The organism is Yoonia sp. (assembly GCF_014859355.1).
Lineage (GTDB): Bacteria > Pseudomonadota > Alphaproteobacteria > Rhodobacterales > Rhodobacteraceae > Yoonia.
On record NZ_JACUUJ010000010.1, the window covers coordinates 1 to 57,671 of the forward strand.

51 protein-coding genes and 3 pseudogenes (1 of these 54 running past the window's edge) are annotated in these 57,671 nt (G+C 55.7%); 22 read left to right on the forward strand and 32 right to left on the reverse strand.

Annotated elements, in window-relative coordinates; all coding sequences use genetic code 11:
- Window positions 1–17: 17 nt before the first annotated feature.
- A complete protein-coding gene (locus IBX59_RS05500; protein ID WP_296373245.1) occupies window positions 18–614 on the reverse strand; it encodes a TIM barrel protein in 597 nt (198 codons plus the stop codon).
- Between the two features lie 89 nt (window positions 615–703).
- Window positions 704–1,096, reverse strand: a pseudogene (locus IBX59_RS05505) (GMC family oxidoreductase); the annotation flags it as partial.
- A gap of 172 nt (window positions 1,097–1,268) precedes the next feature.
- Here IBX59_RS05505 and IBX59_RS05510 point away from each other — a divergent pair.
- Both IBX59_RS05510 and IBX59_RS05515 read left to right on the forward strand, forming a co-directional pair.
- Window positions 1,269–2,066 (forward strand): annotated as a pseudogene (locus IBX59_RS05510) (hypothetical protein); the annotation flags it as partial.
- A 179-nt stretch (window positions 2,067–2,245) separates the two neighbouring features.
- Window positions 2,246–2,506: pseudogene (locus tag IBX59_RS05515) on the forward strand (TRAP transporter large permease subunit); the annotation flags it as partial.
- 7 nt (window positions 2,507–2,513) lie between these two features.
- On the opposite strand, the gene IBX59_RS05520 reads toward IBX59_RS05515, so the two are convergent.
- Window positions 2,514–3,836 carry a polysaccharide biosynthesis/export family protein gene (locus IBX59_RS05520; RefSeq protein ID WP_296373246.1) on the reverse strand — a complete coding sequence of 441 codons (1,323 nt, stop codon included), beginning with the start codon at window positions 3,834–3,836 and terminating at the stop codon, window positions 2,514–2,516.
- 451 nt (window positions 3,837–4,287) lie between these two features.
- Between IBX59_RS05520 and IBX59_RS05525 the strand changes: the two genes are divergently transcribed.
- From IBX59_RS05525 to IBX59_RS05560, 8 genes are all read left to right on the forward strand, one after another.
- Window positions 4,288–6,336, forward strand: coding sequence for an EAL domain-containing protein (locus IBX59_RS05525; RefSeq protein WP_296373247.1), 2,049 nt, complete (start codon window positions 4,288–4,290; stop codon window positions 6,334–6,336).
- A 57-nt stretch (window positions 6,337–6,393) separates the two neighbouring features.
- Window positions 6,394–7,005, forward strand: a complete 612-nt coding sequence (locus IBX59_RS05530) for a ribonuclease H-like domain-containing protein (protein ID WP_296373249.1) — start codon at window positions 6,394–6,396, stop codon at window positions 7,003–7,005.
- On the forward strand, window positions 7,005–7,973 hold the full coding sequence (locus IBX59_RS05535; RefSeq protein WP_296373251.1) for a KpsF/GutQ family sugar-phosphate isomerase: 969 nt from the start codon (window positions 7,005–7,007) through the stop codon (window positions 7,971–7,973). Before IBX59_RS05530 ends, IBX59_RS05535 begins: the two co-directional genes overlap by 1 nt.
- Window positions 7,974–7,975: 2 nt before the next feature.
- A complete protein-coding gene (locus IBX59_RS05540) occupies window positions 7,976–8,578 on the forward strand; it encodes a hypothetical protein (RefSeq protein ID WP_296373255.1) in 603 nt (200 codons plus the stop codon).
- 27 nt (window positions 8,579–8,605) lie between these two features.
- Window positions 8,606–9,091: a lipopolysaccharide transport periplasmic protein LptA gene (gene lptA / locus IBX59_RS05545; protein ID WP_296373258.1), complete on the forward strand. Its 486-nt coding sequence runs from the start codon at window positions 8,606–8,608 to the stop codon at window positions 9,089–9,091.
- Window positions 9,091–9,852, forward strand: a complete 762-nt coding sequence (gene lptB, locus IBX59_RS05550; protein WP_296373259.1) for an LPS export ABC transporter ATP-binding protein — start codon at window positions 9,091–9,093, stop codon at window positions 9,850–9,852. Before lptA ends, lptB begins: the two co-directional genes overlap by 1 nt.
- A gap of 236 nt (window positions 9,853–10,088) precedes the next feature.
- Complete coding sequence (gene raiA / locus IBX59_RS05555; protein WP_296373261.1) at window positions 10,089–10,664, forward strand: ribosome-associated translation inhibitor RaiA; 576 nt, start codon at window positions 10,089–10,091, stop codon at window positions 10,662–10,664.
- A 27-nt stretch (window positions 10,665–10,691) separates the two neighbouring features.
- On the forward strand, window positions 10,692–11,156 hold the full coding sequence (locus tag IBX59_RS05560) for a PTS sugar transporter subunit IIA (RefSeq protein WP_296373263.1): 465 nt from the start codon (window positions 10,692–10,694) through the stop codon (window positions 11,154–11,156).
- Here IBX59_RS05560 and IBX59_RS05565 read toward each other — a convergent pair.
- The 7 genes from IBX59_RS05565 to cysQ form a co-directional block, all read right to left on the reverse strand.
- The gene (locus tag IBX59_RS05565; RefSeq protein ID WP_296373265.1) at window positions 11,153–12,574 is read right to left on the reverse strand and encodes a sulfotransferase family 2 domain-containing protein; all 1,422 of its coding nucleotides are present in this window, start codon (window positions 12,572–12,574) and stop codon (window positions 11,153–11,155) included. The genes IBX59_RS05560 and IBX59_RS05565 overlap by 4 nt on opposite strands.
- On the reverse strand, window positions 12,571–14,265 hold the full coding sequence (locus IBX59_RS05570; protein WP_296373267.1) for a beta-1,6-N-acetylglucosaminyltransferase: 1,695 nt from the start codon (window positions 14,263–14,265) through the stop codon (window positions 12,571–12,573). The genes IBX59_RS05565 and IBX59_RS05570 overlap by 4 nt, the downstream gene beginning before the upstream one ends.
- A complete protein-coding gene (locus IBX59_RS05575; protein WP_296373269.1) occupies window positions 14,262–15,272 on the reverse strand; it encodes a glycosyltransferase family 2 protein in 1,011 nt (336 codons plus the stop codon). Before IBX59_RS05575 ends, IBX59_RS05570 begins: the two co-directional genes overlap by 4 nt.
- 34 nt (window positions 15,273–15,306) lie before the next feature.
- On the reverse strand, window positions 15,307–16,332 hold the full coding sequence (locus IBX59_RS05580; RefSeq protein ID WP_296373271.1) for a glycosyltransferase family 2 protein: 1,026 nt from the start codon (window positions 16,330–16,332) through the stop codon (window positions 15,307–15,309).
- 24 nt (window positions 16,333–16,356) lie between these two features.
- Entirely contained in the window at window positions 16,357–17,241 is an 885-nt protein-coding gene (locus IBX59_RS05585) for a UTP--glucose-1-phosphate uridylyltransferase (RefSeq protein WP_296373273.1), read from the reverse strand.
- Window positions 17,242–17,383: 142 nt separating this feature from the next.
- A complete protein-coding gene (locus IBX59_RS05590; protein WP_296373275.1) occupies window positions 17,384–18,184 on the reverse strand; it encodes a 3-deoxy-manno-octulosonate cytidylyltransferase in 801 nt (266 codons plus the stop codon).
- The gene (gene cysQ, locus IBX59_RS05595; protein ID WP_296373361.1) at window positions 18,184–18,981 is read right to left on the reverse strand and encodes a 3'(2'),5'-bisphosphate nucleotidase CysQ; all 798 of its coding nucleotides are present in this window, start codon (window positions 18,979–18,981) and stop codon (window positions 18,184–18,186) included. Before cysQ ends, IBX59_RS05590 begins: the two co-directional genes overlap by 1 nt.
- A gap of 129 nt (window positions 18,982–19,110) precedes the next feature.
- On the opposite strand from cysQ, the gene IBX59_RS05600 reads away from it, so the two are divergent.
- The gene (locus IBX59_RS05600) at window positions 19,111–19,932 is read left to right on the forward strand and encodes an ABC transporter permease (RefSeq protein ID WP_296373277.1); all 822 of its coding nucleotides are present in this window, start codon (window positions 19,111–19,113) and stop codon (window positions 19,930–19,932) included.
- A gap of 63 nt (window positions 19,933–19,995) precedes the next feature.
- Here IBX59_RS05600 and IBX59_RS05605 read toward each other — a convergent pair whose 3' ends face one another.
- Both IBX59_RS05605 and IBX59_RS05610 read right to left on the reverse strand, forming a co-directional pair.
- Window positions 19,996–21,036, reverse strand: coding sequence for a hypothetical protein (locus IBX59_RS05605; RefSeq protein ID WP_296373279.1), 1,041 nt, complete (start codon window positions 21,034–21,036; stop codon window positions 19,996–19,998).
- A 34-nt stretch (window positions 21,037–21,070) separates the two neighbouring features.
- Window positions 21,071–22,666 (reverse strand): phosphate ABC transporter substrate-binding/OmpA family protein, encoded by a 1,596-nt coding sequence (locus IBX59_RS05610; RefSeq protein WP_296373282.1) that lies wholly within the window; start codon window positions 22,664–22,666, stop codon window positions 21,071–21,073.
- 382 nt (window positions 22,667–23,048) lie between these two features.
- Between IBX59_RS05610 and dnaK the strand changes: the two genes are divergently transcribed.
- The 3 genes from dnaK (at window position 23,049) to radC (ending at window position 26,968) form a co-directional block, all read left to right on the forward strand.
- Window positions 23,049–24,950: a molecular chaperone DnaK gene (gene dnaK, locus IBX59_RS05615; protein WP_296373283.1), complete on the forward strand. Its 1,902-nt coding sequence runs from the start codon at window positions 23,049–23,051 to the stop codon at window positions 24,948–24,950.
- Window positions 24,951–25,025: 75 nt separating this feature from the next.
- Window positions 25,026–26,168 (forward strand): molecular chaperone DnaJ, encoded by a 1,143-nt coding sequence (dnaJ, locus tag IBX59_RS05620; RefSeq protein ID WP_296373285.1) that lies wholly within the window; start codon window positions 25,026–25,028, stop codon window positions 26,166–26,168.
- Window positions 26,169–26,209: 41 nt separating this feature from the next.
- Complete coding sequence (radC, locus tag IBX59_RS05625) at window positions 26,210–26,968, forward strand: DNA repair protein RadC (RefSeq protein WP_296373287.1); 759 nt, start codon at window positions 26,210–26,212, stop codon at window positions 26,966–26,968.
- Here radC and IBX59_RS05630 read toward each other — a convergent pair.
- Together IBX59_RS05630 and secA are read right to left on the reverse strand one after the other, a co-directional pair.
- On the reverse strand, window positions 26,965–27,954 hold the full coding sequence (locus IBX59_RS05630; RefSeq protein ID WP_296373289.1) for a hypothetical protein: 990 nt from the start codon (window positions 27,952–27,954) through the stop codon (window positions 26,965–26,967). The genes radC and IBX59_RS05630 overlap by 4 nt on opposite strands.
- A 103-nt stretch (window positions 27,955–28,057) precedes the next feature.
- On the reverse strand, window positions 28,058–30,760 hold the full coding sequence (gene secA / locus IBX59_RS05635) for a preprotein translocase subunit SecA (RefSeq protein WP_296373292.1): 2,703 nt from the start codon (window positions 30,758–30,760) through the stop codon (window positions 28,058–28,060).
- A 184-nt stretch (window positions 30,761–30,944) separates the two neighbouring features.
- Here secA and IBX59_RS05640 point away from each other — a divergent pair, with 184 nt between their 5' ends.
- The 3 genes from IBX59_RS05640 to mutT are packed head-to-tail and all read left to right on the forward strand — an operon-like array spanning window position 30,945 to window position 33,402.
- On the forward strand, window positions 30,945–31,787 hold the full coding sequence (locus IBX59_RS05640) for a peptidylprolyl isomerase (RefSeq protein ID WP_296373294.1): 843 nt from the start codon (window positions 30,945–30,947) through the stop codon (window positions 31,785–31,787).
- Between the two features lie 5 nt (window positions 31,788–31,792).
- Window positions 31,793–33,007 (forward strand): bifunctional glutamate N-acetyltransferase/amino-acid acetyltransferase ArgJ, encoded by a 1,215-nt coding sequence (gene argJ / locus IBX59_RS05645; RefSeq protein WP_296373295.1) that lies wholly within the window; start codon window positions 31,793–31,795, stop codon window positions 33,005–33,007.
- Window positions 33,004–33,402, forward strand: coding sequence for an 8-oxo-dGTP diphosphatase MutT (gene mutT / locus IBX59_RS05650; protein WP_296373297.1), 399 nt, complete (start codon window positions 33,004–33,006; stop codon window positions 33,400–33,402). Before argJ ends, mutT begins: the two co-directional genes overlap by 4 nt.
- A gap of 56 nt (window positions 33,403–33,458) precedes the next feature.
- Here the strand turns inward: mutT and infB are convergent, their stop codons facing one another.
- The 10 genes from infB to pip all read right to left on the reverse strand — a co-directional run bounded on the left by infB (window position 33,459) and on the right by pip (window position 46,323).
- A complete protein-coding gene (gene infB / locus IBX59_RS05655) occupies window positions 33,459–35,951 on the reverse strand; it encodes a translation initiation factor IF-2 (RefSeq protein WP_296373299.1) in 2,493 nt (830 codons plus the stop codon).
- Window positions 35,948–36,580 (reverse strand): RNA-binding protein, encoded by a 633-nt coding sequence (locus tag IBX59_RS05660; protein WP_296373300.1) that lies wholly within the window; start codon window positions 36,578–36,580, stop codon window positions 35,948–35,950. The genes infB and IBX59_RS05660 overlap by 4 nt, the downstream gene beginning before the upstream one ends.
- Window positions 36,581–36,603: 23 nt before the next feature.
- A complete protein-coding gene (gene nusA / locus IBX59_RS05665; RefSeq protein ID WP_296373302.1) occupies window positions 36,604–38,211 on the reverse strand; it encodes a transcription termination factor NusA in 1,608 nt (535 codons plus the stop codon).
- The gene (rimP, locus tag IBX59_RS05670; RefSeq protein WP_296373305.1) at window positions 38,211–38,786 is read right to left on the reverse strand and encodes a ribosome maturation factor RimP; all 576 of its coding nucleotides are present in this window, start codon (window positions 38,784–38,786) and stop codon (window positions 38,211–38,213) included. The genes nusA and rimP overlap by 1 nt, the downstream gene beginning before the upstream one ends.
- A gap of 162 nt (window positions 38,787–38,948) precedes the next feature.
- On the reverse strand, window positions 38,949–39,623 hold the full coding sequence (locus tag IBX59_RS05675; RefSeq protein WP_296373307.1) for a hypothetical protein: 675 nt from the start codon (window positions 39,621–39,623) through the stop codon (window positions 38,949–38,951).
- A gap of 200 nt (window positions 39,624–39,823) precedes the next feature.
- A complete protein-coding gene (locus tag IBX59_RS05680) occupies window positions 39,824–41,365 on the reverse strand; it encodes an ABC transporter substrate-binding protein (RefSeq protein ID WP_296373309.1) in 1,542 nt (513 codons plus the stop codon).
- A gap of 74 nt (window positions 41,366–41,439) precedes the next feature.
- Window positions 41,440–43,086 carry an ABC transporter ATP-binding protein gene (locus IBX59_RS05685; RefSeq protein ID WP_296373311.1) on the reverse strand — a complete coding sequence of 549 codons (1,647 nt, stop codon included), beginning with the start codon at window positions 43,084–43,086 and terminating at the stop codon, window positions 41,440–41,442.
- Window positions 43,083–44,279 carry an ABC transporter permease gene (locus IBX59_RS05690; protein ID WP_296373313.1) on the reverse strand — a complete coding sequence of 399 codons (1,197 nt, stop codon included), beginning with the start codon at window positions 44,277–44,279 and terminating at the stop codon, window positions 43,083–43,085. The genes IBX59_RS05685 and IBX59_RS05690 overlap by 4 nt, the downstream gene beginning before the upstream one ends.
- A complete protein-coding gene (locus IBX59_RS05695; protein WP_296373315.1) occupies window positions 44,276–45,268 on the reverse strand; it encodes an ABC transporter permease in 993 nt (330 codons plus the stop codon). The genes IBX59_RS05690 and IBX59_RS05695 overlap by 4 nt, the downstream gene beginning before the upstream one ends.
- 59 nt (window positions 45,269–45,327) lie before the next feature.
- Entirely contained in the window at window positions 45,328–46,323 is a 996-nt protein-coding gene (pip, locus tag IBX59_RS05700; RefSeq protein WP_296373317.1) for a prolyl aminopeptidase, read from the reverse strand.
- A 62-nt stretch (window positions 46,324–46,385) separates the two neighbouring features.
- On the opposite strand from pip, the gene ubiG reads away from it, so the two are divergent.
- The gene (ubiG, locus tag IBX59_RS05705; RefSeq protein WP_296373320.1) at window positions 46,386–47,138 is read left to right on the forward strand and encodes a bifunctional 2-polyprenyl-6-hydroxyphenol methylase/3-demethylubiquinol 3-O-methyltransferase UbiG; all 753 of its coding nucleotides are present in this window, start codon (window positions 46,386–46,388) and stop codon (window positions 47,136–47,138) included.
- Window positions 47,139–47,141: 3 nt separating this feature from the next.
- Here the strand turns inward: ubiG and IBX59_RS05710 are convergent, their stop codons facing one another.
- From IBX59_RS05710 to IBX59_RS05725, 4 genes are read right to left on the reverse strand one after another with little or no spacing between them, the layout of a single operon-like run.
- Entirely contained in the window at window positions 47,142–47,585 is a 444-nt protein-coding gene (locus IBX59_RS05710; protein ID WP_296373322.1) for a MarR family transcriptional regulator, read from the reverse strand.
- The gene (locus IBX59_RS05715; protein ID WP_296373324.1) at window positions 47,585–48,415 is read right to left on the reverse strand and encodes a carbon-nitrogen hydrolase family protein; all 831 of its coding nucleotides are present in this window, start codon (window positions 48,413–48,415) and stop codon (window positions 47,585–47,587) included. Before IBX59_RS05715 ends, IBX59_RS05710 begins: the two co-directional genes overlap by 1 nt.
- Window positions 48,412–48,669 (reverse strand): glutaredoxin 3, encoded by a 258-nt coding sequence (gene grxC / locus IBX59_RS05720; protein WP_296373325.1) that lies wholly within the window; start codon window positions 48,667–48,669, stop codon window positions 48,412–48,414. The genes IBX59_RS05715 and grxC overlap by 4 nt, the downstream gene beginning before the upstream one ends.
- A 34-nt stretch (window positions 48,670–48,703) precedes the next feature.
- Window positions 48,704–49,426 carry a ComF family protein gene (locus IBX59_RS05725; protein WP_296373326.1) on the reverse strand — a complete coding sequence of 241 codons (723 nt, stop codon included), beginning with the start codon at window positions 49,424–49,426 and terminating at the stop codon, window positions 48,704–48,706.
- Window positions 49,427–49,449: 23 nt separating this feature from the next.
- Between IBX59_RS05725 and IBX59_RS05730 the strand changes: the two genes are divergently transcribed.
- The 3 genes from IBX59_RS05730 (at window position 49,450) to IBX59_RS05740 (ending at window position 52,865) form a co-directional block, all read left to right on the forward strand.
- Window positions 49,450–50,277: an SAM-dependent methyltransferase gene (locus tag IBX59_RS05730; RefSeq protein ID WP_296373327.1), complete on the forward strand. Its 828-nt coding sequence runs from the start codon at window positions 49,450–49,452 to the stop codon at window positions 50,275–50,277.
- A 52-nt stretch (window positions 50,278–50,329) separates the two neighbouring features.
- Window positions 50,330–51,415, forward strand: coding sequence for a ferrochelatase (hemH, locus tag IBX59_RS05735; protein ID WP_296373328.1), 1,086 nt, complete (start codon window positions 50,330–50,332; stop codon window positions 51,413–51,415).
- A gap of 133 nt (window positions 51,416–51,548) precedes the next feature.
- Window positions 51,549–52,865 (forward strand): serine/threonine-protein kinase, encoded by a 1,317-nt coding sequence (locus IBX59_RS05740; protein WP_296373329.1) that lies wholly within the window; start codon window positions 51,549–51,551, stop codon window positions 52,863–52,865.
- On the opposite strand, the gene IBX59_RS05745 is transcribed toward IBX59_RS05740, so the two are convergent.
- Window positions 52,862–53,443 (reverse strand): L,D-transpeptidase, encoded by a 582-nt coding sequence (locus IBX59_RS05745; RefSeq protein WP_296373330.1) that lies wholly within the window; start codon window positions 53,441–53,443, stop codon window positions 52,862–52,864. The two genes, IBX59_RS05740 and IBX59_RS05745, sit on opposite strands and share 4 nt — an antisense overlap.
- Window positions 53,444–53,607: 164 nt before the next feature.
- On the opposite strand from IBX59_RS05745, the gene IBX59_RS05750 reads away from it, so the two are divergent.
- The gene (locus IBX59_RS05750) at window positions 53,608–54,159 is read left to right on the forward strand and encodes a CAP domain-containing protein (RefSeq protein ID WP_296373331.1); all 552 of its coding nucleotides are present in this window, start codon (window positions 53,608–53,610) and stop codon (window positions 54,157–54,159) included.
- Here IBX59_RS05750 and IBX59_RS05755 read toward each other — a convergent pair.
- The 3 genes from IBX59_RS05755 to IBX59_RS05765 all read right to left on the reverse strand — a co-directional run.
- Complete coding sequence (locus tag IBX59_RS05755) at window positions 54,156–54,626, reverse strand: L,D-transpeptidase family protein (protein WP_296373332.1); 471 nt, start codon at window positions 54,624–54,626, stop codon at window positions 54,156–54,158. The two genes, IBX59_RS05750 and IBX59_RS05755, sit on opposite strands and share 4 nt — an antisense overlap.
- Window positions 54,627–54,737: 111 nt before the next feature.
- On the reverse strand, window positions 54,738–55,940 hold the full coding sequence (locus IBX59_RS05760) for a class I SAM-dependent RNA methyltransferase (protein ID WP_296373333.1): 1,203 nt from the start codon (window positions 55,938–55,940) through the stop codon (window positions 54,738–54,740).
- On the reverse strand, window positions 55,941–57,671 hold the 3' portion of the coding sequence (locus tag IBX59_RS05765) for an ABC transporter ATP-binding protein (protein ID WP_296373334.1). It continues 102 nt past the right edge of the window; 1,731 of the gene's 1,833 nt are visible here — the last part of the coding sequence; its start codon lies beyond the right edge, outside the window — the gene reads right to left on this strand; it ends in the stop codon at window positions 55,941–55,943.

Sequence of the window (57,671 nt, forward strand, 5' to 3'; positions counted from 1 at the left end):
GATCGCGTGTGCTTGTCTTATGCTGATCGTTGCTCCCGCGTTATAAAGGAGCCACGATCAGCATAAGAAAAGGCGATGAATTCAAACGACCTCTTTATCTGGGCAAAGGGGTCGGCAAGCGCGTGGGTCTGCAGCGAAAAACATTCGTAGGAAACGGGGCCAGCATAGCCCACCTTTGTCAGGGCATGGATTTGGGGGATGTTGCCAAGACGGTCATCTTCATCCACCAGAACGCGATGTTCGTCTTCCATATCCTTGATCCCCAGCGCAGGATCAATAACACCCGAGATATGCACAATACCCGTAAATTCGGGGTAAAACAGGCCGCTGCCGGCCAGCGTGTGGTGAAACGTGTCATGAACCAGTTTGAAACTTCCGGCACCTTCAATGCCCGCTATCGTATCGACCAATTCAGCCTTGGCGCACAAAGAAGACCGCTGAAAGCCCAGTGGCTCCACCAAGGCGACCAGTGCGGCATCCTGTAACATGGGCAGAATTGCTTTCATTGCGACCCGCAAATTCGCCTGCCGTTCGCCGTTGCCAAGACCCGTGCCGTCGTTGCGCGGGATCAGGCTGATGGTTTCAGCGCCAGCCGCCTTTGCAGTTGCAATCAAGGCCCGGACAGCTGTCGCGCGGGCTGGGTCCAGTCCCTCGAACAGGGGGCGATCGATATCATTGCGCAGCTCGACGCCGATGCAGCCAAGCCGCGTTCATTGTTTTCGGCGCGTTTGAACAGCGAAAGCACGTCATCACACCCCCAACAGTCGTTGCCCATCTGCCGCCAACGGTCATAGTCTTGCGGCTGTCCGCGCACATAAAGCAAACCATTCAGCGACGAAGCCCCCCCCAGCACCTTGCCACGCGGCCAGTCGATCGCGCGCCCGTTCAACCCCGGATCGGGTTCGGTGCGGTAACACCAATCCAGCGTCGGGTTATGCATCGTCTTGAAATAACCGACAGGAATGTGAATCCACGGGTTCCAGTCGCGCCCACCCGCTTCCAACAGCACAACCATGTTAGCTTAAATGGCGCTTAGCCGGTTGGCAATAACGCACCCGGACGACCCCGCGCCGATAACCACATAATCTGCTTCCACCAAGGCTCCTTCCGATGTGTTGAAAAATTCTGTGCAAATTGATCAGACTAATCTGCATTTTTTGGGACAAAATGTATCGTTAATTGTCGCAAATAGAGGACACGGTAGCTATCAGTGATTGGATAAAGGGGTTTCCCGCAGGGATTTCTTCAAAACCGCAAGCACTTACGGGATGAGCTCTACACTGCTTGCTGCGGGCACCTTTGGCGGCGGCCAACCTCGCCCGTGCGGCAGAATCAACCTATGAACGGCGGTTTGCCAAGGAAGCAAAACACACGCTGACATTTGGCGCGTCAGGCTTTAATCCGAAAAACCTACTGATCGAACGCGCTAGCGCACTGGAATTCGCGCGCAAAATCGAAGCGCAGACCTATGGGGAAATTCGTGTGGATTTCATCGGCAACAACCAGATTTACGGTCAGTTGCCCTGCGTCCAAAAACCCCGCAGGGCATCACCGATATCTATGCGGCCTCTACGCAAAACTCTGCTGGCGGCGCGCCTTACCTGAACGTTCAGGACTATGCGTTCATGTTTCCGGGCCGGGCGTCGCATCATCATTTTCTGTATCATCCCAAAAGTCAGGAAATCCTGCGCGACCACTATGAAAAAATGTATTACCTGAAATTCCTGTTCAGCCACTGCGTTGATCTGAAATTCTTTTGCGGGATAGAACACACCGCGATGACCGCGTCGGTTTTTGACAGTCTGGGCGGTGAATTGCAGGATACCGTGATGGCATAGTCCTATTGGGCGCAAACCCATGTGCAGAACGCGACCGAGGCCGCGTTGGTCAAGACGGGCGGTTTCGATGATCCGCAATTGCCCAATACGATCTTTGCCGAAAACAACGTGCGGGTGGCCTTCCTTGATGATGCGGAAATCAGAAAGGCCGAAGAAATGTGTTCGCCTGAATATCAGCCGCAACTGTGGACACAGTGGCGTGATCGTCTGAACGGCTGGGCCGCTGGTGGAAAGGCTGACAAGCCGTCGCTAAGCAGAAAAGGATTTCGCCGGCCGCCGCAGTTCAGGGGAGGGTGGGCCAATATCATTCTGGTCCGATACGGGCGCGCTCTTTGCCGCCTTTGCAAGCCAGGATTCCTGGGCAATCCGCGAGGCGCTGCTGTTCGCGGCGATTTCCGGGGTCTCATTCGGCCACCGCCGCAGCGGGCGGCACGGTGGGCATTATCATTCCGCCGTCGATCATTTTCACCGTTTACGGGTGCTTGATGAACCTGCCGATTTCAGAGCTTTTCCTCGCGGGCATTATTCCCGGTGCGATGATGGTGATCGGCATGCAATTTGCCTGCTGGATCATCTGCCGGATCAACGGCTGGGGCTATCTGATTCGGCTGCAACTGGATCAATTGCAAGATGCGGCGCAGAAATTGGGACAGCTGGTGCCAGTCTGACCTAGCGCTAGTCTGCCGCCAGAGTCGCACCGCTTGTGATCAGTGAAGGAACAATCTGCTGAATGGTGCGATTCCAACGGGTCACAGGCTGTTCAGCAATAAAAACAATGTCGTTTGGTCGCAGTTCCATGCGGGTGGCCAACACCAAATTGGTCACATTGCGGGCATCCAACTGCCACGCGGTAACAACATCTGTCCCGGGCGTGCCGCGCAACACATAAATCTGTGACGGGTTGCCTGTTTCAGGGGAAAGGCCAGCCCCCGAAAACAACGCATCCGCCAACGACGCCGCCCGCCCAAACGGTAGCGCAAACCGCCCGGGCCGGGCGACTTCACCTGTCAGATACACATGGTCGCGCGCCACCGCATCCAGCGCGACCAAGTCCTCAAAATTTGCCCGGCGCTGCGTCATTTCCATGTTCAGTGCCGCGAGCGCCTGTGCTTGGCCTTGTTGTTGGACCTGCGCCAATATAACCTGTTGTTCAAAATACACCTGCGCCTGATCAAGGGAAAACGCTGTATCGACGAAAACATGATCACCCGCCAGCAGCCGGGTTTTCTGATGGTGTGGCTGACCACGATACGCCGGCAGCGGGATCTGAAACAGCGTCCCGTCACGGAAAATTCGAATGGAGGTTGACCCGGGATCATCGCTGGCAATGCCGCCCGCACGGGTCACGGCCGCGTCCAAATAAAGCGGAGTCAGATTGATCGGGATAATCACCGGATTTATCACGGCGCCGCCAACTGTGACATGCTGCGAATTGAACTCCACGATTTCCATGGTGAACGTCGGTTCAATCCCGGTTTGCGCAAAGCTTTGGAACAGCTGGGCCTGCGCTTGTTCCAATGTCATCCCCGACAAGCCAACGCGCGCACCATCCGGCATGGCAATCGCGCCGTCATCCTGCACAAGATACCGCTGACGGCGGTCCGACTGCGCCAGCAAACCCGTCCGGTCAGGCATCGGCAGGGCCGCCGATTTCGTGACCAGGTCAACCACATCGCCAACGCCAATCCGGTAGGGGCCAGGATCAGATGCCGGTGGTGGCCTGTTGACCAAGATGGGCGGACGCACCTGCGCCAAAAGGCTAGTTTCCAGTGCGGCCCCCGACGCGCGCCCAAGCCCTGAAACAGACGCCACCTGAAAAAACACCTCTGGCACCTTCTTTGGCTGATAGGGTGACAGGTTGGCAGCGGTCACAGCTTGCATCGTCAGGGGGACAACGCGAACATCCTGCTGGTCGCCCTTCACTTGTGGAGAGATGTAGGCAACCCCACAGCCGTTCAACAACAATATAATGACGCCTAGAACAGGCCATTTCAGCATCGGATTCTCCGTGCGGCGCAATGGCGGCTTATATCCGCATCGCGTTTTGTCCCGATCGCTTGGCAACCAGGTTTACCTTCCTTGATCAGACGGTTTTGCCGCCGCGACCAGTGAAAACCAGAAAAATGACGGCAAGAGCGTCCAGAATGATCATACCCATGTTTGCCCCATCCAACGCGTCAAGGATGTGATCCCTTGCCACCGTGTCTCATGGCAAGGCATTTTGCGCAGTTGCATCAACCGCACCGATCAAAACCAAAAGCCCGGCTATAAAAAGAGATTTCATGAAGCAATTCCTTGGTCGCAGAGTCATCCCAATTACGTAACCAAAGACCGTTAAAAAGAGATTAATTTTTCCACCCCGGCATTTCCGCGTCCTTTTCCTGGGCATGGCAACACCCCGTTAATGTAAATCGTCCACACTTACAGCGAAGATGGTGGGAATCAGGTGATGAAATCGATCAGGCACTGCCAAAGCTGGATGTCGCGTCTGATCAGGCGCCGAAATCCAGAGCATTTGTGGGTTCACCATGCCTTGGCGCTTGTTGTGATCATGGGGCTTTTTGCGGCCATCTACACGACCAACAAAAAGATCGTCGCGCATGGCACGCTGACCACGCACACCCTCCATCTTGTGAACGTGCAAATGACGTCTGACGCGGCACTTTTGCTGGCCGCCGAACAATTTGTTTCCGGGGCAGATACTGATGCCGCCGGACTGAATGCCGCCATAGCCCGGTTTCAAAATGCGTATTCGGCACCTGCTCAATCTGGGTTTTTGTCATCTGCGACACAGCAATCATATTTCACCAATGACGCAGAATTAGACAGCAACACCACACAATACCTAGCCTTGGCAAAAGGCCTGGCAACACAAACCCTTGACGCCCAGTCAGAGGCGCTGCTGGCTTTGCATGCATTTCATCAAACTGAAATGCACGCCAAACATCAGACTTTGCTGGATCATGTCGCCGCGACCGGCGCAAAGCAGGCGCAGCACCTTGTGGATATACAGCGAAGACTTCTGGCCGTTTCCGCCATCGTCTTGCTGGCAGAGACATTTTTGATCTTTATGCCGGCGCAGCGAACCTTCAGGAACACAATCGCAGAATTACGCCAAAAATCGGCAGTTCTGGAAAAGTCGAAGAATCAGTTGACGAAGCTGAACCAGAAGCTTGAATATGTGGCCCACCATGACAATCTGACGGGGCTTCCCAATCGCAGTTCGGTGCTAAAGCACTTGAACAAAGTTATTCAAGCCAAGCCGACACCAGCCATAGGTGTGCTTTTCGTTGGTATTGACGACTTTAAATCTTTGAATGATGCAGCCGGTCACAATTCTGGCGACTTAGTCCTGCAGGCAGTGGCTGATAGGCTCCAAAGCTGCATCGACAGCGAAGACATGGTAGCCCGTGTGGGCGGAGATGAATTTGTCCTTGTCACCTTTGAACCACCCGCGATAATCGCAGACCGGTTAACCCGAATTCTGGCAGAACCATTTTATATTGCCGGGCGTAAACTGCCACTACAAGTCAGCATCGGATATCTTGGGTCCGAAGACAGCCAAGCAGAAGAACAGTCACTGATCGCTAACGCTGGGATCGCCCTGCGCGCTGCCAAAGCTTTTGGTGGAAACCGAATCCAGGCTTTCACACCCGCCCTCCGGCACGAGATGGAAGCGATTCAAAAGCTCCAACTCGAACTGCCTCATGCCATCGAAAGCGGACAGATTGAACCGTGGTTCCAACCCCAGATCCGGCTGTCTGACGGAAAAATGCACGGTGCAGAGGTGCTGGCCCGCTGGCGCCACCCGATTCATGGGCTACTGTTACCGGATAAGTTCCTGCCCGCCGCCGTGCGTGCCGGGTTGATGATCGAACTCGACCACGCCATTTGGCATTCCGCAATGAACCTTCTGCAAAAATGGCAATGCAATGGCACTGTGATTCCTCAGATTTCCCTAAATGCGGCCCCCGAGACAATTTCTGATCCACACCTGATGGAACGCTTTTTATTTCTGCTCCACCTCAACGGAGTTAGCGCAAAGCAGATCATCATCGAAGTCCTGGAAACGACAATCATTAACGGCAATGATGACATGGCGTCGATAAATATCGATTCGCTCGCGGAATGCGGCATCGCACTTGAACTTGACGATTTTGGCACTGGTTACGCCTCTTTGTCCAAGTTGACCCAACTTCCACTATCAGGAATAAAACTGGATCGGTCGCTAGTATCGCCTTTGCCAGACGCAGCGGCCAATAGTGTCGTTCGCGCCATTCTGGCACTTGCCGGTGAACTTAACCTGCAAGTCGTCGCAGAGGGAATCGAACAAAACGAACAGGCGCGATCACTTAACGCACAGGGATGTGCCATTGGCCAAGGCTACGGTTTTGCACGTCCGATGTCGGCGGATGATTTTCAAACCTGGCTCTGCGACAAGGCGGTCGCGCCATCAGGCAATACCGCTCACCGATCAGCAATTTTTACCTGGGCTTGAGGAATAGTTGCACAGGCCGTATCTGGAACCCAGACTGCCAATACAAAAGGATCAGCCATGGCGAATTTTCTTTACCAGAACGACCTGCCGGATGGGCTTGATCTTGGGCCGGTTGTTGCAATCGACTGCGAAACAATGGGCCTGAACCCGCATCGTGACCGGCTTTGCCTGATCCAGATGTCGGGCGGCGATGGAAATTGCCACCTGGTGCAGGTGGCCGTCGGGCAAACTGCGGCTCCCAATTTGTGTAAAATGTTAAAAGACCCCGCAGTATTGAAACTGTTCCACTTTGGCCGTTTTGATATTGCCGCGCTTTATAACAGGTTTGGCGCATTGGCAGCGCCGGTTTATTGCACAAAAATTGCATCAAAGCTGGTCCGCACATTCACTGACCGCCATGGTCTGAAGGTTCTTTTGCAAGACATGATTGGTATCGATATTTCAAAACACCAACAGCAAAGCGACTGGGGTGCCGAAACGCTTACGGATGCGCAACTGGCCTATGCTGCGTCTGATGTATTGTATCTGCACCAATTGAAAGACGCATTTGATGTGATGCTAGCGCGGGAAGGCCGCACAGATCTTGCACAGGCCTGTTTTGAATTTCTACCGACGCGGGCGCATCTTGATCTGGCGGGTTGGCCCGAAGTCGACATATTTTCGCACTAATGGTCGATCATGCGAAACTATTGATGACGGCACGGCGCGTCATTACCGACGAGGCAGAGGCGCTGAGGCAACTTTCTGACGGGCTTGGCGAAAGCTTTGCGCTGGCTGTAGATCTGTTGTTAAAGACCAAAGGCCGCGTCATCGTATCGGGCATGGGAAAATCCGGGCACATTGCCCGCAAAATTGCCGCAACCTTTGCCAGCACAGGCACACCGGCGCAGTTTGTCCATCCAGCCGAGGCGAGCCATGGCGATCTGGGTATGCTGACACGCGGTGATGTTGTCATGGTTCTGTCAAATTCGGGCGAAACGCCAGAGTTGGCCGATATCGTCGCCTATACCCGTCGCTTTCAGATTCCGCTCATTGGCGTCGCGAGCAGGCCTGACAGCACATTGATCAAACAGGCAGACATCGGCCTGTTGCTACCGCGCCTGCAAGAGGCCTGCGGCATTGGCGTAGTGCCAACCACATCAACCACAATGACGCTGGCGCTGGGTGACGCGCTGGCCGTCGCGCTCATGGAACATCGCGCGTTCACGCCTGAAAATTTCCGCGAATTCCACCCTGGCGGCAAACTCGGGGCGCAACTTTCCCGGGTGCGGGACTTGATGCACATCGGCGATTCGATGCCACTGGTCGGAACTTCAACGCCGATGAAAGAGGCGCTTCTTGTTATTAGTCAAAAAGGTTTTGGCGTTGTTGGCGTGACCGATGGTGATGCCCGGCTTGTCGGGATCGTCACCGACGGTGACCTGCGTCGCCATATGGATGGTCTGCTTGACCGGACAGCAGGTCAAATCATGACGGCCAACCCAACAACAGTCGCACCCGACGCGCTGGCCGAAGAAGCCGTTGGCCTGATGAACGCGCGGGCGATTACCTGTCTTTTTGCGGTCGACCCTGAAGGAAATGGAAAGATCGCCGGCATATTGCACATTCATGACTGCCTGCGCGTTGGGGTTGCCTGACGATGCGCCCCTCCGACAACCTGCATTCCCAGATTGTCGGCTGGGCTAAAATCATCCTGCCGCTTGCGGCACTTGGACTTTTATCAACGCTTTTTTTGCTTGCGCGCAGCCCATCCAGTCAATTTGACATACCTTTTGCCGAAATCGCGGAAATAGCCCGTGATCAGCGGATCATATCGCCACAATTTTCCGGCCTGACCGACGAAGGCGCGATCGTCACCATCGCCGCACGCAGCGCCCAGCCAGACGCGGTGCGACCCGACACCGTGCAGATTGATGCGTTGACCATGCGGATGGAAAACCTTGATGGCAGCACCCTGGTCGTCTCTGCAACCCGTGGCGAACTGGACGGCAGAGACCGGATCGCACGGTTTATGGGGCTGGCGCGGCTGGAAACATCAACCGGGTTTGAGATGGAAACCAACGGCCTGATCGCAGAACTTGACACTGGGGTTGTCACCTCGGATGGGTTGCTGGAAATCCGCGCGCCTTTTGGTGAACTGACCGCTGGCAAAGTGACGTTCAAGATGACGCAAGATCAGACAGGGCAGCAGATGCTTTTCACCGACGGGGTCCGGCTGATATACCGACCGCAGATTGACTGAACGCCCAAGCAATAGGAACAGTATGCCGTGACGAAATTCTTTGCCTTTACAGTTGCCCTGTTCCTGATTGGCACGGCCGCCAGCATCGCACAATCCAATGTAAACCTGGGCGGGATTAACGTTGATCCATCCGCCGCGATCGAGGTGACCGCAGACAGCTTAAGCGTGGACCAAGATACCGGCACCGCTGTTTTCAGCGGAAAGGTCTTAATTTCACAAGGTGAATTGCGTCTGTCTGCCAACAGGGTCGAGGTGATTTATAGCGATGAAACCGGCGATATCACGCGTTTGATTGCCACCGGCGACGTCTTGTTCGTCACTGATACCGACGCCGCAGAAGCGCAGAACGCCGACTATGACATCACTGCTGGTATTTTGACACTGACGGGCGATGTGATGCTGACACAAGGGGCCAGCGCCATTTCAGCGGGCCGTATGGTGCTGAATGTCGCAACCGGCGCGGCAACCATGGATGGCCGCGTGCGGACAGTCCTTCAGCAAGGCAACAACTGATGGGTGATGCATCGGACCAGGCGCACCAAGACAGTGATCTGGGGTTGCGCATTATCAATCTGCGCAAAAGCTATCGCAAGCGCCCGGTGATCCGTGACGTGAGCATCACCCTGGGCCGGGGAGAGGTTGTGGCGCTTTTGGGGCCGAACGGATCTGGCAAGACCACGTGTTTTTACGCCATCGCCGGACTGATCACGCCCGAAGGCGGGCATGTCATCATCGACGGACGCGATGTAACGGGTTTACCAATGTATCGGCGCGCAAAACTCGGCATTGGTTACCTGCCGCAGGAAATGTCAATTTTCCGCGGCTTGTCAGTTGAAGACAACATTCTGGCAATCCTTGAAATCGCCGAGCGTGACAGGATGCGCCGGCGCGAACGGCTTGAGGAATTGCTTTCAGAGTTTTCAATTGAACATTTGCGGCGCGCCCCCGCACTGGCCTTGTCAGGCGGCGAACGGCGGCGCGTGGAAATTGCCCGCTGTCTTGCGGCGGGGCCTAAATATGTATTGCTTGACGAACCCTTTGCCGGGGTGGACCCGATCGCCGTGGGGGAAATCAGGCATCTGGTAGCCGACCTGAAAAACCGCGGGATCGGCGTTTTGATCACCGACCATAACGTGCAGGAAACGCTTCAGATCGTGGATCGGGCTTATATTCTGCATGACGGGATGGTCCTGATGAGCGGGACAACCCAAGAGGTCATCCAAGATGAAAACGTCCGCCGGGTCTATCTGGGCGACAGTTTTCGGGTTAACTGAATTTCTTACCCTGTTAATCACTGGCTTATTGACAAACACTCGTAATTTATCGCCCAATATAGGAGATGACAGACCCGTTTTCCTTTCCTGCGATTTTACTGGCCACGATGTCGCCAGTTAGGAATAAATTAAGCAAAAACTGGGCGTTATCGTTTTCCACAACAGCGTATTCAAGCGAATCTGACCGCTAGTCCAGCCGTCATTCGCCGCGCGCACAAATAACGATAGGAGAAACGATGCGGTATCAAATCAGTGGCAAACAGATCGACATTGGCGATGCGCTGCAGACCCACGTCAAGACAGAGCTTGCCGAAATCCTTTCAAAATACGCGGGGCGCCCTACAGAAGCCTATGTCGTCTTTTCCAAATCGGGTCATGAATTTGTCTGCGAATCCGTTGTGCATCTTTCAACCGGCTTGACGGCGCAGGCAACGGGGCGTGCTTCAGAGATTTATGCAGCTTTCGATCGTTCAGCTGAAAAGATGGACAAACAACTGCGGCGCTACAAACGCCGGCTGAAAGACCACCATGCAGACAGGTCACAGCCGGTTGAACTCTCGGATGCGGGATCATATATCCTCGAATCAAGAGAAGAGACCGATGAGGGTAATCAAGATTCTGTAAATGCCATGATCGTGGCCGAAATGGCGACCAAAATCCCGTCGCTTTCGGTTGGAGAGGCAGTCATGCAGATGGAAATTGCAGAAGCGCCAGTTCTGGTGTTTCGCAATGAAAAACATAGTGGTATCAATGTCGTCTACCGCCGAGATGACGGAAACATAGGATGGATCGACCCCGTTACGGCTGGGTAAACCCATCCGTCTCGAAAGAAGTGCGAAATGCAGGTTGTTGACATACTCAAACCCGAAGCTGTGAAAGTGATTGCATCTTGCACCAGCAAGAAGCGTCTTTTTCACGATTTGGGCGACTTAGCAGAAACGTGCTATGGTTTGTCATCATCCAACGTCATCGAAGCACTGATCGAACGCGAAGGTCTGGGACCAACGGGCGTGGGGCACGGCATTGCGTTGCCCCATGCGCGCCTTGCCGGTGTGGATAGTGTCGTCGGCATGTTTCTGCGGCTGGAAAAACCGCTAAACTTTGATGCGGTTGACCGGCAGCCAGTTGACCTTGTTTTTGCATTGCTGGCACCAGAAAGCGCGGGTGTCGATCACCTGAAAGCACTGGCACTGGTGTCGCGGACACTGCGTGACTCGGCAACCTGCGCCAAATTGCGTGCGAACCACGACGCCGCAACGCTGCACACCATTCTGACCGAACACCAAGCCACACAAGCGGCCTAGGCCCAATTTGCAAAACCAAAGGCCAGATAGTCCCGCGCGTAAGCGTCCCGCACGGCTGATTCAACCTGTTGATCATAGATCGCGTCTAGCATGTCCTGTTGCGGGTGCCGCGCCGGGGCCAGGTCTGGAAAATGCGTCAGGCCAACCTGTTTAGCTAGGATTTGCAGATCAGCTTCCAGCCGATCCTCTCGGGCAATTATATCCGGGACAGCAAATTGCGCCATCCCCTGCAAAAGCATGCATTGACTAGCCCATGAAGGATCAATCCGCACACTGGTTTGCCCCGATAGATTATGGTGTAGGAACCGCAGAAACCCCAAAAAAGCCACTTTATGGACCGCTGCATCATCAAGGGCGTCGGTGGCGTCTGCCGGAACGGGCACCTGAAACACCTTGCGCAAAGTCGCGCGAAGTTCGGGCAAACCGTTTGGCCCGTCAGACAATATTCGATCACAAAACACCGCATGCGCACGCGCAACAGGGTGGCGTAGAACAGCGAAACTGCGAAAACCGGGGTGCATACCCATCCAGTCGCGCAGCGACTTTTGCGCAAAATTCCGCAACAGCGCCGATTCTGGCACATTATCCAGACGCGCCAACCAGTCGCAGATTGCGTCATCCGGCCCTGATCGCAAGGGCATGTACAACAACGCAGACGTGGGCGGGGCAATATATGTGGGTATCGCAGGGCCACGGCGCGGTTCGAAATTTGGGGTTCTGTGCAGATCAAAACGGTCAAATCGCGCCAGCTCAGCCGCCATGTCAGAAAAATTTACGACCTTGTCAGACATCGGCCCGGGGTTTTGTTTCTTCAGTTTTCTGTCCAGTTTCGCAAGGCGGCCCGCCGCCCCCAGATACGCCGCCAGCCCATTGATGACATCAAGATCCTGCAAATCCTCATAGGCCAGATAAAACGCCGTTTGCCCCGATTTTTGCAGCGTGTTCAGAACAAGAACCTGAAACGCTTGGATGGTTTCAAGATGCAAGGCAAAAGCTTCTGGATCAAAGGTGGCGTGCTGTGGCTTGGCGCGATTCACATTCGTCATTTTCCACTGTCCGGTCATCCGTGCTATTTGCAAGCTGACAAAACTGTCGATCGGATTCCGCGTCAGGATGATTTTTGCGCATCGCGGATCCGCCAAACAGGTGTTCAATACCCTTGGATCGTGGTCATTAAAAAACCGAAACCCCCCAAGACCCGGGGACGCCTTTATCGCATCCAGCAATAGCTCAGGCTGTTTTTCGCGCTGCGCACGCGATATCCCCAGCAGGTCACCAGAATTTGGATAACCGATAAATGCAGGGTTGAAGGCTTCACCGTAGCAAGTAACGTCGGACATGCGGTTCAGGTTTGACTCAAGAAAATTTGACCCAGTGCGCATTTCGGCCAGAACGATGAAATAGTCGAATACGCTCATTTATCCGACCTTACATACTGTTTGCGCTTACCGAACGGTGGGGTTTCGGGCATTGGGCCGACCGAAAATTCACCCGTCAGAAAGGGTGGCATGCCTTGGTTTTTCAAATCCTGCAAAAATCCTGCGAACCCTTCCAGATCCATCATCGGCGGCGCCACTTGCACATCGCTGGCACGGTGGCCTGCAATCTCATCCACGGTGGCCTGTAGCATGTCGCATGGTGCACGCACAAAATCAGACAGGCTGACAATACGGATGTAAGCCCGTGCAATGGGGGACCGCAGAATCTGCACAAAAGCCTGTTCCACCTGCTGAAGATGGGCCGCTTGCGTTCGGCAGTCTGCCGCAGTGGCCCCCGAACGAAACAGCGCAAGCGCCCAGGCACCTGTCACAACCATGATCCGCGCGTTGGTGTCTTTGGCCAGCATCCAGCAAATATCCTGTGCATCTTGTGGGCCGAACAGAAAACACTGGTCATGTTCCCGCCCGCCCCAAATCAGATTTGTCAAAAACATCTGTGGGTTATAATCGCGCAGTTTGGGATGGTCCGCCAAGCCGCCCCGAAAAACAGCTTCGCCAGTTGAAAAATGTGCCCTCTCGCGGGCGAACAGATGCCCATGCACTTCGGCACCGGTGTGTTTTCTCAGCCAATTTTGAAAATCGGGGATAATTGCGTCAAACCCCTGCAAAACAGAATACGGCGTAGCCGTAAAACCGTTTTCGCGATCCATCACAGGAAAGCGGCTTTGCATAAACAACCCATGGCGGCCCCGCGTCCGGCGCACCAGGGCCTGATCGAATACACGGTCAATGGTAGTTGTGTTTGGTAGGCGGTCTGCGCCACTGGATCGCGGAAAACTGCGGTAAAGCAAATCTGCCTGTGGCCATACCTTGCGCACCACGAAACACCCTGACCGCGCCAGCAGTTCGAAATGGTCATCATAAAAAATATGCGGCTTACCCTGAAAATCGAACTTTGACACCGTCAGCGACCTGCTTTCAATCCGGTGCGCATGCTTGCGTGCCAGCGTCTGAAAATAGCTTTCGTCCGGGATCCAGACGCGCCGGAAATAGCGGTCGTATTCAGGCCGCTGGGGATCGGACAGAATTGCCACCAGCGTTTGCCGCGTCAGGCACCACCACTGCGACCCCAAATGCGGTGTTATCCCCGCAGGTATCGTGCGTTTGACGCCTAAAAACTGCTGTAACTTCACATAGCGATCAAACAGCCGCCTTTGCTTGCGCCACGAAAAGGGGAACCGCAGCAGAAACCTGTCCATATCCAGTCCGCCGACAGTCCATGACACATCTGCCGTTGTGGCGCTTTCAATGAAATCAGTGCCCGGGTGCGCCTCTAGATAGCGGCACAGCTCCGCCACCGGACGCAACGGCAGGCAGGCTCCTGAAGCCAGATAAACGTGACGGACAGCAGGATAGGAATCCAGCAACAACGTGGCACCCGCCTGCGCCGCCGCAACAAGACCCCACGTGCCCCATTCGCACCGAAAACGTGGCACGAATTTCACATCGGGCAAGTCAGACAGAGCCTTCACAAACGCCTGACAGGTCGGGGCATCCACCCTACGATCGACATGGATCACAACCGGGCAACCCGCATCGGCCCAAAGCCGGACCGCCTGTTCGGCACGATCAAACGCGGTGTGAACCAGCACGACAACGCCCAGTGTCATGCCCAGTTGCCTTTTGACATCAGGCCCAAAACCTCAAGCTGGCGCCAGTTGATGTATTGCTCGCTCCATTTACACCAAAGGTCGGGGTCGCCCCCCTGTTCGTCGGAATAACGACGATATTGCTCGCCCGCGCGATAATGCTGCCCGCGCGCCGCCTCTTGTCTTGCGCGGTCTTGAAACAGGTTAATGAACTTTGCATGCAACAGTAGGCCGGATGTTTTTTCACCCTGCCCCTGATCGTAAACAAGGTTCAGTCCCCGTGGCAAAATCATATGGGTTGAACTGACGTAGGCATATTTCCGGTGCCATTTCACAAACGGAATCTTGTTCAACGCCGGGGCCAGGCGCGGTTGGTCTGCGAAGAACACGCGCGCACGGGGGCCACCTTGAATCCACAGGTTCCGCATGCGGTCATTCCGGGTCATGATATAATTGCCCGGATCAAACCAATTCGCGACGGCAAAAGGATCTTGGCCCATGAAATAGGGTGATTGGCTGATCGCCCCTTTTGGATACATATCCAGCTGCATTGCACCAAAGGACCGAACTTCTGATGCGTCCAACCAATCGGCAAGCGCGCGAATGGGCCGCGTATCGCAAAAGGGATAGATTAAGAATTCGTCCACATCAACTGTCAGTGCCCAATGCCTGTGCCCATAACGGCCCAGCAACCACATCAGCCAATCCATACCATAGCGGGCATCACCATACCGCGCATCTGTCCGCCACAAAGACACATCAGATTGCCCAGTGACAAGATCTGCCCCACCATCCGTGCTGCCGTTATCAACCATGACAAAATGGTTGATGCCCAGCTTGCGATAGTAGTCCATGAAATACGGCAGGCGGATCGCCTCGTTCCGAAAGGTGCAGAACAAAAGAATATCATCAGGTCTGATTTGTGCCGTCCGGTCTGCTACCGCCGTCAGCTCATGCCGTTTACGCAAGGCCCGTGCGCGCAAAAGCTGACGCTGCAAGCGCAGGCTGTATAATGCGAAAACATTCAAATCACGCCTCTTGTGCCTGTCCTGATCGGGCCCATCAATCCCGGTTCCCCCGCGACATCAGGCCCAGTTCTATCAGGGTTGCCAGGCCATCATACCGCTTGGAAAGCGCAGACCACAAATCGGGGCTTTCGGTCAACCTGCTATGATAGCCTTGATAAAGGTCGGAATTTTCAAAGTGCTGCCGCCGCACCAGTTCTTCGGCTGACTTATCGGCGATGATCGGTAGAAATTTGGTATGCAGCAAAACACCCGTCATCAGCGTATCATGTTCAAAATCAAACACATCATGTAAATGGGGCGGTAGGACCTGATGGGTTGAGCTGACGTAAGCATACCGCCAATGCCAGCGGATCAGCGGGGTTTTGTTCAAGGTCGGTGCACGGCGCGGATCATCCGCGAAAAAAACCCGCTCTCGCACGCCGCCTTGTATCCATTCGTTGCCATAGACCGGGTGGCGCTGGTGATGATAATTGCCAGCATCAAACCACGCCAAAACAGCCAGCGGGTCATCGCCCGGCTGGTATCTGGCCGCCCCAAGCGGCCCTTTGGGATACATATCCAGCATCAACGCCCCAAAAGACGGCACGCCTTGGCTGTCCAGCCAAACGGTCAGGTCACGTAGATCGCGCGTGTCTGCGTCGGGGTAGACCAACAATTCGTCGGCATCCACGGTCAGGCACCAATGGCCGTGACCAAATTGCAAGTGCAGCCAGCCCAGCCAATCCATGCCAAACCGCGACAGCCGATAACTTTGCGCCGTTGTCCAAAGTGACACGTCAGGCTGTTTTGCCAGATAGGACGATGTGCCGTCATCGCTCGCGTTATCAACAATCAGAAAATGGCCGATGCCCAGCTTGCGGTAATGATCCAGAAAATGCGGTAGCCGGACGATTTCGTTGCGGACAGTCGCAAATAGAAGAACGTCATCCGTGCTGATTTTCCCAGTTCTGTCTGTATGCACCGCGATCTGCCGCCGCTTCCGCCAAATCCGATAAAGCAGCCTGCGCCGTTTCCACCGCAGCCGGTAAGCCAGCCAAAGCCCTGTTCGTCGCGCCCTCACGTAAGACGGCACCGCAAGTTTGTCCTAACGCGCGCAAACATCAAGCTGCCGCAGATACGCGACCAGTTCATCCCGCAAATCCGCGCGAGCCAGCGCAAAGGCAACCGTCGCCTGAAGAAAGCCCGCCTTTGATCCACAGTCATAGCGTTCACCTTTAAACTCATAGCCAAACACATCGCGCCCTTGCGTGATTTCACTGGCAATCGCATCGGTCAACTGAATTTCGCCCCCGGCGCCCTTGGGGATGTCGGCCAAATTACGCATCACGTCGGGCGTCAGGATATAGCGACCGATTGCAGCAAAATTTGACGGGGCAGTCCCCGGAGCAGGCTTTTCCACCATCCCTTTGACAGCGACAATCGGGCCGTCGGTTCCTGCAACATCCAGCACGCCATAAGATGAAATCTTGTCCGGCGCGACCTGCATCGCGGCGACCATCGACCCGCCAGTTTCGGCATAAGCTTCAACCATTTGCTGTAAACAGGGCGTATCACCCGCGATCACATCGTCCGGCAAGATCACGGCAAAGGGTTCGTCGCCAATCAGTTTGGCCGCGCAAGATACCGCATGCCCCAAGCCCAGCGCCTTGTGCTGGCGCAGATAGGCGATGGCGCCGCTTTCCATGTTTGTGGCGCGCAGCATCCGCAGCAATTCTGTTTTTCCGGATTTTTCAAGCGACGTTTCCAGATCGGGTGCCAGATCGAAATAATCTTCCAGCGCAGATTTTCCGCGCGATGTGACAAAGATAAAGTCCTCGATGCCTGCCGCGCGCGCCTCGTCGATGGCGTATTGGATCAGCGGGCGGTCAACCAGCGTCATGATTTCCTTTGGCACGGATTTTGTGGCAGGCAGAAACCTTGTGCCAAGCCCGGCTACCGGAAAAATCGCTTTTGTTACTTTTCTTTTCATCAATATTCTCTTGGTTAAATCGTTCGTCCAAGGGGATGCTACGCGCGATTCAGATCGCATTCCAACGTGGCATTCCTAAGACCCATTAGAAACGAATTCGTGTCCATTGGCGCACTCACCGCCGTTCACCGCCTAATCAGGATCAGGCCATGCCCATCTCTTGCAGCATCGCCTCGATCCGGGGCACGTCTTCGGGGTTGTTCAGTTCCCAGAATTGGCGGCCTTTGGCGGCAACCTCTACGCAAAGCATGGGGATGCCGCGTTCAAGAAACCGCAGCTGTTCCAACCCTTCCAGCATTTCCAGCGGCCCTGCCGCCCAACCGGGATAAGACGCCAGCGCCGCAGGGCGGTAAGCATATACGCCCACGTGATGAAACACAGGGGTTTCATCCGTGTCGGCATAGATCTGGCCAGTAAAGGGAATTACCTCTTTTGAAAAATAAAGGGCGGTGTGGGCGGTGCCAAACACTGCCGTCGTGCCACCAACACGGCCAGCCCTGCGGTCATCCAGCAGCCCGTTGAGCGCCCGCCCGTCCGCGCGCAATACCGGTGTGGCGACCTGCGCCGCAGGCTGGGCGCGCAAACCGGCAACCAGATCTTCGATAAACCATGCGGGCGTCAGCGGCGCATCACCTTGCAGGTTGACGATAATTTCATATTCACTGCCCAGGTTGCCCAGCGCCGCGGCACAGCGTTCAGTGCCATTGCGGCAGGTTGTGGGGGTCATCACAACTTCGGCCCCGAAACCGCGCGCCGCATCCGCGATCCGGTTATCATCAGTGGCGACAACAACCCGGTCAACCCCACGCACTGCCATGGCGGCATCCCATGACCGGTGGATCAGACTGCGCGCCACACCTGTCGCGCCGCGCAGATCAACCAGTGGTTTGCCAGGGTATCGGGTCGAGGCATAGCGGGCCGGAATAACGACAAGCACAGCCATCAGGCCTGCTCCAACAAAACGCCGGGGGCGTAGGCGATGAAAAATGGGTTTTCAAACCCTTTTTTGCCATAGCGTAGCGGCGTATGAGCATCAAAGCGCACCACATCCCCACCCGCACCGACCAATACCGCGTGCCCTGCCGCCGTGTCCCATTCCATCGTGCGACCAAGGCGCGGATAGAGGTCCGCCTCGCCCGTTGCGACAAGGCAGAATTTCAGTGAAGACCCTGCGCTACGCAGATCATGGACAGCATATTTGCTGATATAATCGTCTGTTGCCTGATCACGATGCGATTTCGATGCCACCACCAACAGCGCATTGTTGTCAGGACGGCCCACCGCCAAAGGTTGCGTGGCGCCGATCGTATCCTTGGCAAAAGGCCCTGTTTCTTCGACCGCCTGACCATCCGCGTCTGTGTAGAACAAACGCGCTTTAGCCGGGGCATAAACGATCCCGCGCAGCGGCACCCCATCGACGACATAAGCAATATTGACGGTAAAATCCCCACGCCGGTTGATGAATTCCTTGGTGCCATCCAGCGGATCAACAATCAGAAACGTGCTGACGGTCTGACCGTGCGATGCGGCCTGTTCTTCGGTAACCAAAGGTACATCGGGAAAGGCGGCGCGCAGGCCTGCGCTAATGATCGCGTCGGCGGCTTCATCTGCTGCGGTGACGGGGCTTGCATCGCTTTTCACGCGCACCTCAAAATCATCGGCGGCATATATTTCCATAATCTTGTCACCCGCCTGCAAGGCCAGATCGCGCATCACATTGGTCAGCTTGCCATAATCCATTTCACACATGCCTGTAACAAAGGTTATCATTTAAAAAACTGCTGCTTCCTTATGGTGGGGGATAGTGCAAACAGCAAGAAATTCATCATATTGCAGGCAAACTGCCAGATACGACCCACTGGGAAAGACATGTTTCAATTTCCAACAAGAACCACACCGACGCGCGGCGCCTTTGGAATGATCGAACTGATCTATCATGCAACCGTCCGCGACATCCGCAAATCCCATCGTAACGCCATCGTGGGGTTGCTGATGAACATGGTGCAGGCGGTTGTTTTCGTGGCGGTATTCTTTTTATTGTTTCAGATTCTGGGCATGCGCGGATCAGCAATAAGGGGTGATTTTCTGCTTTACATCATGTCGGGCATTTTTCTTTATCTGACGCATATCAAGACGATGGGCGCAGTTTTACGGTCTGAAGGCCCAGCATCACCCATGATGCAGCACGCGCCCATGAACACGGTAATTGCGATCAGTGCTGCGGCCTGTTCCGCGCTTTACCTGCAAGTGTTGTCCATGTCGGTCATCATGATTGTTTATCACATCGCCTTTAACCCCATCACAATCGACGCCCCGACGGGGGCCATCGGGATGCTGCTGTTATCGTGGTTTTCAGGCGTGGCTGTCGGTGTGATCTTTCTTGCAATCAAACCCTGGGCGCCAGAACTTGTCACAATCGCATCAACGATCTATAGCCGCGCCAACATGATCGCGTCGGGCAAGATGTTTGTCGCCAATAGCCTGCCTGCCTATATGATCGCAATTTTTGACTGGAACCCGCTGTTTCACACAATCGACCAAATGCGGGGATTCATTTTTTTGCACTACAACCCACATTTCAGTTCTGTCAGCTATCCGGTTTATGTTTCGGTCATCTTGCTATTGATTGGTCTGATGGGTGAATTTTATACTCGTAAAAACGCCTCGCTCAGCTGGTCAGCGGGGCGGTAGAACAAAATCACCACACCAAAGGTCATTTGATGTGGTAATATCCCGCTGCAGTAATCGCCGTGGTCAGCCTTTGGCCAAAGTCAGCAGGCACGAAGACCGCAGCCTTGACGCATCCTTGGGCGCGCGCCCCCGGACAAGATCCGTCAAGGCTGTCGTTGCGCGATCCGAGACAAGGTAAGCATCAGCCGGAACAGCCGCTTCTGCAGGTGTGCGCACCGCCAGCAATGTTTCATATCCACCGATGATTTCAAAGGTCTGGATCATGCACTGATAATCTTCTTCGCTGTCAGGGCAAATGTTGCACATGCGATCGACCACACCGACCCTTGGGTCCACCTCTGCCAGCCGTTTCAGGTGGGCATTCAAAGTCACAAGGTCGGCCGTCTCGGGCAGGCTGTTACCATGCCCCAGCATAACGGTGATCAGTTCGTTCAGACCGACCGAAAAGTTGCCACCAAGCCCCAACACCCGTTCCAGCCGTTTCAGGGCCAATAGACCCGGCACCTTTTCTTGCCGTTCATCTGCCAGAAAATTGCTGATGTTGATTGTGCGGTTTTCGCCAGCAAAATAGGCAACAACCCACGCCATGAACCCCGAGGTAGCTAGCCCGCCGTTATCGGCTGGCAGGGTTTGAACAAGGTTGAACTTGCCGTTGTTCACGGTGCGCCATAGCACCAATTCTGCCATGGATTTTTCATTAACGCGTTGCAGGTCAAGTGCCGCATCAATCGGGTCAAGGTTGGCTTCATACCAGAACAACGCGTCACCCAAGGCTGCTTTGTCAGCGTCACTGAACGTCAGTAGCCAATTAACCGTTGATCCATCCGCCGCATCAGCACGCAGCAGCGCCGCACGTTCGGTTCGGCTCAGCCCCAGCAGATAATCGGAATAACCACCAGGGATGGTATCCCGGTCAACCTGGCCAAGGATCAGTTGCGCGGTAATGTCGCCTGCTTTTGCATCATTGGCCAAGGCTGGCAAACTGGCCGCATCGTTACCGGTCAACCACAGAGCAACCGCATCCGACACCTCGGCTGATTGGGCGCTGGCCAACCCGACGAGGGAAAACCAGGCTATGCCCGCCGCAATCAATTTCTTTTTCATCATCAATCTTCCTCTGCGTTCTGACATTCTGGCTTCAGCGGGACTCGACCACGATGTCACGCAACCAGACTTCGACACGCCGGTTGATGCGGCGGCCATTGGCCGTTTCGTTGCAGCTTAGCGGGGAAATTTCGCCAAATCCCAGCACAGAAATAGGAAGATCATCCAACGTGCCCGGCGCAGCTGCGGCGACCAGTGCCTCGCGCACTTGTTCGGCGCGTCTTTCGCTGAGCGCGACATTTGAGGCCCCGCTCCCGATTGCATCGGTATATCCGATCAGCAACAATTCCTTGTTCGTGATGTCACCAGTGGCAATCAGATTAGCAAGGCGTTTGATGTCATCCTGCGCACGCGCATCCAGTTGCGCAGAGCCAAGCGCGAAGCGGAATGTGATAGACGACCGGTCAGCGGCGCTCAGGGCTTCCGTCATGTTGCGCAATTCCGGCAGGGTTGCTTCGACATCGCGCGTCAGGATGGATGCCAGATACCGCAGACCCTGTTCGTTGTTTGACTGGAAAGAAACGCCCAGATCAACAAATCCCGCATCACTGACGACACCTTGCGCAGCCGATGTTTCAAGAAATTGCATAAAGCGTGCCAATTGCGCTGGTGCTTCCTTGTTGCCTGAATAGGCATAAAGGCGGCGGCTCAATGGGTATTCCTCTGCCTTGATGGTGAACGGGGTTGCCTCGACCTGGATTCCGCAAACGCCGCGGATAGCGAGGGTTTTAACGTCGCCGGCATAGGCAAGGCTGGTGACACCAATCCCAAGAGGATCAGCTGCAACCGCGCGCGCCACATCTGCATCTGTGGCAACCAAGACGGCATTTGGCGAAATGCCAAGCCCCGCTGGCGCCATGACCAATTCGTTGAGAACGACAGCGGTGCCGCTGTCCGGAGCGCGCACATACATGTTGATGCGGGACGACGTGCCGCCAACCTGTGCCCAGTTCGTGACTTCTCCGGCAAATATGCGCGCCAGATCAGCTTCGGAAATCGCACGCACAGGGTTTGATGGTGATGCGACGGCAACCAGACCATCCAAAGCAAAGATTGTTTGTTGCGCTTCAATTGTCGGATCACCCTGCCCGGCGCGGGAAAACGCGCTGCGTTCAGCAGCGGACACTGCCCGTGTCGCAACCGCCAGCGCGGCATTGCCAGCGGCCACATCTGCAATCGCCTTTGTCGATCCGACCGGTGCAAGCGTCACAAACGCGGCATCGCGCGCGGCTTCGTCTTGCACGGTGATTGTCACGGCATCACCGTTTTGATCCGTCACATTGGCCGTGCCGCCTAAATCGGTGCTGAACGCCGTGATCAGGTTTTCAAAAACACCCCCAACCAGATTGGGCGAACCGGCAATCGTGAAGACATCAGGCGTCGCATCAACAACAGGACAGGCCGCACCGTCACAGCTTACCTGAAAGGCGTTCACCTCCAACTGACCAAACAGCGTGTCAATCACATAGACCGATCCATCATAAGAAACGAAATCACCGCGTAGTGTAATCGTTCCATCCAGACTGGACAGTGTCACCTCTTCTGCATAGATCGGGCTCGCCGCAAGAAGGCATGCACCCAAACCCATCGCGCGCATTGCGGGCCAACGGGAAACAAATGTATTCTTCATTTTTCTTTTTTACTCCGATTTTTCTATACCTGAACACGCAGGACAAGAGGGACGACAGCTTTACTGTTGCTGATCCTTGTTCAAAGCCAAGAATGGGCCGAAATTAGTTCATTTTTATGGCAATGTTGTTGATCGGACGAAACTGCACTCTCTCCAGACCCATGCACGCTGTCACGGCCACATCGCTGCGCATGTCATCGCTGCAAAAGCGATATTTTTGCGATCTTCCTTGAAAGGCGGCGGTTGCAGGCCCCAGATACGCTCCCTATATACGCCTAGATTAACGATCAGTGGCTAAACCCTGATCTGACTCATGAAACTGGCGCGGGTGCCAAAACGGGTTCGCGTCGCTCAAACTGCCTGAACTAGAGGGATTTGAAAAATGGCCAAAGTTATTGGTATCGACCTGGGAACAACGAACTCTTGCGTTGCCATCATGGATGGCTCCAAGCCACGGGTCATCGAAAACGCCGAAGGCGCGCGCACGACGCCGTCTATCGTTGCGTTTACAGATGACGAACGACTGGTCGGCCAGCCTGCGAAACGTCAGGCAGTCACCAACCCTGATAACACGATCTTTGCCGTCAAGCGCCTGATCGGGCGCCGGTTTGACGATGCCGATCTGGCCAAAGAGAAAAAGAATATGCCGTTCGAAATTGTCGATGGCGGCAATGGTGATGCATGGGTCAATGCCAAGGGCGATAAATATTCCCCATCACAGATTTCCGCATTCATTCTGGGCAAGATGAAGGAAACCGCCGAAAGCTATCTTGGCGAAGCCGTCACGCAAGCCGTCATCACTGTCCCTGCCTATTTCAACGACGCCCAGCGTCAGGCGACCAAAGACGCCGGCAAGATCGCCGGGCTTGAGGTGCTGCGCATCATCAACGAACCAACCGCCGCCGCGCTGGCCTATGGTCTGGACAAGAAAGACAACAAGACAATCGCCGTCTATGACCTTGGCGGTGGCACATTTGACGTGACCATCCTTGAAATCGACGACGGCCTGTTCGAAGTGAAATCCACCAACGGTGACACTTTCCTTGGTGGTGAAGATTTCGACATGCGGATCGTCAACTATCTGGCTGACGAATTCAAAAAAGAACATTCTGTCGATCTGACAAAGGACAAGATGGCGCTTCAGCGTTTGAAAGAAGCTGCTGAAAAAGCCAAAATCGAACTGTCGTCGTCGTCCAGCACTGAAATCAACCAGCCGTTCATTTCGATGGGCGCCAACGGGCAGCCGCTGCACATGGTCATGAAACTGACCCGTGCGAAACTGGAATCACTGGTTGGCGACCTGATCAAGAATTCGATCAAACCATGCAAGGATGCGTTGAAAGACGCAGGCCTGTCCGTGAACGACATCGACGAAGTGGTCTTGGTCGGCGGGATGACACGGATGCCCAAGGTCAAGGAAGAGGTCGGCAAATTCTTTGGCAAGGAACCCCATCAAGGCGTGAACCCCGATGAAGTTGTTGCCATGGGTGCAGCCATTCAGGCCGGTGTGTTGCAAGGTGACGTGAAAGACGTTGTTCTGCTTGACGTCACACCGCTGTCGCTGGGGATTGAAACACTCGGTGGCGTGTTCACACGCCTGATCGACCGCAACACGACGATCCCAACCAAGAAAAGCCAGGTCTTTTCAACAGCCGAAGATAACCAGAACGCCGTTACCCTGCGCGTCTTCCAGGGTGAACGGGAAATGGCCGCCGATAACAAACTTCTGGGCCAGTTCAATCTGGAAAACATCCCGCCAGCACCACGCGGCATGCCTCAAATCGAAGTGACGTTCGACATCGACGCGAACGGCATTGTCGAAGTCGGCGCCAAGGACAAAGGCACCGGCAAGGAACAAAAGATCACGATCCAAGCCTCTGGCGGGTTGTCTGACGATGACATCGAAGCCATGGTCAAGGACGCCGAGGAAAACGCCGAGGCCGACAAGGCCCGCCGTGAATTGGTTGACGCGAAAAACCAAGCCGAAAGTCTGATCCATTCGACTGAAAAGTCGATGGAAGAACACGCAGACAAAGTTGATCCGACAACGATCGAGGCGATTGAACTGGCGATTGCAGCGCTCAAGGACGAACTTGAAGGTGACAATGCCGACAAGATCAAATCCGGCATCCAGAACGTGACCGAAAGCGCCATGAAACTGGGCGAGGCCATCTATAAGGCAAGCCAGGAAGAAGCAGAGCCAGAGGCACGTGCCACCGATCGGGACGACGACATTGTTGATGCCGACTTTGAAGATCTGGATGACGACAAGCGTGACCGCTAAGGCTTCCGCCTGCTAAGGAAACGGACCGACCCAAGCACGGGTCGGTCTTTTCCGTTCCCAAGGGGAAAAGACAACATGGCAAAACGTGACTATTACGACGTACTGGGCATCGCCAAAGGGGCGGACGCTGCCGAGATCAAGAAAGCCTATCGTCAAAAGGCGAAAGAGCTGCACCCGGACCGCAATTCCGACAATCCCAAAGCCGAAGCTCAGTTCAAGGAAGCCAACGAAGCCTACGAGGTTTTGAAGGATGCCGATAAAAAGGCAGCTTACGACCGTTACGGGCATGCTGCGTTTGAAAACGGTATGGGCGGCGGCGGTGGGCCGCGTGGTGGTGGGCATGGCGATTTTGCCAGTGCCTTTTCCGATGTCTTTGACGATTTGTTCGGGGATTTCATGGGCGGGCGCGGCGGCGCGCGGCGTGGTAGCGCACAGCGCGGAAACGATCTGCGTTACAATCTGCGCATCAACCTTGAAGATGCCTATTCTGGCCTGCAAAAAACCATCACAGTGCCAACCGCCGTCAGCTGTGGTGCCTGCAACGGAACCGGGGCTGAAGGTGGGTCAGAACCGCAGACCTGCCCCACCTGTGCTGGCATGGGCAAGGTACGAGCGCAGCAAGGTTTCTTTACCGTCGAACGCACTTGTCCCACCTGTTCCGGTGCAGGCCAGACCATCAAGAACCCCTGCCAAAGCTGCCATGGCACAGGTCGTGTGGAAAAGGAAAAATCGCTTTCCGTCAACATCCCTGCCGGCGTTGAAACCGGAACACGCATCCGCCTTGCGGGCGAAGGCGAGGCCGGGATGCGCGGCGGACCTGCGGGTGATCTGTATATCTTTATCGAAGTGCGCGATCATGCATTGTTCGAACGCGATGGCACAAATCTGTTCTGCCGCGTGCCCGTATCCATCGCAACAGCGGCTCTGGGTGGCGAAATCGAGGTGCCGACAATTGACGGTGGGCGCAGTCGGGTAAAAGTGCCCGAAGGGTCGCAATCAGGCCGACAAATGCGTCTGCGTAGCAAGGGCATGCCCGCCCTGCGCGGCGGCGGCGCGGGGGATATGTTCATCGAGCTCGTTGTTGAAACGCCAGTCAAACTGACCGCACGCCAGCGCGAAATTTTGCGTGAATTCGACAGCCTGAGCGAAGACAACAATCCTGCCGGCAGCAGCTTTTTCAAATCAGTGAAGAACTTTTGGGATTCAATGAAAAGCTGAAGTTAACCAGCTTTTAACTGGTTTTTGTGCAAAGTGAGTCCATGACAAGCTTTGCCGAAAACCGGTCCCTTTTTTCTGATGTTGACGACGTCACCACGGTTTTGGCGTTGCCTGATGGGCGCACGCCATCGTATATGCGTGATCACCGCAAGCGATTGCGCGAACGGTTCATGGCGGGCGGTGCCAACGCTGTGCCAGATTATGAATTGCTGGAACTGGTCCTGTTTCGTGCCATCCCCCGCCAAGACGTCAAACCGCTGGTGCGAGACCTGATTGATACTTTTGGTGATTTCAATCGTGTCCTTTCTGCTCCCTTGGCACAGCTCATGCGCATCAAGGGGGTTGGCGATGCTGTCGCGCTAGAAATCAAGATTGTCGAGGCCGCAGCACATCGGCTGGCACGAGCAAAGGTGATGCAGCGGCATGTCGTGTCCAGTTGGGCTGCCTTGCTGGATTACTGTCATACGGTCATGGCCCACCGCGACACCGAACAGTTCCGAGTGCTGTATCTGGATACTAAGAACGTGCTGATCGCTGACGAAGAACAAGGCAAAGGCACGCTGGACCATGTGCCCGTCTACCCAAGAGAAGTTGTAAAGCGCGCGTTGGAACTGAATGCGGCGTCTCTCATCCTTGTCCACAATCACCCTTCTGGCGATCCAACGCCGTCTGACATGGATATTGCGATGACGCAGCAAATTACACTGGCTGCGCAGGCGTTGAACATCACCGTTCATGACCATCTCATCATCGGAAAATCTTGCGAAATCAGCTTTCGGGCAGAAGGCCTGTTTGCCTAGCGCGCCGCCAGTTTCACTTCCTGAAACATGTGAGGCATCAACAGAGTCCGCCCTTGCGCAGCACAGCTTGGCACCGGGATTCGCAAATCATGCGACATTTCCTGCCGGCCATTCACTATCTGGATCGCCGTTGCGTTCACCTTGCGCCCACAGTTATCCGGCCTGACGAATATTCCAACATTCAACGAAATCTCATCAACCCGGTTCATCAACCCGGATGGAAAAGTGTAAATTTCAGCAATATATGGAACATCTGCATCGGCCGTGCCAAGCCGCGTGATATATCCATGTTCGCCCCCCATGATCCGTTCCGCCGCAGATGTTGTGGCAGACCAGATATGCCCGGGGTCACCCACTTTCGCGCCAAATTCCAGTGCATGCAGTTGCAAAATGTTATCGCCCTGCCATTGCAGAACTGCACGGTCATATAAAATCGCCTCCGGCACCTTTACTATCAGGCTGGCAACTTCCAGATTTTGGAATGAAACTGAAAACTGCGCATCGGCTGCCAGAGCAGGAACCAGCAAGGTTGCCCGTCCCGCAGCATCCGTTTTAGCGGAAAAAACAAGCCCCTGATGACGCAACACAAAATACGCATTACGCTGGCATTCTGCTGACAAATCAAGGTTGACCATGGCTGCATTGGTCGTTGATCCGGTCAGCGTTATAGCACAATTACCGGATGGCATCGCCTGAACAACCCCCATAAGTGGCACAGCCTGTTCACGATAGGTTGCATCGATCGCTGTAACTTTCTGGACGTTCTTCCAGTAATCGGGTGGCGCTGTTGCAACATCCGGCACACCAAAAACAGAATCATTTTTGGCGCTGCTTACCACCATCGTGCTGGTCACAGTCGTTGTATAATCGATATTTATTTCTCTGGTGCCTGCCATACCAGACCGCGCAAATTGCAGCGAAACGACAAAAGCGACAACGACAGCAACCGTTGCCAAAACAGTCTTTAAGGTCGTTTTTTCAGGCATGGCCGCCATTCTTGCATGATTTAATCCTGCATGATGATCACGTCTTAACGTGACCAGACAAAGGCCGCAGGATGATCTTGCTATGTCGGGATCATGTCAGATTTTAGGCAAGACGCCCGTGACAATGTTTGAACTTCTGTCCAGATCCGCATGGGCATATGTCGTTTCGACCGGGGTTACCCCATGTTGCGGGATTGGTTTCATCGAACCCTTCAAGCGGTTGCCCTGTCGCTGCTGCGGCAGGAACCGCCGCTGCCACCGATTGTGCCTGCGCGATACGCTGCTGTTCACGCAATTGCGCGATGATTCTTTCCTGTTCTTCGGCTGACATGGGCCGGATCTGCGCCAGCTTTTTGGTCACGTCAGTCCGCAGGCCATCCAAAAGGCGTTCAAACAGTTGAAATCCCTCGGTTTTATATTCGTTCAGCGGATCGCGCTGCGCATAGCCGCGAAACCCGACGACAGACCGCAGATGTTCCAACGTCAGCAGATGTTCGCGCCACTTTGCGTCTATCGTTTGCAGCAAAAGCTGTTTTTCAACGCTGCGCATAGTTTCACTGCCTAGCGCTTTGGTTTTTTCCTCCATGAAGGCATCGGTTTCTTTCTCGATCCGTTCACGGATATCGTTTTCATCAACGCCTTCTTCATCAGCCCATGAGATGACGGGAAGTTCGATTCCCAGATTTTCGCGCACCGCAATGGCAAGCCCCTCGGCATCCCATTGATCGGCATAACTTTTGTGCGGGATATGTGTGGCGACCAGATCATCAATGACTTGATGGCGCATGTCTTCAACTATCTCGGACAGGTCGTCGGCTTCCATGATTTCACGGCGCTGGGAAAAGATCACTTTGCGCTGGTCGTTCATTACGTCGTCGAATTTCAGTAACTGCTTGCGGATGTCAAAGTTGCGCGCCTCGACTTTGGCCTGTGCGCGTTCCAGGGATTTGTTCACCCAAGGATGCACAATTGCTTCGCCTTCTTTCATGCCAAGCCCTGACAGCACCTTATCAAGCCGTTCCGACCCGAAAATCCGCATCAAATCGTCTTCCAGTGACAGAAAAAATGCTGACCGACCCGGGTCGCCTTGTCGGCCGGAACGCCCGCGCAACTGGTTGTCGATCCGGCGGCTTTCATGCCGTTCGGTCGCCAGTACGAACAGGCCGCCTGCGGCTTTGACCTTTTCCTTTTCATCGGCAACTTCGGCTTCAATCCGGGTGCGCAAGGCTTCGGGATCTGCGTTGGCGTCGTCTGCCATAGCCTGCATTACGCGCATTTCTACGTTACCACCCAACTGGATATCAGTGCCGCGCCCAGCCATGTTGGTTGCAATCGTCACAGCACCCAGCTTACCAGCGTCAGCGATGATCTGCGCTTCCTGTTCGTGCTGGCGTGCGTTCAGCACGTTGAATTTCATGCCCTCTTTTTGCAGCAGCTGCGCCAGAAATTCAGATTTTTCGATGGATGTCGTGCCAACCAGAATCGGCTGCCCCTTGGCATGGGCAACTTTGATTTCGGCCACAATGCCGTCGAATTTCTCGCGTGCGGTGCGATAAACCTGATCGTGTTCATCAACCCGCGCAATGGGCCGGTTTGTTGGCACCTCGACAACGCCGAGGCCATAAATTTCCATAAATTCATCAGCTTCGGTCAATGCCGTGCCGGTCATCCCAGCCAGCTTATCATAGAGCCGGAAATAGTTCTGGAACGTGACCGATGCCAAGGTGACGTTTTCCGGTTTGATCCCAACGCCTTCCTTGGCTTCGATCGCCTGATGCAGCCCGTCTGACAGCCGACGGCCGGTCATCATGCGGCCTGTAAATTCGTCGATCAAAACGACTTCACCGTCGCGGACGATATAATCCTTGTCGCGGGTAAACAGTTTATGCGCGCGCAAGGCCTGGTTGACGTGATGCACCAGCGTCGCGCTTTCGGGGTCGTACAGCGTCTGGCCTTCGGGCAGTTGGCCCAGTTCGGTCAGCCGCTGTTCCAAAAAGTCATTGCCTTCATCATTGAACGTGACCTGACGGGTCTTTTCATCCAGCGTAAAGTATTCGTCCTTCACGTCAGGGATCACTTTGTCGATGGCGGCATACATTTCGCTACGGTCCTGCGCCGGGCCGGAAATGATCAGCGGCGTGCGCGCCTCGTCGATCAGGATGCTGTCCACCTCATCCACGATCGCAAAGTTGTGGTGGTGCTGATACATCTGGGTCAGCTCGGATTTCATGTTGTCGCGCAGGTAATCAAAGCCCAGTTCGTTGTTCGTGGCATAGGTCACGTCGCAGGCATAGGCGGCTTTTTTCTCTTCCTCGGGCTGCTGCGGCACGACAACGCCAGTGGTCATACCCAAGGCGCTGTAAACCTTGCTCATCCATTCGGCGTCGCGGCGGGCCAGATAATCGTTCACCGTGACAATATGCACGCCCTTGCCTGTCAAGGCGTTCAGATAGGCGGGGAAAGTGGCAACAAGCGTCTTGCCCTCACCGGTCTTCATTTCGGAAATATTGCCTTGATGCAGAAAAATGCCGCCTTTCAATTGCGTATCAAAGGCCCGCAAGCCAAGCGACCGCTTTGCCGCCTCTCGGCAGTTGGCGAACGCCTCTGGTAACAGGGCATCAAGGCTTTCGCCTTTTTTCGCCCGTTCAGCCAGTTCCAGCGTCTTGTCCTTTATGCCCTGATCCGACAGCGCGGCGAATTCAGGTTCCAGCGCATTGATCTTGTCAACCAAAGGACGCACTGCTTTTACTTTGCGGTCGTTCCGTGTGCCAAACACCTTTTTGGCAATGGTTCCGATACCCAGCATATTTTCTCCGGCGGCGCATCTGCGCCTGTCTGACATCTATTTGAGAGGAGGTTGCTTGTAGGCCCATCGCAGGCCACCTACAAAGGGCCGGGGCCAGCCCCCTCGAAGGCCTGAAATGGATGTAAGGGGCAGGGTATGCAGTGTCAACGCCACGCACCCGCGTGGCCAATCAAGGGATCGTTTTATGCTGAAACATGTTACATTTTTGGGGTCTGCCGCCCTGTCATTGGCACTGGCCACCAGTGCAACGGCCCAAGACGTGACCGCAGACACCGTTGTGGCCCGCGTGGGTGAAACTGAAATCACCATGGGTCAGGTCATTATCGCCCGCGCACAACTGCCACAGCAATACGCACAATTTCCCAGCAGCGTGCTGTTTGATGGCATTATTGATCAGTTGATCCAGCAGCAGCTTTTGGCCGATGCGCTGGAAACGGTCCCGAACCGGATCGAATTATCCCTGCAAAACGAACGCCGCGCGATGCTGGCGGGTGAAGTCATCAGCGCAATCACGCAGACCGCCGTGACCGAAGACGCACTGCAAGCCGCCTATGACGCCCGCTTTGCAGATGCCGAAGACATGACCGAATTCAACGCCTCGCACCTGCTTGTCGAAACCGAACAAGAGGCAATCGCCGCCAAGGCGCGCATCGACGATGGTGCAGAGTTTGCCGATGTGGCGCGCGATGTGTCAACAGGCCCGACCGGGCCAAACGGTGGTAATCTGGGTTGGTTCAGTGCGGGCGCGATGGTGCCGGAATTTGAGAATGCGATCATGGCGCTGAACGTGGGTGAAGTGACCGCACCATTCCAGACACAGTTTGGTTGGCACGTGGCCACGCTGAACGAAATGCGTGTGCAAGCGCGCCCCAGCCTTGACGATCTGCGCCGCGACCTGACCGCAGAATTGCAAGAAGCCGCCGTGACAGCCCGTCTGGATGAACTAGCTGCCGGACAAGAGATCGTCACCCCTGCGGAAGGCGATTTTGACCCCGAAACCATCAACAACCTTGATCTGCTGGATTGATGACCATGGCCATTTCCCCCCTTGCCCCTGCGGCCTTTCCTGACCTGCCTGTAATTGATGGTGTGACATTTGCCGCAGCAGCGGCCGGTGTCCGCTATCAGGGGCGCACCGACGTGATGCTGGCGATCCTTGCACCCGGCAGTGCGGTGGCAGGGGTGTTTACACGCTCTGCCACACGGTCAGCCCCAGTGCTGGATTGTCAGGCCAAAATCGGCGGTGATCCGTCAGGCCCTGCTGCCATTTTGGTCAACTCTGGAAATTCAAACGCCTTTACAGGGCGCAACGGGGTCGAAGCTGTCGCAGCGCTGACCAGCGCGGTGGAACAGGCAACCGGGGTGGCACAGGCGCGGGTGTTTACCGCATCAACCGGGGTGATCGGTGAACCGCTGCCCTATGACAGGATTACCGCGAAACTGGCCGATCTGGCCGCACATCAGGATGCCGCCAACATCAGCGATGCCGCCCGCGCGATCATGACGACCGACACCTTTCCCAAAGGCGCCAGCGCCACGGTCAATGTGGCGGGTAAACAGGTTAAAATTGCAGGCATCGCCAAAGGCTCTGGCATGATCGCGCCAGATATGGCGACCATGTTGGTTTATATCTTTACCGATGCGGTGATCGGGCAAGCGGGATTGCAAGCCTTAGTATCGGGGATCAACGACCAGACATTCAACTGCATCACGGTAGACAGCGACACTTCGACCTCGGACACGCTGATCATGGGGGCGACGGGGGCATCGGGGGTTGATGTAACCGGCAACGCCCATTTTACGCAGGCGCTGCATGGCGTCATGCTGGACCTTGCCCATCAGGTCGTGCGCGATGGCGAAGGTGCGACCAAGTTCGTGACTGTCGATGTCATCGGTGCAACAGATGATTCCGATGCACGCAAGGTCGCCATGGCGATTGCCAATTCGCCGCTGGTCAAAACCGCGATTGCCGGACAGGACGCGAACTGGGGCCGTGTGGTAATGGCCGTGGGCAAATCGGGTGCAGCGGCAGACCGCGACCGTCTGTCGATCCGGTTCGGCGACATTACCGTGGCTGAAAACGGCTGGCGCGCGCCGGATTATTCCGAAGACGCGGCAAGCGCCTATATGAAAAACCCCGAATTGACGATCGGGGTCGATCTGAGGTTAGGCAATGGCCATAGCACGGTGTGGACCTGCGATTTGACGCATGGCTATATCGACATCAACGCTGATTACCGGTCATGAAAACGGTTTTGGTCGCGGCGGTTGCGCTGATTGATCCTGACGGGCGGGTGTTGCTGGCGCAACGCCCGACAGGCAAATCCATGGCAGGTTTGTGGGAATTTCCAGGCGGCAAGATCGAACCGGGTGAAACGCCCGAAGCCGCGCTGATCCGTGAATTACAAGAGGAACTGGGCATCGACACTTGGGCGTCCTGTCTTGCGCCGCTGACCTTTGCCAGCCATTCCTATGATGATTTCCATCTGCTGATGCCGCTGTTCGCCTGCCGCAAATGGCAAGGTGTGCCGCAATCGCGGGAAAATCAGGCGCTGAAATGGGTCCGAGTTGATCAGTTGCGCGACTATCCGATGCCTGCAGCGGATGTGCCGCTGATCCCGATCCTGCGGGACTGGCTATAAAAAATAGGGCGGCCCAGCAGGACCGCCCTTTAATTTTGCCTGTTGCGGTCCCTGCGTTACAGGTTGCGCTCAACCTCTTCGCGCTCGAAAATTTCGATCACATCACCAGGCCGAACATCGTCGTAATTTTCAAACGCCATGCCGCATTCCTGACCGGATTGCACTTCGGCAACTTCGTCCTTGAACCGCTTGAGCGTTTTCAGGGTGCCTTCGTGGATGACCACGTTGTCGCGCAGCAAACGCACACCGGCAGACCGACGCGCCACACCTTCTGTCACCAAACAACCTGCAACCTTACCAACATTGGAAACCTTGAACACCTCTTTGATGTTGGCGTAACCGATGAATTTCTCACGAATTTCGGCAGACAACAGACCAGAGGCAGCTTTTTTCACATCGTCAACAAGGTCGTAAATCACCGAATAATAACGGATTTCCACACCCTTCTGGTTCGCCGTCTGACGTGCCGGTGCATTGGCACGCACGTTAAAACCAAAGACCGGCGCGCCAGAGGCTTCGGCAAGGCCGATATCCGATTCCGTGATAGCCCCGACACCCGAATGCAGCACGCGCACGCGCACTTCTTCATTGCCGATCTTTTCCATCGCCTGGACAATCGCCTCGGCGGAACCCTGCACATCGGCCTTGACCACGATAGGCAATTCGCTGACGTTTTCGTTTTCCTTGGCATTGGCCATCAGTTGTTCAAGCGTTGTCGCCGCGCCAGCAGCTGCGCGTTTTTCTTTCGCAGCCTTTTCACGGTATTCAGCGATTTCACGCGCCTGCGCTTCGGTTTCAACCACGTTGAGAACGTCGCCAGCCTCGGGTGTGCCATGCAGGCCCAACACTTCGACAGGAACGGCAGGGCCGGCTTCCTTGACACGTTCGCCCTTGTCATTGATCAGCGCACGCACCTTACCGTATTGTTCACCCACAACAAAGATATCACCCTGATGCAGCGTGCCGTTCTGGATCAGCACCGTCGCCACAGGCCCGCGGCCTACATCAAGCTGTGCCTCGATCACGGCACCTTGGGCCGCACGATCCGGGTTTGCCTTCAGTTCCAGAATTTCCGCCTGAAGCGCGATGGCTTCCAACAGATTATCCAGCCCTTGCCCCGTCATGGCAGACACTTCGACATCCTGCACATCACCAGACATCTTTTCCACGACAACTTCGTGCATCAGCAGGTCAGTGCGCACCTTGTCAGGGTTTGCGGCAGGCTTGTCGATCTTGTTGATCGCCACGATCATCGGCACCTTGGCCGCCTTGGCGTGGTTGATCGCTTCAATCGTCTGCGGCATCACCGCATCGTCTGCGGCCACAACCAGCACAACAATATCTGTCACCTGCGCACCACGAGACCGCATGGATGTAAACGCAGCGTGGCCAGGGGTATCAAGAAAGGTCAGCATCGCGCCGCTGTCGGTTTTCACCTGATAGGCACCGATATGCTGGGTAATCCCGCCCGCTTCGCCGGCAACAACCTTTGCATTGCGGATCGCATCCAGCAAAGATGTTTTACCATGGTCAACGTGGCCCATGATCGTGATGATTGGAGGCCGGTTGACCAAATCTGCTGGCTTGTCCGCGATCTGAGCAATCACGTCTTCAACGTCGGCATCCGACACGCGAACAACCTTATGGCCAAATTCTTCGATGATCAGTTCAGCTGTATCGGCGTCAATCGTCTGGTTTTGCGTTGCCATAATGCCGTTTTTCATCAACGATTTGACAACATCCGCGACACGCTCGGCCATCCGGTTTGCCAGTTCCGAAACGGTAATCGCCTCGGGCAACTGCACGTCGCGCACGACCTTTTCACGCTCGACCTGACCACCCATTGCCTTGGCGCGGGCGCGGTCTTGTTTGCGTTTCATCGCAGCCATCGACCGTTGGCGGCCACCTTCGCGACCGGTCAATGCCTCGTTCAATGTCAGCTTGCCTGACCGGCGTACATCATCAACGCGACCCGGTTTTGCCTTGGCGGCCTTGTCACGCGGTTCCGCAATCCGGTCGGTCTTGCGCGGGGCAGACGACGGGCGCGAAACGGCCGTTTCGCCGGGCGCATCAACCTGTACGGCGATCGGTTCGTCTTCGACAGCCTTGGCGCGCGCGGCTTTTTCGCGCTTGCGTTCTTCTTCCGCGGCTTTGGCTTTGGCGCGTTCTTCGCGTTCGCGTTCTTCCGCTTCTTTTGCTTCCATCTCGGCGCGACGCGCCTCTCGCTCGGCGGTGCGGGCTTTTTCTTCGGCTTCACGCTTGGCAGCTTCGTCAGCCTCACGCGCGCGGGCCATTGCCAACGCTTTCATGCGCCGTTCAAGTTCGGCATCCGAAATGCCCGCAGGACGCTTGGACGGATCGCCGCCCAATGGCGATGCGCGCCCAGTGCCCGATTCAGGCTTTGCAGCACCCGGTTTGGGAACCACAACGCGCTTGCGCTTGGTCTCTACCACGACGTTCTTGGTCCGCCCGTGGCTAAAGCTTTGCTTTACATTGCTCGGGCGCGAGCCACCAAGGCCGAGTGTTTTTTTGCCGTCGTTATCGCTCATCTAGCTTCTTTATCCTTCCCGGAGGCTAACTCGCCACCGTTCCCTTCGCGCAATCCGCGTAGCTTTGTGGCTTCCTCTACAACACGATCACTGAGTCCACCAGCCGCAAGCGCGCCATGTATCACACTTTGCCGCCCAAATGCCAAACCCAATTCTGCTGCTGTCAAGCAGCCAAAGTATCTGGCGCCTTCGGGCGTCCATAATTTTGTCTTGCCCCGTTCCGACCCGTCAGAGGCCTGAACCAGCACACGAACCCGCGCACCGCCGGCAAGCCATCCTTTTACCTTCTCAAACCCGCAGACCGCAAGACCAGCCTTGCGGGCCAGCGCGATCAGGTCAACGACACGGCGGGCCAGCTGGCGTTCCACCTCGTCAGCGAGCCCGTCAGGCACCGTTAAAGGCTGTTTCGCGCTGCGCGAAAACTGGCCCTTTCGTGCGGCATCCAGTGCGGCACGGTCAGCGGTGACATACATCCCGCGACCGGGCAGCTTGACCAAGACATCCGGAACAACCTGATGATCTGGCCCCACGACAAAGCGGATCAGCCCGGCCTTTGGCTGGACTTCGCCTGTGACGATGCATTTGCGTTCTGCATCATCACGTTCCTTGTTGTGGCCACCTCGCGCCATATCTGACAACCGAAGACCTGCGATCAGGCCTCCGACTCCTCTGCTTCATCGTCTGTGGCATCCGCTTCAAGCTCAGCCGGGTCAACCCAGCCCAGCATGACGCGGGCCGTCATAACCATGTTTTGTGCTTCTTCCAACGACACTTCAAAAGGTTCCAACACCCCATCGTCCTTGACGCGTTCACCGTTCACCGTCGTCCAGCCGCCGGCAAGTTCCCAGTCAGCGCAGGTGGCGAAATCTTCCAGCGTTTTCACGCCATCCCTGCCCAGCGCCTCGAGCATTTGCGGGGTCAGGCCATCAAAGCCGATCAGGCTGTCTTCGACACCCAAGGCACGGGCTGCTTCCATCGCCTTCTTGTTCTGTTCTTCCAGATAATCCCGGGCGCGTGCCTGCAATTCACCGGCCGTATCTGCATCAACACCTTCGATGACGAGGAGTTCATCCTGCTCGACATAGGCGACCTCTTCCAGGCTGGTGAAGCCTTCGGAAACCAGAAGTTGGGCAAAGAATTCATCCAGATCAAGGGTATCCATGAACAATTTCGTACGCAGTTCAAATTCGGCCTGACGACGCTTGGATTCTTCTTCCTCGGTCATGATGTCGATATCAAGGCCGGTCAGTTGCGACGCCAGACGCACGTTCTGGCCACGGCGACCAATCGCAAGGCTCAACTGTTCCTCTGGCACGACCACTTCGATCTTGCCTGCCTCTTCGTCCAGAACCACCTTGGACACTTCGGCGGGTTGCAACGCATTCACAAGGAACGTCGGCATGTCTTCGTTCCATGGAATGATGTCAATTTTTTCGCCCTGCAATTCGTTCACAACAGCCTGCACACGACTACCGCGCATACCCACGCAGGCACCGACCGGGTCGATCGAGCTGTCGTAGGAAATAACGGCAATCTTGGCGCGCGAACCGGGGTCACGGGCGACCGCCTTGATTTCGATGATGCCTTCATAGATTTCGGGCACTTCCATCTTGAACAGTTCGGCCATAAATTCGGGCGCTGTGCGCGACAGGAAAATCTGCGGGCCGCGCTGTTCGCGGCGCACTTCCTTGATATAGCAACGAATCCGGTCGTTGGGGCGGTAGGCCTCGCGGCCAATCTTTTCGTTGCGGCGCAGCACGGCTTCACCGGAACCCACGTCAACAATGACGTTGCCGTATTCTTCGCGCTTGACCAACGCGTTGATGATCGTGCCAACACGATCCTTGAATTCTTCGTATTGCTTGTCTCGTTCTGCTTCGCGGACCTTTTGCAAGATCACCTGCTTGGCCGATTGCGCGGCGATCCGGCCCAGTTCGACGGGTGGGACCTCTTCGATCAGCTGCTGGCCGATCTCGGGGTTTTCCATATACTGCTGGGCCTGTTCGACCGTCATCTCTGCCTGATAATTTTCAAGCTCATCATCGGCGACCACGGTGCGGACGCGGGTGAACGTTGCCTTACCGGTCTTACGGTCGATGGACACGCGAATGTCCATTTCCGCACCATAGCGCGACTTGGCCGCACGGGCGAGCGATTCTTCCATCGCCTCGACAACCAGACGCGGTTCGATATTCTTTTCGCGGGCGACCGCTTCGGCTGTTTGCAACAGTTCCAGCTGGTTTGCGGATGTATATGCCATCAGGAGTTCTCCTCGCCATCAATGATGGTTTCAATTTCGTCAAATTGGGCTTCGTCAATCTGGCCCGCATTCTTGCGACCGCGCAACACATCGCGGATCAATTCGTCGGTCAGAACCAGCTTGGCATCTGACAGCCAGTCAAATTTCAGACCAATTGTGCCTTCTTCGATGGTAATCAGCACTTCATCGCCGTCGACCCCAGCCAACTGACCTTTGAACCGGCGGCGGCCGTCGACCAACATGTCCGTTTCGATCTTGGCCTCGAACCCGTTCCACTGTTCAAAATCCTTGAGGCGCGTCAGCGGACGGTCAATGCCAGGGCTGGACACTTCAAGGTTATATTCGTCCAAAATAGGATTTTCGACATCCAGAACCGCGCTTAGCGCTGTCGAAACATGGCCGCAATCATCAACTTCAATCGTGCCATCCGGCTTTTGCACCATGATCTGCAATATCGTGTCCTTGCCCGACATCAGCCGGACACGCACCACTTCAAACCCCATGTCTTCGACAACTGGGGTGATAATTTCGGCTATCCGGCGATCAATCGCCGCTTTCGCGATCAGGTCGTTCATATCTCTCACGCATAAAAAAACGGGCGCGCGGCCCGTTGATATTTCCCGGTGGGCCATGGTGGTGGAAGCCAAGGCGCCGCTGTTGATTGTTATATACGCAGTGTCACCAGAAACTGCAAGGGGCAAGCGGGTTCAACCGCTCGCCCCGTTTTCATCAGGCCATCAAAGACCTAGAAGTCGGTTCAATTCTGCCATGGCGGCGTCTGACAGATCGTCGCCATTGGTCAACACATCAAGGCTGGCTTGCAGCGCTGTTTCTGCTTCCAGGGCATCTGCCTGCGCCTTTTCATAATCAGCAAATGCGGCCAAGACAGCAGCATTAAAAGCGTCTTCGTCATAGGCTGGCGTTTCAGCGATTGGCTCTTCTTCGCCTTCAACCACCGGCAGTTCTTCCGGGATTGGAGCAGGGTATTGTTCTGCCCTTTCTTCGTCGGTCAGCGCCAACAAACTTAAATATTGATCGCCAGCAGCGGTTTCCAATGCAGCAAGTTGAGCATATTCCTGCTGTGCTTGCTGATAAACATAAAGCTTGCCCGGCATGCTGTTTGACGATGCATTTTCCAGCGCCTTCTGGTTGGCATGCGCCGCGTTCAAACCCTTGAGTTCACTTGCAACCTTACCGCGGTCACTGCCGCCGCGCGCTTTTGCGCTATCGCTCCGGGATTTGGCGCTTTTGCTCTTGTCCCGGCTCGAACTACTTTTGCCTTTGCTTTTGCCGTTACCGCCGGGGGCAGCAAAAGCTTCGCTTGGTGAAACTGAAACGAAAGAGACAGTTGCCACAGACAGCGCCAAGGCAAGAATGCTTGTTCCGGCGATTGATTTTTTGAAAAGATCCATGACGAATCCTCCTTTGGTTCATTCCCACACTGGCTTTGGGTATTCCCTTTACGATGAACTAACGCTGAACAAATCGTTATTGTCAGAAATGTGGCAATGCCAGGAAAAAGCATTTTATTCTTTTATTAACAAAAGCTTAGCTAAAAAACACAAAACGCCCCGCAATTCAGCGGGGCGTCCGGTTGGCAAATTTATGCGCATTAAGCAAGGGACCAGCGTTCCAACATGCGGTTGTTGTCCATCTGGGCCGTGTTCCCGATCACATCTGGCGTTGCGATCCGGCTGCCGACGGCCTGCACAAAGTTGGCGAACATCGGGATAATTACGCCGCCATCGTCACGCAGAATTTGCTGCATTTCGTAATACTGTTCGCGGCGCTTGTCGCTATCCAGTTCAGCGCGGGCCGCATACAGCAATTCCTGAAAGCGGGCATTATCCCACTGGCTGTCGTTCCACGGCACGCCAGCCTCGTAAGCAGATGAGAACATCCAGTCTTCGGTCGCGCGACCCGTCCAGTAGGATGCGCAGAACGGTTTTTTCAGCCAGACGTTCGACCAATAGCCATCGGCAGGTTCCTGCACGACATTGATATTGATGCCCGAAGGGGCCGCTGCCGCCTGATAAAGCTGAGCGGCGTCAACCGCGCCTTCAAACGCCGCGTTAGATGCGGACAGGTCTATATTGATGCTGTCCATACCGGCCTGCTGCAAATAGAACTTTGCCTTGTCAGGATCATAGGCCAACTGTTCCATATCCGCGTTATAATACTGGTTGGCGGGGCCAATCGGGCTGTCGTTGCCGACCTTGCCGTGACCCAACAGGATCTTATCCACCATTTCCTGACGGTTGATCCCGTATTTCAGTGCGCGGCGCACGTTGACATCATCAAAAGGTGCGGTTTGCGTCAGCATCGGGAAGGTATAATGCTGGTTGCCCGTCACCTCTTGCAGCCTGACACGGGGGTTTGCGCGCAGCAATGCTTCGGCCTTGAAATCAATCCGGTTGATTGCATCGACCTGACCGGTCATCAGCGCGTTCATCCGCGCGGTGTTGTCGTTGATGGCGATCAGTTCCACCTCTTCAAAGAAGCCGGCGCTGTCGCCTTTATAGTGGCTGGCCACTCGGCGACCGACAAAACGCACGCCCGGGTCAAAGGCCACGGCCTCATACAGACCCGTGCCGATCCCTTTGGCAATCGCTTCTTCGATCTGACCCGCAGGATACATCAACAGGTGATAATCCGACATCAGATAGGGGAAATCGGCGTTGCCGGCCTCCAGCGTGAACTGCACCTGATGTTCGGTGATCTTTTTCATCTCGGTGATGGCGGCAACCAGCGGCTGTGCGGCTGATTTCGAACCTTCGGCCACGTGCAATTGCAGCGATTCGATCACATCGTCGGCACCAAATGCCTTGCCATTATGGAATGTCACGCCTTGACGCAGGTTGAATGTCCAGGTTTTGGCATCGGCGCTGGCTTCCCAGCTTTCGGCCAGTTCACCTTGTAGCGATCCATCAGCGGCCACTTCTGTCAGCGCATCAAAGACACCGCCAAGTGCTGCAGCAATCATGAATACATCTGAATGCGTGCGGCCATCCCAGCTGTCAGATGTGTTGGCACCGGACAGACCGGCGGTAAACTTGCCACCACGGGTTTGCGCACGCAGTGGCATACCTGAAAGCCCCAGAACACCAGCCGCAACACCGGTTTTCAGCAGTCCGCGTCTACTTAGTCCACTCATTTTATTACTCTCCCATTTCGATCTTATCAGGGCCTTTTCGGCCTGTTTGCTGCCCAAAGGGCAGATGATTCGTACTACATCTTATCAAGCGCGGCATCGCCGATGTTATCAACTCCGCGTTCGGCCAGCAGATTGGTCAGCCAATCAGGGTCCATCTCAGGCACCGACGACAACAGAAGCTCAGTATAGGGGTCATGCGGTGGTTTGAACATGGTATCCTTGGGGCCCTGTTCCACCACATGTCCGTCTTTCATCACAACCACCTCGTCCGCGATGGCGCGCACCGTGGCCAGATCATGTGTGATGAACATGTATGTCAGTTTCAAGTCGTCCTGCAATTTGGCCAAAAGCCGCAAGATGCCTTCGGCGACAAGCTGATCCAGCGCCGATGTGACCTCATCGCAGATGATGAATTTCGGTTCAGCCGCCAGCGCGCGGGCGATTCCGATCCGCTGTTTCTGCCCCCCCGACAATTCGGACGGCAGGCGGTTGTAATATTCCGACGGTTCCAGTTCGATCTGTTCCAAAAGTTGGTGCACGCGCTTGCGTTTCGCCGAACCGGTCAAGCCAAGGTAAAAATGCACTGGCCGCGCGATGATCTGACCGATCGACATGCGCGGGTTCAGCGCGGTGTCGGCCATCTGATAAATCATCTGCACCTGCCGCAACTGGTCCTTGCTGCGCTTGCGATAATCAGGCGGCAGCACCTGTCCATCCAGCAAGATCTGCCCGTCACTGGGCGGCAACAGCCCTGTGATACAGCGCGCGGCGGTCGATTTGCCCGACCCGCTTTCGCCCACCACGGCCACTGTGCGCCCTTCGTGCATATCAAAACTGATGTCATGCAGCACCGGCACTTTGCCATAGGCGGCATCCACTTTTTGCAAACTGACAACCGGCACAGCCCCTGTGGACACGGACGGTTTCACAGGCCGCTGAAAACTGCGCACCGCCCACAGTGATTTGGTATATTCCTGCGTCGGGGCCGCAAGCATGGTGCGCGTGTCGGCGGTTTCAACTTCATCCCCGCGCAACAGCACTTTGATCCTGTCGGCCATCTGCGCCACGACCGCCAGATCATGCGTGATATAAATCGCCGCCGTGTTGAACTGTTCAACAATATCACGAATCGCGGCCAACACCTCGATCTGGGTGGTCACATCCAGCGCGGTTGTCGGTTCATCAAAGATAATCAGATCAGGCCGACACGACATCGCCATTGCGGTCATGGCCCGCTGCAACTGCCCGCCCGACACTTGATGGGGGTAACGAAAGCCAATGCTTTCAGGGTCAGGCAAGCGCAGCTTGGCATAAAGTTCGATCCCGTCCGCCATGCTTTCGGCGCGGGACATCACATGATGCTGCACCGGGCCTTCGACGTGCTGGTCGATCAGTTTATGCGCGGGGTTGAAACTGGCCGCTGCTGATTGCGCCACATAGGCGATACGCTTGCCCAACAGGCCGCGTTTGACTGCGGCAGAAGCCGTCAACAGATCAATCCCGTCAAATTCCACCGAACCGCCGCTGATGCGCACCCCGTCGCGGGTATAACCCATCGCCGCCAGCCCCAGCGTTGATTTGCCCGCGCCGGATTCACCGATCAGACCCAGCACCTCGCCTTTGGCAAGGGTCAGATCGACGCCGTTGATGATTGGTGTCCACACCTCGTCACTGCGGCCTTCCAGTTTGACACCGCGCATTTTCAACAGCGTTTCGGTCATTCTTTCAGCCCCGATGATCGTTGCAACATCCAGTCCACCACGAAATTCACCGCCACGGTCAGCATTGCAATGGCCCCCGCCGCCAGCAGGGGGGCTGTGGCCGCCAGTGGGGCGAATTGGGCGTAATTCACAAAACTGCCCAGATCACGCACCATCGTGCCCCAATCGGCCAGCGGCGGCTGGATACCGACACCAAGGAATGACAGCGCCGCGATGGTCAGGAACACAAAACAAAACCGCAGGCCAAATTCAGCCAGCAGTGGGGCCGTCGCATTGGGCAGGATTTCCTTGAACACCAGATAACCCATCCCCTCACCGCGCAGCTTGGCCGCCTCGATATAGTCCATGACCACGATATTCTGACCCACAGCGCGGGCCAGTCGGAACACGCGGGTGCTGTCGATCACCGCGATGATCAGCACCATGAAAACCGTCAGCGGAATGCCCACGCGCGGCGCCCAGACGCTGGCAATCGTCATCAGCAGCAACGCGAAAATCAACGACGGGATCGCCATCAGCACATCCACCGCACGCGATAGCACCTGATCCAGCCAGCCACCCAGCGTTGCGGCCAGAAACCCGAACGTGCCACCAAGGAAAAACGCAAGCAACGTCGTGGCAAAGGCAATGCCAACGGTGTTCTGCGCGCCATAGATTAGACGTGACAGGATATCGCGCCCGATCTGGTCGGTGCCGAATGGAAACGCCGGATCACCGCCCAGCGCCGGATCACCCCCCGGCACGATATTCGCGGCAACGCCCGGAATAATCTGTTCCTGCCCGTAAGGGGCCAGCCATGGCGCAAAGATCGCAACGAAGGCGTAGATCAGGATCATCAGAATACCGAAGGCAGCCGTCAGCGGCATGGCGCGGAACATCTTGCGGCTCCACGCTGTGCCGATGCTGCGGCCAGCCAGTCGGAACAGCCAGGCGACGGTGGCGCAGATAATGAACCCTTCGACGGCGATGCGCAGGAAAAAGAACTTGTTCGCCACCAGCGGATCGGCACTGTGCCCCTGCACATAAGCCCAAACCAGCCAGACCAGCGCGACAACCGCCAAGATATACCCATACGCCACGCCAAAAGGCATATCGCGGAAATAGGGCGCCTGCCGCGTTGCGGCCTGCCCCGCAAATCGGAACCCCCACGCCACGGCGGCAATCACAATCAGACCAACGGCAAACCAGATCATTTCGGATGCCTCATGCGCGGATTGGACAGGATCGACATGATATCCGCCGTCAGGTTCAGCAGGATATAGGCTGCGGCAAAGATCAGGCAGCAGGCCTGCACGACGGGAATATCGCGGATTTTCACGCTATCGACGAACAACTGCCCGATGCCGGGATAAACAAACACCACCTCGACCACGACAACGCCGGTGATCAGATAGGCAAGGTTTATCGCAATGACATTGATGATCGGGGCCAGCGCATTTGGCAGCGCATGGCGCACAATTACCCGCATCGGCGACAGCCCCTTGAGACGCGCCATTTCAATATAAGGTGACGCCAAGAGATTGATGATCGCGGCACGGGTCATCCGCATCATATGCGCCGTGACCACCAGCGTCAGCACCAACGCGGGCAGCATGGATTTCTCCAACCGCTCGCTAAAGGCCATGCCTGAATAAATGTTCGACAGCGACGGAAAGATCGGGTTCAGCACTGCCAGAAACAGGATCAGGATATAAGCAAGGAAAAACTCGGGGCTGGAAATCGACGTCAGCGTAAAAATATTTGCCGCACGGTCGAACACCGAATTGCGGTAAAGCGCGGCCAGAACACCAAGGATAATGGCAAAAGGCACGGCAATGACTGCTGTCACCGCAGCAAGGAACATGGTGTTTGCGAAACGTGGTGCGATCTGTGCGGCAACGGTCGTTGCCCCTGATGTGGTGCCGGTAAAACTGGCGAAATTGGCCTGCGCGAAACTGGTGCCCAGATCGCCTTGCACGACACCACCCAACCAGTCGAAATAACGGGTGATCAACGGCTGATCAAGACCCAGATCACGACGGATGGATGCCACAGCCTCGGGCGTGGCGCCCTGGCCCAGGATAGATTCCGCAAAATCCCCAGGCAAGAGGTTCACAGCCCCAAAAATCACCACCGATACGATCAGCAATGTCAAAATGCCCAATGCAAGGCGCTGCAATATAATTTTCAGGACACTGCCCAAAACAATATTTTCCCTGTTCTTTGGCCAGTAGATTAGCCACAGAGCCGCAACTGTAAAGCCTAAAGCCCAAGTACGCCCCTTTGGGACCCGATCGCATCCATTGTATGAACCAGTTCGGCGCTGATGCCCGGTTCTGACAACGCATGCCCTGCGCGGCCAATCATGGTCAGCCGCGCCTTGGGCCACATCTGCGCCAATGTGTGTGCCGAAACAGGCGGGCATATCATGTCATAGCGGCCCTGCACGATCACGCCGGGAATATTTGCAAGCTTTGCCATCTGCGCAGGATGCAGGATCTGCTGATCCTCGGTCAGAAAGCCGCCATTGTGGAAATAGTGGTTTTCCAGCCGGGCGAAGGCGCGCGCATAATCCGCAGGGCTTTCGCCTGTCATGCCGTCACTGTCGATGGATGCCAACGCATTTTCCCATGACGCCCAAGCGCGGGCATAACGTGTTTCCAGCGGAATATCCCCTGAAAACAGCCGCCGATGATAGGCCCCGATGAAATCATCTTGTTCATCCGACGGGATAAGTTCTGCGAATTTCTGCCACAGATCAGGCCAGAATTTGCCCGCACCGCCGCCATAGAACCAAGCCAGTTCCGGCTGCGTCATCAAAAATACACCCCGTAGGGTCAGCGCCGCCGCCCGATCAGGATGTGCCTGCGCATAAATCAGCGCCAGCGTTGCGCCCCAACTGCCGCCAAAGACGATCCAGCGGTCAATGCCCAGTGTTGCGCGGATCAGTTCGATATCGGCCACCAGATGCCACGTGGTATTCGCCACAACACTTGCATGGGGGCGTGACCGGCCACAGCCGCGCTGATCGAACAGGATAATCCGGTAAACATGCGGGTTGAAATAGCGCCGCATCGCCGGGCTGCATCCACCACCGGGGCCGCCGTGCAGCACCACGACAGGGATTCCATTAGGGTTGCCGCATTGTTCAACGTAGATGCGGTGCCCGTCGCCCACATCCAGCATCCGCTGATCAAACGGATCAATCGGTTGATAAAGATGCGCGCCTGGGCGCTTTTGTCCTACGACTTTGTCCATACTCACTCTATATCGCGTCTTGAAACGACTGACCATAATACAGCAGCAACCGGAGCCAACAAATGTCCGCGACCGCCACCAACACCGTCGATCCATCCGAGATTTCGAAATTCGAAGCGATGGCTGCCGAGTGGTGGGACCCCAACGGCAAGTTCAAGCCGTTGCACATGATGAACCCGGTCCGGCTGGATTACATTACCAACCAGATCGCCGCCGAATTCGGGCGCGATGTGTCCCAGCCGGAACCGTTCAAAGGGCTGCGTATCCTTGATATAGGATGCGGCGGCGGGCTGCTGTGTGAACCGATGGCGCGCTTGGGGGCCACGGTGGTGGGGGCCGATGCGGCCGAACGCAATATCCCCGTCGCACAGGTCCATGCCGAACAATCCGGGCTGGATATCGACTATCGCCACACCACGGCCGAAGCATTGGCCGCGGCAGGCGAACAGTTTGACATCGTACTGAATATGGAAGTGGTGGAACATGTTGCCGACCCGCTTGGCTATTTGACGGCCTGCCAGCAGTTGCTGAAACCCGGCGGGTTGCACTTGTGTTCAACGATCAACCGCAACCCAAAATCCTTTGCGATGGCGATTGTGGGCGCAGAATGGGTCATGCGCTGGCTGCCCAAAGGCACGCATGAATGGAACAAGTTCATCACCCCTGACGAATTGTTTGACCTGCTAACCAAGGCACGGCTGACGCCGGTAGATCGCAAGGGGTATGTGTTCAACTTTGCGCGGTTCACATGGTCGATTTCCGACCGGGATCTGTCCGTCAACTATGTCACGGCGGCGACCAAGCCAGCGGCCTGAAAATCAATCAAGCTGGCTCAGTTTCAGGCGCATTTCACGTAAGACAGGTAATGCGATGCGCACCTTGTCTTCACCCACCTTTGCCACAACATCGGCGATCACGGGCGCGATGGCAGCAAGGGCTGCATCGCGCGCGGATTGACCAGAGGGGCTGATTGCCACCATCTTGCGACGGGCATCATCCCAGTCAGGGCGGATATGCACCCAGCCAGCCCATTCAAGTTTATGCAACGTATTTGTCATGGCCCCGCGCGTGACATGAAATGTCTTGGCCAACTGCGCGGGCGACCGTTCCGAACCGGTATGGGCCAAGTGGTTCAACACAGAAAAATGCGACAGTTCCATCCCCCTGGGCAATACGCGCGCCATACTGGCACGGGCAAGCTGATCTACTGCCAGTATTTCACTGAACAGTGTCACAACAAGATGGTTCGACGAATCAGGCATCAAGGGCCTTCGAATGGGCGGTCATGTGCCAGCGCCGCGATACGTTTGCGGCTTTCTGCCACCTGTTTCAGGTCAAGATCAACCACAGCGACCCCCGGATCAGTGCCCATATCCACCAAGACATCTCCCCAGGGTGAAATCGCCATGGAATGCCCATAGGTTCGGCGCGGTTTGCCTTTTGTGGTTGCGTGTTCGCCGGTTTGGGCAGCAGCCAGCACATAACACCCTGTTTCAATGGCCCGCGCACGCAGCAAAGATTCCCAATGGGCGGCCCCTGTCACAGGCGAAAAGGCTGAAGGGATCAAAAGCATTTCTGCCCCCGACTGCGCCAAGGCGCGATACAGATAAGCAAAGCGCAAATCGTAACAAATGCTTAGGCCAAGCATGGCAAAGGATGCATCAGCGACAACCGCCCGTGTGCCGGCGCGATAGCCCGCAGATTCGCGATATCTTTCGGTTTCAGACACTGTGACATCGAACATATGTATTTTGTCATAACGGGCAACGATTTGCCCCGCCGGGTCAATCAGAAACGATCGGTTTGCAAACCGCCCGTCCGGGTCATCGGTTTTAAGCGCAAGCGACCCGATGGACAACCACACACCATGCAGGATCGCTGCTCTGCGCAGCCCTGCAAGCGTGATATCAGCGTCTTCATGCTGCAAAACCGCGCTTTGCTGCGCCCTGTTTTGCGACACGCAATTGGTAACTTCGGGTGTCAGCACAAACTGCGCGCCCAGCCCTGCCGCCTGCGCGACCAGATCAAGAGTGACCGGAAGGTTTGCCGCCGGATCATCGCTGGCGTTCAGTTGTAGCAACGCCGCTTTCATGCTGTCAGCATGGCGTCCAGCTTGCCTTGGCGGTCCAGCCCCAACAACTGGTCGCAACCACCGACGTGTTTGCCGTTGATAAATATCTGCGGCACCGTGCTACGGCCCCCTGCGCGCTGGATCATCTCGCCCCGACGTTCAGGTTGGGCGCTGATATTTACCTCGGTAAAACTGACGCCCTTGGCCGTCAACAATCGTTTGGCCATATGGCAAAACCCACAGGTCGGCTTTGTGTAAATTTCAATCATGCTCATTGGTGGACCCCTAAAAATGCACGTTGCGCTATACTTAGGTATCTTTGACGACCCGTGCCAGTGCAATGACAGAGACATCTGTTGCACCATCTGCGCAAAGCGCTTCGGTGCAGGCCGCCAATGTGGCCCCGGTGGTCATGACATCATCCACAAGCAACACCGATCTACCGCTGACCGCTCGCTTCCGTTTAGGGTGCGGCACGATGGCACCGGCTAACGCGGCAAAGCGTGCATCGCGTGTGTGCCCTTCCAACGGTTTGGTCTTTCTGGGTCGCAACAGCGCATCGACGCAGACGGGTTTATCCAGCACACGCCCCAACGCCTGCGCCAAAAGCGCCGCCTGATTATAACGGCGGCGCGTCAATCGCTGCCAATGCAACGGCACTGGCACCAAAACAGTGTCATCCCGCAACAGCGGTCGCGCCGCGCGTGCCATCCACAGGGCGGCTGGCCGGGCAAGGTCCGTTCTATCACCATGTTTTAGCGCCAACACCAGCCGCCGCCCGATACCGCCGTACACCAGCACGGCACGGCCCTGCGACCACGGGCGCGCAATGGTCATGCAATCATCGCAATGCACCACCTCGCCTTGGTCCTCACCCGGCAAAGGTGCGCCACATCTGTCACACACTGTCCCGCCGATAAACTGCGTTTCGCGCCAACAGGCCCCGCAAAGTCCAAACTCTGCCTCTGTCTGCGCATCACACGCGACACATTGCGCGGGGTAGATGGCGCGAATCACGCTTTGCAACCGCATCTTTGCACCCTAAATGATGGGGCATGACACAATCGCCCCAACTTGTTGATCGCACCGCGCTGCTGCGCAACCGCGCCCGTGCGCAGGCCGAATCACTATTTTTGCACGAAGCCAGCGCCGCTGAGGTTCATGAAAGACTCAATGAGGTTAACAGAACCTTTAAATCAGTCGCGATCGTGACGGGTTTTCCTGATTTCTGGCGCGGCCAATTTCCCGATGCGACGGTGGTGCACGATGATGACACGCTGGCGCTGCGACCGGGTGTGCATGACCTGGTCCTGCACACTATGGCGCTGCACTGGGCAAATGACCCAGTGGGGCAGTTGGTGCAATGCCGCCATGCGCTGGAACCTGACGGTTTGTTGATCGCGATGTTTCTGGGGGGGCAAACCCTACATGAATTGCGCCGGTCGCTGGCCGAAGCCGAGGCGATGATCACCGGTGGCCTTTCGCCCCGGATTGCACCCATGGGGGAAATCCGCGACCTTGGCGCACTTTTGCAGCGGGCGGGTTTTGGGTTGCCTGTTGCTGATGGCACAACGCTGACCGCCAGCTATGCAAATGCGTTCCATCTGATGCATGATCTGCGAAAAATGGGCGAAAACAACGCGCTAGTGGGGCGGCCACGTCACATCACGCGGCGCAACATCCTCACCGAAGCCTCGTCGATCTATGCCGCCAATTTCCACAATGACGCTGGCCGCGTCGATGCGACCTTTGACATCATCACCCTAACCGGTTGGGCACCATCGGAAACACAACCGCAACCTTTGCGACCAGGCAGTGCAAAAATCAGGCTTGCCGATGCGCTGGGCACTGTCGAGACACCTTTAAATACGTCCAAATCTTGATCTTGCGCGTATTACATTTAATTCGGTTGAAAATCACGATACGTAAAGGGTCATGAAAATGTTCGATGCACACAGCCAGTCCGCTGAACGGCCAGCCACATGCCCCATGCATGCACCCGATGATCACCCAAAGGTCAAACCGGCGCGTGTCGGTATCCTGTTGGCCAATCTCGGCACGCCTGACGGCACAGATTACTGGTCGATGCGGCGGTATCTGAACGAATTTCTGTCGGACAAACGGGTTGTCGATTATTCTGCATGGATCTGGCAGCCGCTGTTGCAGCTGATCATTCTGACCAAACGACCCTTTTCGTCCGGCGCTGCTTATAAATCGATCTGGAACGAAGAAGACAACGAAAGCCCGCTGCTCACGATTACCAAAAAACAGACCGCCGCGATCAAGGCGCAGATGGTTGACCGTTACGGCGATGACGTGCGGGTTGATTTCTGCATGCGCTATGGTAACCCATCCACCAAATCCAAAGTCCGTGAAATGGTCGATGCGGGATGCACCAAAATCCTGTTTTTCCCACTTTATCCGCATTATGCTGGGGCCACATCCGCCACCGCTAACGACCAGTTTTTTCGCGCGCTGATGGATGAAAAATGGCAACCTGTCGCGCGTGTTGTGGAACCCTATTTCGAAGAACCCGCCTATATTGAGGCATTGGCCCAATCTATTGAGAAAGCCTATGCAGATGCCGAAACCAGACCGGAAAAGTTGGTGTGTTCCTACCACGGTGTGCCCGAACGGTATCTGCGCGAAGGCGACCCATACCATTGCCAGTGCCAGAAAACGACGCGCCTGCTGCGCGAACGGCTGGGTTGGGACAAGACACAGATTGTTACCACATTCCAATCACGTTTCGGCCCTGAAGAATGGTTAAAACCTTACACAGTTGAAGAGGTTGCGCGACTCGCCAAAGAAGAAGGGGTGAAAAACATAGCCGTTTGTGCACCTGCTTTTTCAGCGGACTGCATCGAAACGCTTGAAGAAATCAACGAAGAGATCAAGGAAAGCTTTGAACATGCGGGCGGTGAACATTTCACCTATATTCCCTGCCTGAACGATGATGCATCACATATCGACGCATTGTCGGGTGTCATTGAAAAGAACCTGAAAGGCTGGTTGGGCTAAAACCCCGCATTTCGGCTTTTTTGGCGGTTTCCCGTCCTAATCTGGCCTCAAATCAACCATATTCAGTGGATAGGAACCCTATTTGTAGTTCTTATTTTTCGCGCAATTTTTGCGCACTGAAGGTATTTTTCAGATGACTGCGGCGCAGAATTTTCCAGTGGACCAACCGCTATCAGAACCGACGGAGGCTTTGTCAAAGGGAAGTCTGCTACTTGGCGATCAATTCACGATTTTGCGCAAACTTGGCAATGGCGGTTTTGGCATTACCTACCTCGCCAATGACAACTATCTGAACCGGAATGTTGTCATAAAGGAATGTTTTCCAGAAATTTTTTGCCGCCGCACGGGAACAAGTGTTCAGGTGCGGTCTGGCACAAATATGGAAAAATTTCGTTCGATCGTCACCATGTTTACCCGCGAGGCCCGCAGCATCGCAAAATTGCGACACCCCAATATTATCGGGGTTCACCGTGTTTTTGAAGACAACGACACCGCCTATATGGCGCTGGACCTGATTGACGGGCAAACGTTGCTGGAAATCATTCAAGATGACAGGCGAAAATTATCCCCCCGACAGGTGCAAGATATCTTGATCAAGCTGCTGGACGCCATCCAGACGGTGCATGATCAGGATTTACTGCATCGCGATATTTCGCCCGATAATATTTTATTGGACAAATGGGGAAATCCCGTTCTGATCGACTTTGGCGCCGCCCGCGAAGAAGCAAGCCGCAAGACACGCGCGCTTTCCAGTGTGCTGGTCGTTAAAGACGGGTATTCACCGCAAGAATTTTATTTTACCGGCGGCAGTCAGGCAGCCAACAGTGACCTCTATGCCTTGGCCGCAACGTTTTATCACCTGATCAGTGGCAAGCCTCCGCCGAACAGCCAGGTCCGCGTGGCAGATATCGCAGCTGGCAACCCCGATTCGTGCAAACCGCTTTCTGGCCGTTTTCACGATTACGACGCTGTTTTTCTCAAGGCAATCGACAAAGCCCTGAGCGTTTTGCCAAAGGAAAGGCTGCAATCTGCCACAGAATGGCGCGAACTGATCGACGATGGCAACACACACAGCAGAAAACATGTTGCACTGCCCCCGATCGACCAAACGCTGGAAAAAACACTTTCGCGCCTGGTATTGGAAACGAATGAACATTTACGAAAATCACAAGAGCCGCCTGAACAACCCAGTGAATCCCCGAATAAAGGGTCACACTTGTCCCCGCCGGCTTGGGTGCATGATTTTAACGCAGAAACAATGCAGCGCGCACACGCCCTGCAGGGAATGTTTAGCCGCCTCGGGCATGATTACCGTCAAGATATCCATGAACCCGCGATTGCGGGCCGCAGCACTTTCAGGTCCGTGCTGCGGCTCACCCGCTATTTCGCAGCGGCCTTGATCCTCGCGCTGATCACATACACAGCGATTTTGACCGTCTATACGACTTAAATCAAAAGAACCTGTGTGCCCACTTTGGTTAATTCATAAAGCTCGGCGATTTGTTCGTTGTAAAGACCAACACAGCCGTTGGACGACCGCCGACCGATTTTGCGCGTATCATGGGTGCCATGAATCCGGTAATACTGCCATGAAAGATGAAGCGCATGCGTGCCCATCGGGTTATCAGGGCCAGGGCCGATAAAATCGGGCCATTCGGGGTTTCTGATCTTCATCGCAGGTGTCGGCGCCCAAGTTGGGCCTTCAACCTTGCGGGTGATTTCCGTCCGCCCTTTGCGCGTCAAATCTTCGCTCAGCGGAACGCTAGTGGGATAAAGCTTGTAAATCGCTTCATCTTCAGACCAGAAATGCAGCGCGCGCGACTGGATATCAACCAGAACAGCGCCGTTTCTCAGGTTACTGAAATAGGGCTGCCAATCCAATGATCGGAAACTGGAAATATTCCGCTGGACGGCTTGGCTGATGTCGCCCTCCATCTCGGTCGTTCCTGCTGTTTGCCCGGCAGCGCCGGTGCCAACAACTGCGGCTGTCGCAGCAATAAACCCACGACGAGAAAAAGTATATGGCATCATGACCTCCGAATGGTTGAAATTACGTTCAACATCAGTGTTATTGTGTCTTGCTCGCAACCTCAATTCAAACAAACGTCAGAACAGCGTCAACCCGCCGATGTGGGTTTGAACTGCCACAGCAATACCGCTAATACAGCCAAAGCGAATAAGGCAGGTAAAACATGTATCGACGCGAAATGATTTTTGGACTTGCTGCCATCGGGCTGGCCGCGTGTGAACAGGTTCCCGCGGCCCGACTTGGGCCGGACGGTTTGCCCGTTCCAACGCTCTATCGGATCCGCGAAGGGCAAGAGGCAGAAATTCAGTTTCGGATGCTGGACAGTGTGAACGCATTGCGGCGCGCACAAGGGCTGGTACCGGTGGCGCTTGACGGGCGACTGAACGCGGCCGCAGCAACACATGCGCGCGATATGGCGGTCCAGAACCGCCCCTGGCTTTTCGGCTCTGACGGGTCCAGTCCGTTGGACAGAGCGCGGCGTGTCGGTTTCCCTGGGCGGCTTTTGGGTGAAAACATCTCAGAATCCTATGAAACCGAACTGCAGACCTTAGCCGCATGGATGGAACAGCCGGACACGCGCGCCGTGATTCTGGACCCGGATGCGCGGTTCATGGGGTTTGCGTGGTTTCAGGAAACCGCAGGCAAGATCTGGTGGACACTGAACATTGGCAGTGATCCGGCGATCCGGCGGCCAATTTCCGGGATTGCCAGCTAGGCGTAGATATAGATCGGCGTGCCGGTCTGCACCATTGCAAAGATTTCATCCATTTCCTGATTCTGCACGGCAATACAGCCCCAAGTCCAATCCCGTTTGCCGAAAACGACCTGCGGCGTGCCATGGATAAAGATGTCGCCGCCGGGGCTGACGCCACGCGCACGCGCTGCGGCAATATCATCTGCATTGGGATAGGAAATGCCCAGAGACAGATAATACTGGCTGTTTGGATTGCGCCTATCGATCCGATACGCGCCTTCGGGTGTGCGCCCGTCACCTTCTTGTTCCTTATGGCCCGCCGGTGAAAAACCCAGTTCAAATTTGTAGGTACGCAACAGGTTGCGATCACTGATCAGATGCATGGTGCGCTGTTCCTTGAACACCTGAACGCGCGTCACCTCTGGCCCAGTATACTGTGGGGGTTCCGCACTGCACCCGGCCAAACCTGCGGCTGCGCCTACCATCATTGTCCGTCTTGAAATCATGTCACTGCCCATTTTTGTCCGATCTGTGCCGGTTTTTTTTCAACGCTACAGCAGAATCAGTAAAAAATGTATAAAAAAGAAGTGATGTCGACGCTAATTTCGGGTGAAACCCGCAACAATTTCGACATGCGGCGACCAACGAAACTGGTCTACAACCTGCACCGCACCCATGGCAAAGCCCGCGTCAGTCAGCATGCGGCTATCGCGGGCAAAGGTCACCGGATTGCAGGACACCATCGCAATCGTCCCGATACCGGATTGTGCCAGTGTCGTAATCTGTGCCACGGCCCCTGCGCGGGGCGGGTCGATTACAGCGGCCTCAAAACGGCTCAGTTCGTCTGGTTGCAGTGGCCTGCGGAACAGATCGCGCGTTTCGGTCGTCATACGGCGCAAGTGATGGCCGCCGCGCCAACCGCGATCAAGCGCGTCAAGCATCGCGCTTTCACCTTCAACGGCGTGAATCTCTGCGCGTTTGGACAGCGGCAGGGCAAATGTTCCGCAGCCGGCAAACAAATCGACAATGCGCCCAGCGCCTGCCGTGATCCCGTCAACCGCGGCATAGAGCGCCCGTTCACCATCTTTTGTCGCCTGCAAGAAAGCGCCGGGGGGCGGCACAACGCCTACACCGCCGAAATCCTGTAGCGGCGGATTGATCGTTACAACTGGTTCATCGTTCCAGACCAGCCGTGACAACCGATGCAACTGCGCGAAACCTGCCAGTTCCACGCGCAATTGCGGGGTCAATTCCTTTTCTGTCGCGACCAGAATATCAGGGCCAACAGCTGTTTCCGTCACCGTCAGGTCAATTTCACCCTTGCGCGAACACGCGATGACTGTCAACGATTCAAGCGCGGGGAAGATACCGGTCAATGCGGGCGTGACAAGTTGGCAATCCGGCACGGCAACCAAAACATCCGACGCCTTGGCATGAAAACCGACCATTGCGCCCTTTTTGGTGCGGCGGCCCGAAAACTTGGCCCGGCGGCGTGATTGGGGTGGTGAGGTGATGATCGGGCGAAACTCTGGCATCAATCCCTGCGCCTGCACGGCTTTTTGCACGATCCCCGTTTTCCATGCCGCAACAAAATCATCGCTGGCATGTTGCATCGCGCAACCACCGCAGGTCTTGAAATGCCGGCAGGGCGGCGCAACCCGATCCGCCGAAGGCGTGACAATCCGCACCGTGCCATCCTGCGCGACAGCGACCTCTTCCCCGGGCAAGACACGCGGCAGCAGTGACCGCCCGTCAGAGGCGCGGCCAAGGCCAAGGTGGGTCAGGCTTTCGATAGTCAGCATTTATTCCGCCGCGTCTTTGACATTGATGAAACCACCCGACTGCCGGTTCCAGTAACGGGCGTAAAGCCCGCCTTTGGCCAGCAGATCGTCATGCGTTCCCTGTTCCACCACGCGCCCCGCGTCAAGCACCATGATGCGGTCCATCCGCGCCAGCGTGGACAGGCGGTGCGCAATGGCAATCACCGTCTTTCCGTCCATAATCGTCTCTAACGCGCTTTGAATCGCGGCTTCCACCTCGGAATCTAACGCGCTTGTTGCCTCGTCCAGCACCAGAATGGGCGCATCTTTCAGAATGGCGCGGGCGATTGCGATGCGCTGTCGTTGCCCGCCAGACAACTTTACACCACGTTCGCCAAGGTGTGCATCGTATCCACGGCGGCCCTTGTGATCGACCAGACCCAAAATGAAATCATGCGCCTCGGCCTGTTTCGCGGCCTCTTCAATCTGGGCCTGCGTTGCATCGGGTTTGCCATAGCGGATGTTGTCGCGGGCCGACCTGTTGAACATGGCCGTTTCCTGCGTGACCATGGCGATCTTGCGGCGCAGGCTTTCCTGTGTGACGGCGCGCAGGTTTTGCCCGTCAATCAGCACATCGCCCGCCTCGGTATCATAAAGCCGCAGCAGCAGGGCCACCAAGGTTGATTTCCCCGCACCGGACGCACCTACAATGCCCAGCTTTTCACCAGGTTTCACGGTTAACGACACGTTGTTCAGCCCACCGGGGCCACCACCATAAGAAAAACTGACATTGGCAAAGTTGATTTTGCCCTTGTCAGCCCGCAGCTGGGTGGCATCGGGCGCATCGGTCAATTGATGCGCGGGGCTCAGGGTGCGCATAGCATCCTCGACTTCACCCACGTTTGCATACATGCCCATCAACGTGAAACTGACCCAACCGGTCATCTGCGCCAATCGCAGCGAAATGGCGCCGGCCGCAGCAATATCACCCGCCGTCGCCGCGCCTTGCGCCCAGAAATAAAGCGTGGCCCCAACCAAAAGGATCGGCAGCAACCCACCCAGCGCCATCAGCCAGAACCGGAATGACGCTGACAGCCAACCATAATCAACTGCACTACCCCAGTAATTTTCCATCGCGTCAATCGCCGCGCGGTCTTCATGCTTGTCATGGGCAAACAGTTTCACGGTCTTGATGTTGGTGATCGTGTCAACAACTTGGCCCGTTACCATCGCCCGGGTCGCGGCACGCAGCTTGGAACGTTCGCGAATCCGCGGCATGAAAAACCGTATCATCCAAATATAGGCCACAACCCACAGCGCAAGCAGTGCGGCGGTGCGCACATCGACTGTCAGCAACAGCACGATCGACCCCACTAGCGACGCCAAGGCAAAAGCCACGGTATGGATCATATCAACCATCAGGTCGGTGGTCGCACGGGCGGCCTGCATCTGTTTTTGCGCGATCCGACCGGCGAAATCATCATCAAAAAACGTCACCGCCTGCCCAAGCGAATGGCGATGCAACCGCGACAGGATCAGATTACTAAGAGACGGCCCAACGACCACCGCCTGCATGATCCCGGATACCCCCAACACCAAAGGCCGCAGAATGATGAAAAACGCCGCAACCGCGATCAGCAGAAATACGTTATCTGAAAAATAGGCATCCGTGGATGACGCCAACGCCGCATCAATCACCCACCCCAGCATCAACGCAGTCAACACCTCAAGCGTGCCTGCCAAAGCGGAAATGACGCCGCCCAGTGTCACCAT

Bases quoted from the DNA above. Each gene is read 5' to 3' on its own strand.
- IBX59_RS05520 (WP_296373246.1), bottom strand. From the start codon at position 3,836: ATGCTGAAATGGCCTGTTCTAGGCGTCATTATATTGTTGTTGAACGGC.
- IBX59_RS05525 (WP_296373247.1), top strand. From the start codon at position 4,288: ATGAAATCGATCAGGCACTGCCAAAGCTGGATGTCGCGTCTGATCAGG.
- IBX59_RS05530 (WP_296373249.1), top strand. From the start codon at position 6,394: ATGGCGAATTTTCTTTACCAGAACGACCTGCCGGATGGGCTTGATCTT.
- IBX59_RS05535 (WP_296373251.1), top strand. From the start codon at position 7,005: ATGGTCGATCATGCGAAACTATTGATGACGGCACGGCGCGTCATTACC.
- IBX59_RS05540 (WP_296373255.1), top strand. From the start codon at position 7,976: ATGCGCCCCTCCGACAACCTGCATTCCCAGATTGTCGGCTGGGCTAAA.
- lptB (WP_296373259.1), top strand. From the start codon at position 9,091: ATGGGTGATGCATCGGACCAGGCGCACCAAGACAGTGATCTGGGGTTG.
- raiA (WP_296373261.1), top strand. From the start codon at position 10,089: ATGCGGTATCAAATCAGTGGCAAACAGATCGACATTGGCGATGCGCTG.
- IBX59_RS05560 (WP_296373263.1), top strand. From the start codon at position 10,692: ATGCAGGTTGTTGACATACTCAAACCCGAAGCTGTGAAAGTGATTGCA.
- IBX59_RS05565 (WP_296373265.1), bottom strand. From the start codon at position 12,574: ATGAGCGTATTCGACTATTTCATCGTTCTGGCCGAAATGCGCACTGGG.
- IBX59_RS05570 (WP_296373267.1), bottom strand. From the start codon at position 14,265: ATGACACTGGGCGTTGTCGTGCTGGTTCACACCGCGTTTGATCGTGCC.
- IBX59_RS05585 (WP_296373273.1), bottom strand. From the start codon at position 17,241: ATGAAAAGAAAAGTAACAAAAGCGATTTTTCCGGTAGCCGGGCTTGGC.
- IBX59_RS05590 (WP_296373275.1), bottom strand. From the start codon at position 18,184: ATGGCTGTGCTTGTCGTTATTCCGGCCCGCTATGCCTCGACCCGATAC.
- cysQ (WP_296373361.1), bottom strand. From the start codon at position 18,981: ATGGATTATGGCAAGCTGACCAATGTGATGCGCGATCTGGCCTTGCAG.
- IBX59_RS05600 (WP_296373277.1), top strand. From the start codon at position 19,111: ATGTTTCAATTTCCAACAAGAACCACACCGACGCGCGGCGCCTTTGGA.
- IBX59_RS05605 (WP_296373279.1), bottom strand. From the start codon at position 21,036: ATGAAAAAGAAATTGATTGCGGCGGGCATAGCCTGGTTTTCCCTCGTC.
- IBX59_RS05610 (WP_296373282.1), bottom strand. From the start codon at position 22,666: ATGAAGAATACATTTGTTTCCCGTTGGCCCGCAATGCGCGCGATGGGT.
- dnaK (WP_296373283.1), top strand. From the start codon at position 23,049: ATGGCCAAAGTTATTGGTATCGACCTGGGAACAACGAACTCTTGCGTT.
- dnaJ (WP_296373285.1), top strand. From the start codon at position 25,026: ATGGCAAAACGTGACTATTACGACGTACTGGGCATCGCCAAAGGGGCG.
- radC (WP_296373287.1), top strand. From the start codon at position 26,210: ATGACAAGCTTTGCCGAAAACCGGTCCCTTTTTTCTGATGTTGACGAC.
- IBX59_RS05630 (WP_296373289.1), bottom strand. From the start codon at position 27,954: ATGCCTGAAAAAACGACCTTAAAGACTGTTTTGGCAACGGTTGCTGTC.
- secA (WP_296373292.1), bottom strand. From the start codon at position 30,760: ATGCTGGGTATCGGAACCATTGCCAAAAAGGTGTTTGGCACACGGAAC.
- IBX59_RS05640 (WP_296373294.1), top strand. From the start codon at position 30,945: ATGCTGAAACATGTTACATTTTTGGGGTCTGCCGCCCTGTCATTGGCA.
- argJ (WP_296373295.1), top strand. From the start codon at position 31,793: ATGGCCATTTCCCCCCTTGCCCCTGCGGCCTTTCCTGACCTGCCTGTA.
- mutT (WP_296373297.1), top strand. From the start codon at position 33,004: ATGAAAACGGTTTTGGTCGCGGCGGTTGCGCTGATTGATCCTGACGGG.
- infB (WP_296373299.1), bottom strand. From the start codon at position 35,951: ATGAGCGATAACGACGGCAAAAAAACACTCGGCCTTGGTGGCTCGCGC.
- IBX59_RS05660 (WP_296373300.1), bottom strand. From the start codon at position 36,580: ATGGCGCGAGGTGGCCACAACAAGGAACGTGATGATGCAGAACGCAAA.
- nusA (WP_296373302.1), bottom strand. From the start codon at position 38,211: ATGGCATATACATCCGCAAACCAGCTGGAACTGTTGCAAACAGCCGAA.
- rimP (WP_296373305.1), bottom strand. From the start codon at position 38,786: ATGAACGACCTGATCGCGAAAGCGGCGATTGATCGCCGGATAGCCGAA.
- IBX59_RS05675 (WP_296373307.1), bottom strand. From the start codon at position 39,623: ATGGATCTTTTCAAAAAATCAATCGCCGGAACAAGCATTCTTGCCTTG.
- IBX59_RS05680 (WP_296373309.1), bottom strand. From the start codon at position 41,365: ATGAGTGGACTAAGTAGACGCGGACTGCTGAAAACCGGTGTTGCGGCT.
- IBX59_RS05685 (WP_296373311.1), bottom strand. From the start codon at position 43,086: ATGACCGAAACGCTGTTGAAAATGCGCGGTGTCAAACTGGAAGGCCGC.
- IBX59_RS05690 (WP_296373313.1), bottom strand. From the start codon at position 44,279: ATGATCTGGTTTGCCGTTGGTCTGATTGTGATTGCCGCCGTGGCGTGG.
- pip (WP_296373317.1), bottom strand. From the start codon at position 46,323: ATGGACAAAGTCGTAGGACAAAAGCGCCCAGGCGCGCATCTTTATCAA.
- ubiG (WP_296373320.1), top strand. From the start codon at position 46,386: ATGTCCGCGACCGCCACCAACACCGTCGATCCATCCGAGATTTCGAAA.
- IBX59_RS05710 (WP_296373322.1), bottom strand. From the start codon at position 47,585: ATGCCTGATTCGTCGAACCATCTTGTTGTGACACTGTTCAGTGAAATA.
- IBX59_RS05715 (WP_296373324.1), bottom strand. From the start codon at position 48,415: ATGAAAGCGGCGTTGCTACAACTGAACGCCAGCGATGATCCGGCGGCA.
- grxC (WP_296373325.1), bottom strand. From the start codon at position 48,669: ATGAGCATGATTGAAATTTACACAAAGCCGACCTGTGGGTTTTGCCAT.
- IBX59_RS05725 (WP_296373326.1), bottom strand. From the start codon at position 49,426: ATGCGGTTGCAAAGCGTGATTCGCGCCATCTACCCCGCGCAATGTGTC.
- IBX59_RS05730 (WP_296373327.1), top strand. From the start codon at position 49,450: ATGACACAATCGCCCCAACTTGTTGATCGCACCGCGCTGCTGCGCAAC.
- hemH (WP_296373328.1), top strand. From the start codon at position 50,330: ATGAAAATGTTCGATGCACACAGCCAGTCCGCTGAACGGCCAGCCACA.
- IBX59_RS05740 (WP_296373329.1), top strand. From the start codon at position 51,549: ATGACTGCGGCGCAGAATTTTCCAGTGGACCAACCGCTATCAGAACCG.
- IBX59_RS05745 (WP_296373330.1), bottom strand. From the start codon at position 53,443: ATGCCATATACTTTTTCTCGTCGTGGGTTTATTGCTGCGACAGCCGCA.
- IBX59_RS05750 (WP_296373331.1), top strand. From the start codon at position 53,608: ATGTATCGACGCGAAATGATTTTTGGACTTGCTGCCATCGGGCTGGCC.
- IBX59_RS05755 (WP_296373332.1), bottom strand. From the start codon at position 54,626: ATGATGGTAGGCGCAGCCGCAGGTTTGGCCGGGTGCAGTGCGGAACCC.
- IBX59_RS05760 (WP_296373333.1), bottom strand. From the start codon at position 55,940: ATGCTGACTATCGAAAGCCTGACCCACCTTGGCCTTGGCCGCGCCTCT.